We start from the raw sequence: 56,347 nt of genomic DNA, 5'->3' as shown, positions 1-56,347 counted from the left end.
GACGACCCGTCAGCTAGCTGGATCCGGGTTCGGGGTGCTCGGTTCTGTGCGGACTTGTGCGCAGGCCGTGTGAGGGCCTTGTGATATCCCGCGCGGCCAGGTGTGAGCGGTGTCTCCGAGAGCTGACGCATCCGCCGCGGACAAGGCAAACTGTCGTAGTTAACAGGCTTGCCTAGGGGGAACGGCGATGGACGGTGGACCGCGAGTACCGGAGCAGCGGCGCCCCGGGTCCGGCTCGGAGGAGTCGACCGCGCTGCGCTTCAGCGTGCTCGGTCCGGTACGTGCCTGGCGGGGCCCTGTTTCGCTGAACACGGGCTCGCCTCAGCAACGCGCCCTGCTGGCCGCGCTGTTGCTGCGCGAGGGCCGGACGGCGACCGCCGGCGAGCTGATCGACGCCCTGTGGGGTGACGACCCTCCGTCGCAGGCGCTGGCCGCGGTGCGGACGTACGCGTCCCGGCTGCGGAAGGTGCTGGACGCCGGGGTGCTGGTCAGCGAGTCGGGCGGCTATGCCGTACGGGGGCTGCCCGAGGGCGCGTTGGACGTGGCCGAGGTGCACGACCTGGCGAACGAGGCGGAGAAGGCGAAGTCGGTAGGTGACCTGTGCCATGCGCGGGACCTGCTGGGCCGGGCGCTCGCGCTGTGGGACGGCGAGCCGCTGGCCGGGCTGCCGGGCCCGTACGCGGAGGCGCAACGGGTCCGCCTGGAGGAGTGGCGGCTCCAACTCCTCGAGTCCCGGCTGGACATGGACCTGGAGCAGGGCTGCCACGCGGAGGCCGTCAGCGAGCTGACGGCCCTCACCGCGGCCCACCCGCTCCGTGAACGCCTCCGCGAGCTGCTGATGCTCGCCCTGTACCGCTCCGGCCGCCAGGCGGAGGCCCTGGCCGTGTACGCGGACACCCGGCGCCTGCTCGCCGACGAGCTGGGCGTGGATCCGCGCCCCGGCCTGCGCGAACTCCAGAACCGCATCCTCCAGGCCGACCCGGGCCTCGCGGAGCCCTCCGCCCCGGCGGCGGAGACCGTGGCCGCTCCGGTCCGCCCCCATCAACTCCCGGCGACGGTCCCGGACTTCACCGGCCGCGTGTCCTTCGTGTCCGAGCTGAGCGATGTCCTGGCGTCGGCGGAGGGCCGCGTGATGGCGGTGTCGGCGCTCGCGGGAATCGGCGGGGTCGGCAAGACGACCCTCGCGGTCCACGTGGCCCACCAGGCCCGATCCACCTTCCCCGACGGGCAGTTGTACGTCGACCTCCAGGGCGCGGGCTCCCGCTCCGCCGAGCCGGAGACCGTACTGGGCGCGTTCCTGCGGGCGTTGGGCACCCCGGACTCCGCGATACCGGACTCCCTTGAGGAACGGTCGGCGCTGTACCGGTCGGTGCTGGACGGCCGCCGGGTGCTGGTCCTGCTGGACAACGCGCGGGACGCGGCCCAGGTACGCCCCCTCCTCCCCGGCATGGAGGGCTGCGCGGCGCTGGTGACGTCCCGCGTACGGATGGTTGACCTCGCCGGGGCGCATCTCATCGACCTGGACGTGATGTCCCCCGAGGAGGCGCTCCAGCTCTTCACGAAGATCGTCGGCGCCGAACGCGTCGCCGCCGAACGGGAATCGGCCCTGGACGTGGTGGCGGCGTGCGGCTTCCTGCCCCTCGCGATCCGCATCGCGGCCTCCCGCCTAGCTGCCCGCCGTACGTGGACGGTCTCGGTGCTCGCCGCCAAACTCGCCGACGAACGCCGGAGGTTGGACGAACTCCAGGCCGGCGACCTCGCCGTGAAGGCCACCTTCGAGCTGGGCTACGGCCAGTTGGAGCCGGCCCAGGCACGAGCCTTCCGTCTGCTGGGCCTGGCGGACGGCCCGGACATCTCCCTCGCGGCGGCCGCGGCGGTGCTGGACCTTCCGGTCGAGGACACGGAAGACGTGCTGGAATCCCTCGTAGACACGTCACTTGTCGAATCGGCGGCTCCCGGGCGCTACCGGTACCACGATCTGGTGCGGCTCTACGCGCGTGCGTGCGCTGAGCGGGACGAGTCGTCGCCGACGGAGCGGGGGGCCGCGCTCTCGCGGTTGCTGGACTTCTATCTGGCGACGGCGGCGGGGGTCTACGCGATCGAACGCCCCGGGGACCGGCTGGTGGACCACCTGGAGCCGACCGCCGTCGAGGGCCTGATGTTCGCGAACCGCCAAGCGGCCTGGGACTGGCTCTACTTGGAGGCCGTACCGCTGCTGGCGTGTGTACGGCAGTCCACGGAGAAGTCCACCCTGCGGCGCGCGATCGACCTCCTGTGGGCGTCGGTCGACCTCGCCGAGTCGGGGGCCAACACGAAGGAGTACGAGACGGCCGCGGCGGCCCTGCGTGATGCCGCGCGGGCCGAGGGCGACGTCCGGGCGGAGGGCCGCGCCTCGGTCGTCCTGAGCAACGCGCGCCTCTTCTCCGGGCTCTTCGACGTGGCGTACCGGGAGGCGCAGGAGGCGTTCCGGCTCGCGGAGACCACCGACGACCTGCTGCCGTCCTGCTGGGCGGCGAACATCCTCGGAGGCATCGCCTTCTACCAGAACCGGCACCAGGACGCCGAGGACCACTTCGGCCGAGCCATCACGAAGTTCCGGCACTGCGGCGACATGGCGGGAGCGGCGGCCGCCCTCTGCAACCTGTCCCGGCTCCACCTCGCGACGGGCCGTGCCGAATCGGCGGTCGAGCTCGCCCGGCAGGGAGTCGACATCTACGAGAACCTGGGCCACTCCCTGCGGGGAGCGAACGGGCACTACGCGCTCGGGATGGCCCTCGGCAAGACGGGCCAACACGCCAACGCCGCCGAGCAGTTGGAGGAGGCCCTCCGGGTCTTCCGCTCCAGCCGCCAGCGGCTGTGGGAGGGCATGACGCTCTGCCGGCTCGCGGAGGTCGACCTCGACGCCCGCAGGCAGGCCGGCGCCGCGAGCAATGCCGAGATGGCGCTCACCGTCCTCCGGGGGATCGGCGGCGAATGGCGTCGCGCGCACGTGCTCACCGTGCTGGGCAGGGCGCTGAACGGGATCGGGCACTCCGGGCGGGCCCAGGTCTGCTGGCGTGAAGCCCTGGAGATCTACGAGGGGCTGGACTCGCCGGAGGCCGCACAGGTGCGCTCGCTCCTCACCCCGGTCTCGGCTTCCTAGGGCCCCATCCGCCCCCAGCCGGGGACCCGGGCGGCGTTCATCGTTCGTTTATCGCCGCCCGGCAGTCTTTCCTTAGTCGATCCGTCGCGTCGGGGGGCAGACGGACCGCCGGTGAGGTCGCCTTTTCCTGCATCTAGGGTGGGCGACCGAGTACCCGTCCGGTCATCCTCGGGGGAGTGACCGGACGGGTCTCTCACAGTTCCGACTTGCTCCAACAGGGGAGGCACCACCATGAGCGACACCGAGAACGACACGGTCACGCCGGACAACACGCACGTCACCGACGAACCCGCCGGTGAGGAGATCACTCCACTCAACACCCACGTGACCAGCAGCCCGATCAAGCCGCTGAACACCCACGTCACCGTGCTCGCGGACGACGGGACCGACACCCCGGACAACACCCACGTGACGTCCGAACCCAGCTAGACCATCTCCCCAGCACGGGGGATCGGCCGCGACGGCCCCGGGGGGAGCCGTCGCGGCCGATGTGTGTCCGGACCCGGTCCGGGGCTGCCGAGCCGCGTCGCCCTGACGGGAGGCACCGAGGGGGTCGTCCTTCACCGCCCCCGCAGCTCCCCCTTGACCACCTTCCCGCCGGCGTTCCGGGGCAGCTCCCCCACGAACTCCACCACCCGCGGCACCTTGTAGTTCGCCATCTCCCGCCGCGCCCAGGCGATCAGGTCGTCGCCGGTCAGTGTCACGCCCGGCCGCCGTACGACGTACGCCTTGCCGACCTCGCCGAGCCGTGCGTCCGGTACGCCGATCACCGCCACGTCCGCGACGTCGGGATGGACGCCGAGGAGCTGTTCTATCTCCGCCGGGTACGCGTTGAAGCCGCCGACGATGAACATGTCCTTGATGCGGTCGGTGATGCGCAGGTTGCCCTCGTCGTCCAGGACGCCGACGTCGCCCGTGCGCAGCCAGCCGTCCTCGCCCAGGACCTCCGCCGTGGCCGCCGCGTCCTCGTAGTAGCCCCGCATGACGTTGAAGCCCCGGACCAGCACCTCGCCCGGGGTACCCGGAGGCGCCTCCACCCGGACCTCGGTCCCCGGGATCGCGCGCCCCGACGTCGACGCGATGACCGCCGGATCGTCCCCTTGCCGGCACATCGTCACGATGCCGCTGGCCTCCGAGAGGCCGTACGCCGTCAGGACCGTCCCCACGCCCAGCTCGCCCCGCAACCGTTCCACCAGCCGCAACGGCACCACCGCCGCGCCCGTGACCACGAGCCGCAGCGCCGAGAGGTCGTGCGCGTCGCGGGCGGGGTGGTCGAGGAGGGACTGGTGGAGAGTGGGCGGGCCCGGGAGGACCGACACCCGTTCCGCCGCGATGTTCGCCAGCACCGTGTCCACGTTGAACACCGACTGGGGGATCATCGTCGCGCCCCGCATCAGGCAGGCGATCACGCCCGCCTTGTAGCCGAAGGTGTGGAAGAAGGGGTTCACGATGAGGTAGCGGTCGCCCTGCCGCAACCCCGCCAGGTCGCTCCAGATCTCGTATCCCCGCAGCGTCTGCGCGTGCGTGATCACCGCACCCTTCGGCCGGCCCGTCGTGCCCGACGTGAAGATGATGTCCGAGACCGACGCACCGTCCAACTGCCCTTCGCGCTCACGGACTTCGGCCGCCCCCACCCCCTCCCCGCCCGCCAGAAAGTCCTTCCACGTACGGAAGTCGGCGGGCGCGTCATCGGCCAGCACCACCACCTGCTCCAGCGCCGGAAGCCCGGGCAGCGGACCGTCCCCGGCCCCCTCCCCCGCCGCGCGCCGCAGCGACGCCACGTACGACGTCCCGAGGAACGTCCCGGTCACGAACAACAACCGCGCCCCACTACTGCGCAGCACATACGCGGCCTCGCTCCCCTTGAAGCGCGTGTTCAGCGGCACGAGCACCGCGCCCGCCGACACCGCACCCAGCGCCGAGACGATCCAGTCCGTCGAGTTGGGCGCCCAGATGCCCACCCGGTCGCCGACTTCCACGCCGCTCGCGATACAGGCGGCCGCCGCCCGCTCCACCCGCGCGCCCAACTCGGCGTACGAGATCCGCGTCCGCCCCTCCACCACAGCCTCGGCGTCCGCGTACCGTTCCGCGGCCGAGCGCACCAGGCCCGGGACGGTGTCCCACTCCACGTCTTCGCGCATGAACGGCCTCCCCACACCCACTAGCTGACTACCCGTCAGATTAGCTGTAGCCTGACGCCCTGTCAGCAGCCCCGGTGTCACGCGGAGGTGCACAGAGCATGGCCGGACAGCGCATGGCGGGACTGAAGGACGCGACCGCGATCGTCGGCATCGGACAGACCTCCTTCGCCAAGCAACTCCCCGAGGACGAAAGGACCTTGGCCTGTCGTGCCGTACTCGCCGCCCTCGACGACGCGGGCATCTCCCCGCGCGAGGTCGACGCCCTCGCCTCCTACACGATGGAGGAGACCGACGAGGTCGAGCTCGCGAAGGCGGTCGGCTTCGGGGACCTGACCTTCTTCAGCAAGGTCGGGTACGGGGGCGGGGGTTCATGCGCGACCGTCGCGCATCTCGCGACCGCCATCGCCGCCGGGCAGGCGACGGTCGGCGTGGCCTGGCGGTCCCGGAAGCGCGGCAGCGGGGCGAGACCGTGGACCAACACGACCCGCCAACTCCCCACCCCCGCCCAGTGGACCCGCCCCTTCGGCCTCCTCCGCCCCGCCGACGAGATAGCGATGCTCACCCGCCGCTACATGTACGAGTTCGGCGCCACCCGGGATCACTTGTTCAACGTCGCCCTCGCCTGCCGGAACCGGGCCAATCAGAATCCGGCGGCCATCATGTACGACCGCCCGCTCACCCGCGAGATGTACATGACCTCCCGCTGGATCAGCGAACCCCTCTGCCTCTTCGACAACTGCCTTGAGACGGACGGGGCGTTGGCCTGCGTGGTCGTCTCCCGCGAACGCGCCCGCGACTGCCGACGCCGCCCCGTCTACGTCCACTCCGCCGCCCAGGGCCTCCCCGCCCAGCACCACGGCATGGTCAACTACTGGAACGACGACCCCCTCACCGGACCCGCCTGGACCGCCGCCCGACACCTGTGGAAACACGCCGACTTCACCCCGCAGGACGTCGATGTCGCCCAGATCTACGACGCGTTCACCGCCCTCGTCCCGCTCTCCCTGGAGGGCTACGGCTTCTGCGGCCGGGGCGAAGGCGGCGCCTTCACGGAGGGGGGTGCTCTGGAGATCGGCGGCCAACTCCCCCTCAACACCAGCGGCGGAGGCCTCTCCGAGGCGTACGTGCACGGCTTCAACCTGATCAACGAGGGCGTACGGCAGTTGCGCGGCACCAGCACCGCCCAGGTCCCGGACGCCGCCACCTGCCTGGTGACAGCGGGCGAGGGCGTCCCCACCTCCGCCCTGCTACTGAGGAGTTGACCCGTCATGCTCACTCCCCTCACCGACGACGACGGCGCCCCCTTCTGGCAGTACGCCCGCGAGGGCGAACTCCGCGTCCAGACCTGCGCCGACTGCGACGAGCCCCGTTTCCCGCCCCGCCCCTGCTGCCCCCACTGCCAGTCCTTCGCGAGCGAGTGGCGGCAGGTGAGCGGACGGGGGCGGGTCTGGTCGTACGTCTTCCCGCATCCGCCACTCCTGCCCGACTACGCCGCCGTCGCGCCGTACAACGTCGTCGTGGTCGAGTTGGTGGACGCCCCGCAGATCCGGCTGGTCGGGAATCTGGTCACCGGGCCGGGGGCCGCCCTCAACTCCCTTGCGCCTCAACGGGTTCGGATCGGGGCGCGGGTGCAGGTCGTGTTCGACGAGGCGGGACTTCCGCAGTGGGTCCTGGAGCGGTCATGACTCCGACCACTCCCACCACTCTCAGCGTCTCCGCCGACAAGGACACCGGCGTCGCCGTCGTCACCCTCGACCGGCCGCGCAAGCTCAACGCCATCGACCTCACCACGGCCGCCGAACTCGGCTCGACGTGGCGGGAGTTGCGGTTCGACGACTCCGTACGGGCCGTCGTCCTCACCGGGGCCGGGGAGCGCGCCTTCTGCACCGGGCTCGACCGGGACGCGGTCGTCCCGCAGCCCAACTCGCCCTACATGCAGGACGATCCGCTGCTGCACATCGGGCCGAAGGCGAACGACCTGTGGAAGCCGGTGATCTCCGCCGTGCGCGGGATGGCCTGCGGCGGGGCCTTCTACCTGCTGGGCGAGAGCGAGTTCGTGGTCGCCGACCCGACCGCCGTGTTCTTCGACCCGCACACCACGTACGGCATGGTCAGCGCGTACGAGTCGGTGCTGATGGCGCACCGGATGCCGTACGGCGAGGTCGCGCGGATGATGCTCATGGGGACGGCGGAGCGGATCTCCGCACGGCGGGCGTACGAGCTCGGACTGGTCTCCGAACTCACCGAGCCCGGGCGGGCGTTGGAGGCCGCCGTGGCCTGCGCGACCGTCATCGCCGGGTATCCGACCGAGGGGGTCCAGGGGACCGTGCGGGCGCTGTGGGCGGCGAAGGAGGCGGCGCGGGCGCAGGCGTATGCGCAGGCGCCGCCGTTGATCGCGCTCGGCAACCTCCCGACGGAACGGCAGGCGGAGTTGTTCGCCGACCGGAGGAACGGCGGCTTCCGGACCCGGTGAGGGTCAACTCAGCGCGGTGGCAAGGCGGTCGACCTCGCAGTGATCGAGCCGGTCCAGGGCCCCCGTACTGGCGGCGGCCATCCGGAGGGTCGCCTTGCCGTTTGCGGGCACCGACACCTGGCTGCTGGCGTCGGCCATGGTGAACCCGGTCCTGTCCTTGTACGCGACCTTCACGGTGAAGAGCGCTTCGCGCCCGTTCGGGTTCCTGACCTCGACAGTCGTGTACGGGTCGGCAACGCTCGCGCACCGCTTGAGCACCGCGGTGCCGTCCTTCAGAGGCCGGGCGGTGGCGGACGAGGTCGCCGTGGGAGTAGAGCGGTAGTTGGGGCGGTGGGTGTACGAACTGCCCCCGGACGAGCCGCTCGTCGAACCACCCGTCGTACCGCCCGATGATGTCGACGTGTCGTGATCCTGGCTGGAACTGCTGCACCCGCCCCCGCCGCTCCCATGGCCATGACGGCTGCTGCTGTGATGCCGTCCGGTGGAGAAACCGGTGAGGGTGAGAACCGTCAGTGCCAGTACTGCCGTGAGTTTGAGCCTGCGCCCCCGCGTTTGCATCCGCTCATCGTACCGACGTGAATCGGGCGCTGATCACGCCGTGCGCGCGGTGCCCGTGCCCTTCTCCGCATCGAGGGCGTACACGCAGCGGTCCTTGCTGCACGCGTACACGACCCCGTCCCGGACCACCGGCGCCCCGGTGATCTCGCCGCCGGTCGCGAGCTTCCAGCGGAGGCGGCCGTCGTCGGCCTTGAGGGTGTAGAGGAGATGGTCGGTGGAGCCGAAGTGGATACGGCCCTCGGCGACCGCGGGGGTGCCCACGATGTCGCCGCCGGCCTGGAAGCGCCACTTGGGTGTACCGGTGACCGCGTCGAGCGTGTAGAGCCCCTTGCCGCTGCCGACGTGGACGTGCCCGGCGGCGACGAGGACCGGTTCGATCGACGCCCGGGGCTCGGTCGCGATGCGCCAGCGGTCGCGGCCGTCGGCGGCGTCGAGGGCGTAGACCGTCCCGAGGTAGTCGGCGAGGTAGATCCCGCCGCCCGTGACCGCCGGGCCGGGGGCGAAGGTGGGCGGGCAGAGGAAGACCGCCGGGGCCTCGAAGTGCCAGCGGACCCGGCCGCTCGCCACCTCGACGGAGAGGACGCGAGTGCCGGCGGAGACGTAGACCTGACCGTCCGGGGCCGGGGTGATCCGTACGGGTACGCCGCCGCAGGAGGCCGCGTCGCCGATCGGGTACGCCCAGCGCTCGTCGCCCGTGCGGGCGTCCAGGGCGCGGAGGCGGGCGTCCTGCCAGACGTAGACGGTGCCGTCGTGCAGCGCCGGGCCGGCCTCCGGGGACTCGAAGTCGGTCTGCGCGCCGGTCAGCTGCCAGAGTTTCTGCCCGGTGGACGCCTCCCAGGCCTGCACTCCGCCGCCGCGGGTGCCGGTGACGACGGTGCCGCGCTCGGCCTTGAGCGAGTACACCCAGGCGTCGGTGGACAGCCGCCACAGGTCACCGCCCTCGCGGGCGTCCAGGGCGAAGAGGGTGGGGCCGTCCGAGGCGTGGATACGGCCGTCCGCGACCGCCATCGACCAGGCGACGTCCCGGGTCTTGAAGGACCGGCGGCCGGTCTGCACGTCCAGGGCGTGCACCTCGAAGGAGGTGACGTAGACGAGGTCACCGGCGACGGTCGGCGTACCCCAGACGTCGTTCGACATACGGAACCGCCAGGGGCGCCAGCCGGAGGCCGTTTCCGGGGGCAGCGCGGGGGGCGGGGGTACGGCGGCGGGGTCGGCGCCGTTGACGCCGGGGCGGGGCCGGGACCAGGAGGCGACCAGGCCGGCCTCCGGAGGGGGTGCCTTCACGGCGGCGGCGCGGGCGTCGGCGACACGGGGACCGGGTCCGATGGGGACCGGCGCGCCCGCGAGCCGTACGGGCCCGGTGTCGGGGGCGCCGACCGGGACCGGCACGACGGGGTCGTGCGAGGGCGGCGGCGGTACGGCAACGCGCCCGCCACCACCGCTGCGGCCGGCGGTGGGCGTCGGTTTCACGGGCGGGCGGCCGCCGCGCCGGGTCTCGATCAGGGTCACCGCGCGCTCGGGCAGCCAGGCCGACGCCGTACCGCTGTCGTCGGAGCCGGAGCCGAAGAGGTGCGGGGCCAGCTGGGCCTGGAGATCGGCCGGGTTGGGCCGGCCGGTGGCCTCCATCTGCATGCAGGACTCGATGAGGGGGCGCAGTTCGTCCGGGAGGCCCTGGAGGTCGGGGCCCTCGCGCAGCAGCATGAAGACGGTCTCGACCGGGTTGGCGCCGTGGAATGGGGGGTGTCCGGTGGCGGCGAACACGAGCATCGAGCCGAGCGAGAACACATCGCTCGCGCCGGTGACACTGCGCGAGTCCTTCGCCTGCTCGGGAGACATGTAGGCGGGCGTACCCACCGCCACGTTCGTCATCGTCAAACGGGTGTTCGACACACCGGAGGCGATACCGAAGTCGATGACCCGAGGCCCGTCCTCGACCACGAGCACGTTGGACGGTTTCAGGTCACGGTGGACGAGACCGGCCCCGTGGATGGACTGCAGCGCCTCCGCGACCCCCGCCGCGAGCCAGCGCACCGCCTGGGCCGGCATCGGCCCGCACTCGTTCACTATCTCCTCGAGGGAGGGCGCGGGAACGTACGCGGTGGCCAGCCACGGCACGGCGGCCCGCGGATCGGCGTCGACCACGGCGGCCGTGTAGAACCCGGAGACGGCCCGCGCGGCCTCGACCTCACGCGTGAAGCGGACCCGGAAGAGCTGGTCCTCGGCGAGTTCCGTCCGCACGGTCTTGATCGCCACGCGCCGGCCGGACGCCGAGCGCGCGAGATAGACCAGCCCCATGCCGCCCGCGCCCAGCCGTCCCAGCACCTCGAACGGCCCGATCCGCCGCGGATCGTGCTGCGTCAGCTGATCCACCACTTGCCTGCCACCTCCCCGTACGGGCCACGCCACCCACATATGTACGCGACCCCGTGCAGCGTCTCACCACCGCACCGCCATGACGGCGCGCACCCTGATTCTTCCTGGCCGGGCCACAGGTTGCGAACCCGGCGACTAATCGGGGTGTCTCGCCATATCTCCGGACAAACGTCCAGGTGTCAGCGTTGCAGCAGTGCGAACGACGCCCCTTGATTGTCCGTGACGACCGCCACTTTCCCGTACGACGTCTCGAAGAGCGGAACCTGCACCCGCCCCCCGAGCCGGTGCACGGCCCTCAGGACAGGCTCGATGTCCTCGACCCGGAAGTGAACGAGGAAATGCGGCGGCATCTCCACCGGGAAGACGTCGGAGACGGGAGCGCGCCCGAAATCGGGGGCGGCATCCGGTCCGAAGAGGGCGTCTGTGAAAAGTCCGCCGTAAAAATTGTTCGCGGCCTCCGTGTCGCGGGCGTACAGCTCGGCCCAGCCGAAGGTGCCGGGCTTGTGCCGGGTCCCGAAACCGGGGTGCCGGGCCGCCTGCCACAACCCGAAAACAGAGCCTTCGGTGTCAGCGGCGAGAACGGCGGTGCCCAGTTCCCCCAAGGCCACCGGAGCCATGACGACCTGCCCGCCGGCCTCCCGGATCCGCCCGCTCAGCCGCATCACGTCCGGCGTCGCGAAGTACACCGTCCACACGGTCGGCATCCGCCCGTCCGCCTTGTGGGCGAGCGCCGCGACCGCCTCGCCGTCCTTGCGGGCCCATACGGAGCCGCCGTACGCCTCCTCGAAGGTCCACCCGAAGAGCTCACCGTAGAACCGCCTGCCCGCCGCCAGGTCCGGAAGCTGTGCGTCCAGCCAGCAGGGGACGCCCTCTCCGTAGGTCTTTTCCTTCGCGGATGCCCTGTTTTCGGCCATACCGTCAAAGTAACGGCGCCGCACGCACCCCGCAGACCAGGCACACCACCCTCTGGACCCTCGTGCACCCCATTTGCAGTCGGCCGAATCGCGCTCCGATCACCCCTCGGTAAGCTGACGGCATGACAGGACAAGTGCGTACCGTCGACGGCCGCGTGGCCGGCCGGCGTGGGCAGGCGACCCGGCAGAAGCTGCTCGACTGCCTAAGCGAGATGCTCAGCTCCTCCCCTTACCGGGACGTCAAAGTCATCGATGTCGCCCGGAAGGCGGGTACTTCGCCCGCGACCTTCTACCAGTACTTCCCGGACGTCGAAGGCGCCGTCCTGGAGATCGCCGAGCAAATGGCCACGGAGGGCGGTCAGTTGACCGAACTGCTCGCCGGCCGTTCATGGGTCGGCAAGGCGGGTTGGCAGACCTCTCAGGAACTCGTGGACGGTTTCCTGGAGTTCTGGCGCAGGAACGACGCGATCCTCAGGGTCGTCGACCTCGGAGCCGCCGAGGGAGACAAACGGTTCTACAAGATCCGGATGAAGATCCTGAACTCCGTGAACAACTCCCTCTCGGACGCGGTCGCCGAGTTGCAGTCCAAGGGCAAGGTCGACAAGGACGTGAACCCGGCGGCGGTCGCCGGTTCACTGGTCGCGATGCTCGCGGCCGTCGCCTCGCACCAGAAGGGTTTCCAGACGTGGGGCGTCAAACAGGCTGAACTCAAGCCGAACCTGGCGCTGTTGGTCCACCTGGGCGTGACCGGCAAGAAGCCGACGAAGTAGGAGTTCCTGCTTTCCAGGCTCTGACTTCTCAGGTCCCAAGTCCTGTCTCGCGGGCGGTGGTTCACTCCGGTGGACCACCGCCTGCCCTGCATCCACGACGAGTTCAGCGCCGCACGACCCGGAACAGCCGGATCTCCCGGTCCACCCGTTTCTGGTACGTGGCGTACGGCGGCCAGAAGACGAGCGCGGTCTTCCACACCTCGGCCCGCTCCTCCCCCTCCAACAGCCGTGCGATGACCGGGATTTCCTGCCCTCTCCAGCTGATCTCGGCATCGGGATGGGCGATCAGGTTGTACGTCCAGGCGGGATGCCCGGCACGTCCGAAGTTGGACCCGACGAGCACCCAGCCATCCCCTTCCGGCATACAGGCAAGGGGACTGCGCCTCACCTGCCCGCTCCTCGCCCCGGTCGAGGTCAGGATCACCCCCGGCAGCATCTGGGCACTCAGCAGCACCTTCCCGCGCGTGAGCCGGTGCACGGTCCGGTCCATGGCAGGGATGACATGCGGGGCGATCCGCGCGAACGCCCGCGTCGACGAAACCTTCTGCACCGCACGCACACCGATCACACCGTCACCTCGCGGCTCTCGAAGAGGCGCGCACCCTCGGCGGCGTACGCCCGCAGCCGGTGCACCGGCCCGAACAGCAGCTCGTCCCCGGCGGCACGCTTGAAGTAGAGATGGGCGTCGTGCTCCCAGGTGAACCCGATCCCGCCGTGCAGCTGAATCCCTTCAGCGGCAGCGGTCCTCAGGGCCTCCAACGCCTGCGCAAGAGCGAGCCCACCGGCCCGCTCCCCCTGCCCAGTCGCCCAAGCGGCGTAATAGGCAGCCGACTTGGCCGCCTGCACCTGCACATACACATCGGCCAACCGGTGCTTGACCGCCTGGAACGACCCGATGGCCCGCCCGAACTGCTCACGCTGCTTGACGTATTGGACGGTCCGCTCCAGCGCGCGATCGGCGGACCCGACGGCTTCGGCGGCGAAGACGGCGGCGGCGGTGTCGCCGGTGGCGGAAAGCTCCCGCAGAACGCGAGGACCGTCGTCCGCCCCGAGCAACTCGGCTTCCACATCCCGTAGTTCGAGGCGCGCCTGCGGCCGGGTCGCGTCAACTGCGGTCTGCCGTACGCGTACGAGCCCCTCCGCGTCGCCCGCCACCAGGAACAGCAGAGTCCGCGACCGGGCAAAGCCTCCGGCATGGGCGGCGACAAGAAGCACCCCCGCACTGTGCCCGTCGAGAACCTGCGCGACCTGCCCGTACAACCGCCACCCGGAGTCTCCGACCTGCCGGGCCTGCACCCCGCCCGCGCGCCCGCCCCCGGCCCACTCGCCGTCGTTGGCGCCGGTGAGGGTGAGGGCGGTGGTGAGGGCGGTGCCGGGTACGGCGAGGGCGGCGGTGAGGGAGCCGGCGGCGATGCGGGGCAGGAGCCGGGCGCGCTGGGTCTCGGTGCCGAGGGCGAGGACGAGCGGGGCGACGAGCACGGCGGTGGCGAGAAGCGGCGAGGGGGCGAGGAAACGGCCGGTCTCCTCTGCCGCGAGGGCGAGTTCGGTCGCCGAGCAGCCGACACCGCCGTAGGCCTCGGGGAGGGCGAGCCCGGGCAGGCCGAGTTGCTGGGCGAGGGCGGTCCAGAGAGCGGGGTCGTGTCCGGTGGGGGTGTCGACGGCGGCACGCAACTCGTTGGAACCGCACCGCTTTTGGAGCAGTTCGCGGAGGGTACGGCGGATCTCGTCCTGCTCGGCGGTGAAGCTGGCGTCCATGGCACTTCCCTCCAGATCTGACGGTCCGTCATATTAGGAGTCCGGGCACGATATGCACAGAGGGAGGAGGCCCCTCATGCCAGTGGGGAGCCGCAAGGTCGCCGTGGTGGGCGTGGCCCTGTCCGACTGCGGACGGGTCGACGACACGACCCCCTACGCCCTGCACGCCCAGGCGGCCCGCCGCGCACTGGCGGACGCGGGCCTGAACCGGGCGGTGGTGGACGGCTTCGCGTCGGCGGGCCTGGGCACGCTGGCCCCGGTGGAGGTGGCCGAATACCTTGGCCTGCGCCCCACTTGGGTCGACTCCACCTCGGTCGGCGGCTCGACGTGGGAGGTGATGGCGGCCCACGCGGCGGACGCGATCGCCGCGGGCCACGCGAACGCCGTCCTCCTGGTCTACGGCTCGACGGCCCGAGCCGACATCAAGGCGGGCCGCAGAACCGGCAACCTCTCCTTCGGCACGCGGGGCCCCCTCCAGTTCGAAGTCCCCTACGGCCACACGCTGATCGCCAAGTACGCGATGGCCGCGCGCCGCCACATGCTCGAATACGGCACGACGATCGAGCAGTTGGCGGAGGTGGCGGTACAGGCCCGCGCGAACGCCGCCCTGAACCCCGACGCGATGTTCCGCGACCCGATCACCGTGGACGACGTGCTCTCCGGCCCGATGATCGCCGACCCCTTCACCAAACTGCACTGCTGCATACGGTCCGACGGCGGGGCAGCGATCCTGCTGGCGGCCGAGGAGTACGTACGGGACTGCCGTACGGCACCGGTGTGGATCCTCGGCACCGGGGAGCACGTGTCGCATGCCGCGATGTCCGAGTGGCCGGACTTCACGGTGTCACCGGCGGCGGTGAGCGGGCGGCTGGCCTTCCAGCGAGCAGGAGTTGCGGCATCGGAGATCGACTTCGCGGAGATCTACGACGCGTTCACCTACATGACGTTGGTGACGCTGGAGGATCTGGGTTTCTGCGCGAAGGGCGAGGGGGGTGCCTTTGTGGAGAAGGGGCGGTTGCGGGTGGCCGGCGGGGAGTTGCCGGTGAACACGGACGGGGGTGGGCTGTCGGCCCAACATCCCGGGATGCGGGGGCTGTTCCTGCTGGTGGAGGCGGTACGGCAGCTGCGGGGGGATGCCGGGGCCCGTCAAGTGACGGGGGCGGACGGCGACTTGCCGCGACTGGCGGTGGCCTCCGGGACGGGGGGCTGGTTCTGCTCCTCGGGGACCGTGGTGCTGGGGCGGGACTGAGCCATCAGGGACTTCCAGGATCGGTTCCGCTTGAAGGGCAGTTCGAAGATCTGGGAGAAGAGCCATGCCGTCAGCACCGAGACGGGCAGGCCCAGGAGAAGCGTGAAGCAGAAGGTGTGCAGCCCGGGCGCGACGAAATGGGGGGCCACTCGGCGGATGACGACCAGGACGATCGGCAGGTGGATCAGATAGAGGCTGTAGGAGAAATCACCGAGGCGCTGAAGGGGCCGCGTGGTCAACAGCCGTACAAGAAAGGCAGGTTGGCCGGTGGCGACCGCGGCGATCAGCATCGTCATGGCGGGAGCGATGGCGAGATCGATCCAGAAGTAGTGGCGCACCGTCCAGACGGAACCCTGGATGAAGCCGAGCGCCAGCACAGGCAGGGCGGCCAGTACGGCGAACCACCCCCACGGCAGACGTCGAACCCGCTCCGACGCGACGACGATTCCCGCACCCACCACTCCCGCGACGAACACGGGGGCGAGATGCGGGGCGAGCCAGTTGTCACCCTCGACCGGGTTCGCGCCGGGGGCCATCAGCCCGCGGACGATCACCGGGAGCGTCACGCACGCGACCGCGGCGGCCGCGCTGAACCGCCGCCGGACAAGAAGGATGAGGGGGAAGAGGAGATACAACTCGGCCTCCACCCCGATCGACCAGAACGCGCCGTTCGGGGTCGGGGCGAAGAACACATCCTGAAGGACAAGACCATAGACGAGAACTGACGATCCATCAGGCGGCCCGTAGTGCGAAGCCGGCACCACGAACAGCGAGATGACGAGGCTCATGGCCAACGCCGCCCAGTACGGCGGCAGGATGCGCCAGGCGCGTCGGCGCAGAAACTGGGCGACACCGCCCGACCGCCAGCCGTGCCGGGCCGGGGAGATGGCGAGCGAGAAGCCGGACAGCACCAGGAAGAAGACGACGGCGATACGCCCGAACATCAGCACGTCCAGCACGCGGGGTGCCGAACTGTTGGGATACCCCGGGAAGGCGTACAACCAGCAGTGGAACAGCACCACATACAGCGCCGCCAGCCCGCGGAGACCGTCCAGCCCCAGCACCTGCCGACGTACGGGTGCCGCGCTCGCTCTCACATCCACTGAAACTGAAATCGCTCGGCCCTTCCTTCGACGCCACCCTCAGCGAGTGGTACGCGGCGTCCGGCCGGGCAGTTCAACGGTCGGGGTGGACCGTGATGACGGCCTTGTCGTTGCTCGGGTCCGGGTCGCGGTCGCCGACGTACCAATCCTGGGCCGGTTTCTTGTCCTGGAGGGTCAGGGTGCCTTCGCCCGGTTCGCCGAGGCGCATCGTGAACGTGAAGGTCTGGGTCCTGCCGGGCTCCAGAGCTTTGATGTCACAGGTGTAAGTGAAGGCGCCGTTCTCGCAGTAGGGCTCGTATTCGTCCTCGTCGTACTCCTGCATGGGCTGCTTCACCATCTCCATGCCGAGCGGCGGGCTGAACACGAGCTTCTCCGCGGCGCCGGCGTCGGCGGGGCCGTTGTTGCGGACGGTGAGCTTGAAGGTCCGCTTGGTGCCAGGGTCGCCGTACAGATCCACATCGGAGACCGAGTAATCGGCGTAGGTGTCGAGCACCACGTTCGTCCAGCCGCCGCCCTTGGCGTAGGTGCCCTTCTCGGCGGTGGTGGCTTCAGGACGGAGAACCGGACCGTCACCGTGGTCCCCACCGGCCATGACACCCCCGTATTCCGGTCCCATGTCCAGCGCCCGGGCCTTGCTGTTGAAGGAGGCGTACATCTTCGTCTCGGGTGTACGGAGTCGGAGCGCGGGCTGGACGGTCACGGTCTGCCCGGGCGCGATGCGGAGATCCGGGAACTCGCAGACCGCGATGTGGCCCTTGTAGAAGCCCGGATAACGGCAGTTGGCGTACCGCTCCTCGAACTCCAGCTGCTCTAGGCCGACTTCGAGCGCCAGTCCCCTGACCGGCACCTCGCCGGTGTTCCGGATGACGATCGGTTCGGTCAACTCCGCATCGGGGTGAACTCCCGTACGGGACTTGGCAGTCAGGACCTCAACCACCGGCTCGCCTACGACGGCCTTCGTCCGCGCGGTGACCTTCCTGCCACTCCGGTCCGTGTACGTGTACCGGACCACACCGGCGTCCCCCGGCTTACTGCCCTTGGCCGCGACCAGGGAGACACCGCCGTCGGACCTGCTGTCGTACTCGGAACGCACCTCACACGTCATATGTGTGGGGCTGCCCGTACAGTTCCCGCCTTTACGCAGCACGACCGCGCTCTTCGCACCGGGCAGCACGTCCACGGTGAGGGTGTGATCGGCGGACCCCCTGACACCGGTGTGCGCCTTGCCGTCGTCGGCGGAGAAGTGGAACGGGTCCTTGTCATGAGGGCCGGACTTGTCGCCGACGGGGCGCAGGTAGAACATCTCGGGCGCGGTGATCGAGGGGGCCTTGTCGGTTGCGCCGCTGCCACAGGATGTGAGCGCCGCGAGCAGGAAGGTGACGGCTGCTCCGACGCCGGCCGCGCGCTTCAACGGACGACGCCCGTTCACAGTCTCCCCGCTTTCCCTCCGATGAGCTTGGGGATCAACGTACCCCCTGCCTGTGACTCGACGACGAGGAGATTACGACCCTCCCCTTGCTGCCCAACTCCCTCTCACCAGTGGACGTTGGGCCACTCGCTTCTTGGCCAGTGTCGGGCTTCCACGGCCCGAGTAAAGGGCGCTCCCTGCGGTCGCGTCGGCTACGCCGATTCCGCTCCGCTCCACCCTTGACACGGTCCGCTCCAGCCCGTTTCAGAAGCGAGCGAGCGGCCCTGAGGAACGGGTGGCCAAGGTGGGGAGGCCCATGCCTGTACTGCGTTGTCGGCCGGTGCGAGGGGCGCGTCCGCGTCTCGCCAGCACGCCGCCTCGGCTCAGCGGCCAACCCCGAGTGGGTGGATGAGTGGTTGCTGGAAGCCGGGAGTAAATCTGACCACCGCCACGGGAGTTGACTGGTTAGAAAGACCCCAGCTTCCAGAGGGTGCGAGGCCGAGGGCCGGGGAGGGGCGGGGTGGGGTGGGGTGGGGTCGGGTGGGGTGGGGTGGGGTGGGGCTGGAAAGTGTGACACTTCCGCTTCAACTGTCACACTTCCGCGGACGGGTCCCCCGGGAGGGGCGGTTGGCAAGCGGGAGTCACCACCCGCGCCATCACCCAGGCCATCACCTAGGCCACCGCCCGGGCCGTCGCCCAGAACCGGCGGCCGGGAAGCCCCCACCGGCCGACAGCCGCCGAGCCGACCCGGCATGCAGCCGAGACGCCAGCGCGCCACCACGCCCCCAACCCCGACCCCGCCACCTCCGGAAGCCGGGGTCCTTTCTAACCAGCCAAAGGGCATGAAGGTGGTTAGTTTTACCTACAGCCTCCAGCAACCACCCACCCACCCACCCCCGATCCACCCACCCCCGCCCACTCCCCCATCCACCGTTGGCCGCTGAGCCGAGGCGGCGTGCTGGCGGGGCGGCAGCGCGCACCCTCGCACCCCACCGGCCGGTAGCCGCTAAGCCCGCCCGGCGTGCTGGCGAGACGCGAACGCGTCCCCTCCGCACCGGCCGACAACGCAGTACAGGTACGGGCATACGTACCTGGCCACCCGTTCCTCCGGGCCGCTCGCTCGCTTCTGAAACGGGCTGGAGCGGACCGTGTCAAGGGTGGAGCGGAGCGGAATCGGCGCAGCCGACGCGACCGCAGGGAGCGCCCTTTACTCGGGCCGTGGAAGCCCGACACTGGCCAAGAAGCGAGTGGCCCAACGTCCAGTACACGGCTCAGGGCCAGAGCAACCCCTTCGACCAGCCCCGCTCCTCCCGGACATAACTCAGGCGCACGTGTCGTCGTAGCGCATCACCCTGAAAGAACTCGACCTCGTCAGGGAACACGCGGTACAGGGTCCAGGACGGGGCAGGGGTTTGCGGGTCTCGTTGTGCCAGTTCCCAGGCCGCCTCCGACGCCTGCGTCAACTCGCCCAAGGACGGGAGGACTTCGCTCTGGTGGCCGGTCAGGGCTGCTGCCAGGGCGCCCGTCGAGTGGGCTTGGAGGTCCGACTGGGATTCGGTCGGGGTTGCCGGGATGACCGGGCCTCGCAGGCGGACCTGGCGGCCGAGGCGGGGCCAGTAGAAGGCGAGGGCCGCGTAGGCGAAGCCCTTGAGTTGGTGGCCTTTGCGGCTTGTGGAGTGGGTCGCGAAGGACCAGCCCTCCTCGTCCGCGCCGTGCAGCATCACCATCCGTACGTCGGGGAGACCGCCGCCCTCCGTCGCCGGGTCGCCGTCGCGCGTCGCCAGCGACATCACGTGGGGTTCGGGCTCACCCGCCGCCAGCGCCTCCGCGAACCACGTGGTGAAGAAGGGGAGGGGGGTGTCCGGGGTTGCGGTCGGGTCCAGGGGTGGGAGCTTGGTCAGCTCGGGGGCCCATACCCGTAGTGATCTCAGTAGTTCGTGGAGGTCCGTTCCCGTTGCCATGGGGTGAGTATCACCTCGGGGCCGGCGCGGGGTGGAAGTCATAGCCCGCGAAGTCCTCCACCGGGCGGTAGCCGATGCGCTGGTAGAGGGCGTTGCTCGTGGGGTTGGCCAGGTCCGTGAACAGGAGTACCTCTTCCGCGCCCGCCGCCCTCGCCATTCTGCTGACCTCCACTGTCGCCGCGCCCGCGTAGCCCCGGCCCCTGAGGTCCGCCGGGGTGTAGACGGGGGCCACCCGGATCTGGCCGGCCACCTTCGTCGTGAGCCCGGCCATGGAAACCGGCGTGCCGTCCGGGGTCTCCCAGAGCGTGATCCCGCCGTACGCGATCCGGGAGTCGGCCCACTCGCCGGGGTCCTGCGAGGTGCCGCTCTCGCCGATCGCCTTGGTGAACTCGACGTACCAGCGCATGAGTTGTTCGCGGTCGTTTGCCGTCGCGACTCTCGGGCGGCCCGGTGGGGAGGGTTTCGGGATCGTCAACTCGCCCAGGCGGTACAGGCGTTGGCGTGCGTGGAGGTTGGAGAGGGCACCCGTTCGGGTTGCCCATGCCTCCGCGAACCTCGATGCCGTGTCCAGTTCACCCATGGTTCCCGGCAACTCGTCGCCACGCAAGGCCAGTTGGGCGGCCAGCTCGATGGCCTCCTCTGCGGTGAGGGGTGTCAGCATCAGGCGGCCGGGCGGTGTGCGGAAGAAGGCGGCCCGTACTTCGCCGTCTCGTTCCAGGGTGCCGAACACCGGGTCGCCCTCGCCGTACATCCGCAGCCCTCGGCTGCGCAGCGCCGCCGTCACCGTCAGGTGAACCGTGTGCAGGGCGGGGCGGGAACGCAAGAACTCCCCTGCCCGGGTGAGGAATTGGTCCAGGTCCCCGGTGATGTGCCAGTCGTCGGTCGTCACAGCTGGACCTCCGGGTCCGTCGCCAGCCGGCCGTGCAGGTGGACGTCGCGGAACGCGTCCCGCCGGCCCGCCTCGAACATCGCCCCACGCAGCGTCCCCTCGGCCGGGAACCCGCAGTGCTCGGCGATACGGCAGGACGCGTCGTGGCCGAGGGCATGGCCCAGTTCGAGGCGGTGCAGGCCCAGGTCGGTCAGAGCCCAGCGGGCGGCGAGGGTGAGGGCGCGGGTGGCGACGTTGCGGCCGCGGGCCTCGGGGAGCGTCCAGTAGCCGACGCGGGCGACGCGGATGACGTGGTCGATGTCGTTGACGCCGATGTGCCCCAGCGTCGTACCGCCGACCGCGTCCGTGACGCAGAACGACGCGCTGACGCCGTCCTCCGCGTTCTCGGCGCGGGAGCGCAGCGAGTTGCGGGCACCGGTGACGTCCGTGATCGGCCGCAGTGGGGTGTTCCAGCGTTGGAACTCGGGGTCGGACACCCCGCGCAGCCAGTCCGTCACATCGGTGTCGTCGTCGGCGTCCCAGGGGCGCAGCCGAAGTCCATGACCGTTCAGCTCGGGGAGGGGGTGCTGGAGAGACCGCTCGCGTATGTGGGCCATCGCGCCATTGAATCAAGCGTCGCGCGCACCGGGTACGTCATTTTCCCTCGGCCTGAACACCGGCACCCCGTCCCGGAACGCCACCTCGACCGCCATCCCCGCGCACAGTTCGGCGGGCCCTGCCTGCACCATTTCCGTCATCATCCGCGGGCCCTCCGCGAGATCGACCACCGCCGCCACGTACGGCACCCGCTCCCCGAAGGGGGGCAGGTCGTTGCGGTGGACGACGGACCAGGTGTAGAGGGTGGCCCGGCCGGTCGCGGGTTCCCAGGTGACGTGCTCGCTCCAGCAGTGGGGGCAGAACTCGCGGGGGTAGTGGTGGGCCCGGCCGCAGTCCGTGCAGCGGCGGAGGAGCAGGCGGCCCTGCGCCGCCGCCTCCCAGTAGGTGCGGGTGAACGCGTCGGGCTCGGGGACGTCGTAGCGAGGCAAGGCGGTCATGAGAACCATCCCAGGGCCGCGTCCACCGACCACACCTGCCAGGACATCGCGAAGAAGGCCACCAGGGAGATGAGCGCCATCATCGCGTTCTGCCCCTGCTCCGCCCAGTCGTGGATCATCAGCGTGAAGTAGAGGACGTTGAGGAGCAGGCCCCCGACGAGCGCGGCCGGGGTGAGGAAGCCCACGACCAGGCCGAGGCCGACCGCCAACTCGGCGTAGACGACGACGTACGCCATCGTGCGCGGGCGCGGCGCGACCATCACGTCGAAGCCCGAACGGACCGCCGTCCAGCGGTGTTTGGCGGCGACGTCGGCCGCCCAGGCGATGCCGGTGCCGCGTTCGAACCAGGCCTTCTTGTCCTTGTGCCGCCAGCTCTCCAGCCACCACAGCCCGAGTCCGATGCGGAGGACCGCGAGCCAGTCCGCTCCGCTGAGCCAGATCGCATCCATGAATCTGACGGTACGTCAGAAGCTGAAGAAAGCCGAGAGGGAGCCATGAAAATCCTGTGCGCGGACCCTGCCGCTGTGGGTCCGCCATGAATCCCCGCAGATTGTTGACGATTTTGTTCGACGCCGATTACGTTCGCAAGCGCAAGGTCAAGGAGCGGTCGGGAAGACGCGGTCGGAAGACGAGAGGCAGCACGGTGAAGCACAGGGCAGTGAAGCGCAGGACGGTAGTCATGGGCATCGGCGCGACCGCCGGTGTCGCGGCGGTCGGCGGCATCGCGCTCAGCGCGAACGCGAGCGACTCGAAAACGTCGTCCTCGTCCTCCTCGGACACCCTGGTCTTCGACCCGGACGCCTACACGAAGCTCACGAAGACCATCACGGACACCGCGGGCACGAAGCACACGGTCGTCTACCACTTCTGGAAGGCGATCACGTACGTCGCCAACCCGGTGGACGCCACCTACCAGTCCCTGATCGTCAGCTCCCCGGTGGAGATCGACGGCAAGGCGGTCGACGCGAGCAACGCCCCGATCCTGCTCGCCAACTCCGTCGGTGGCTACCTGCCCGCCTCCGTGGCGACCGCCACCGAGGTCGGCGGCGGCGGTTCCGCGATGGGCGGCGGCGCGGCCCCCAGCGGCGCTCCGACCAGCTCGACCAGCGGTTCGGCCGCCCCGAGCGCATCCGCCTCCGCCCCCGGCGCCAACGGCAACACCAACGCCACCGGCGGCGCCACCTCCAGCAACCAACTCCTCGCGCTGGCCGCCGGCTACGTCGTCATCGAGCCCGGCGCCCGCGGCCGTACGCTCAAGAACTCCAGCGGCGAGTACTACGGCACCGCGCCCGCCGCGATCGTCGACCTCAAGGCCGCGGTCCGCTACATCAAGTCCAACAAGGGCCGCATCCCCGGCAACGTCGAGCGCATCGTCTCCGCGGGGACCAGTGCGGGCGGCGCGCTGTCGTCCCTGCTCGGCGCGTCCGGCGACAGCCCGATCTACGACAAGTACCTGAAGGCGCTGGGCGCGGCCGACGCCTCCGACGCGATCTTCGCGACCGGCGCCTGGTGCCCGATCACCGACCTGGAGCACGCGGACGGCGCCTACGAGTGGAACTGGGGCGCCAACGACCTCAGCACCGGCAAGACGGTCGACCAGACGGTCTCCAAGGCGCTGCAGGCACAGTTCGCCGAGTACCAGGCCGGTCTGAAGCTGCGCGGCCTCGGCGGCTTCGGGCCGCTGAACGCCCGCAACCTCGACGCGTACATGGTCGAGCAGTACCTGGAGCCCTCGGCCACCACGTACCTCGCCGCCCTCTCCGACTCCGCCCGCGCGACCTACCTGAAGGCCAACACCTTCATCACCTGGTCCGGCGGCAAGGCCACCTTCACCTGGGCCGACTTCCTCACCCACGTCGGCGCCCGCAAGAAGGACGCCCCCGCCTTCGACGCCTTCGACCTGTCGGCCGGCGAGAACAACGAGTTCGGCACGGGCACCACCCTGGCCCGCCACTTCACGGCGTACGGCGCGAAGAACGACTCAACGGGCCTGAGCAGCAAGCGGGTTCCGAGCGACATCCCCGCCAAGCTCGACCTGATGAACCCGATGCACCACCTGGTCGAGAAGGTCAACCCGAACCGCTCGAAGCACTGGTGGATCCGCCTCGGCACCAAGGACTCGGACACCGCGCTGACGGTCGCCGCCAACCTCGCCGCCCGCCTCGACAACCTGGGCGACGACGTGAACCACATCTACTACTGGGACGAGGGCCACGGCGCCAACACCGACCCGGGCGACTTCATCACGTGGATCGCCCAGGTGACGGGCCACAAGGCCAAGCGCGGCGAGTAGCCCCGACCGCCTCGTGTAGGCCCCCAGGACGCGGCACCGGTTTCCCGTCATACATTCCGGTCGCCGCCGACACGACGCCGAGCCCCTTCGCGCACGACGCGGGCTCGGCGTCGTGGCATGTCCGGACCCGCGGCCACACCCATGACCACGCCCCCCATCCCGCTCCCACAACCAGAGCCCCTACGCCACCCACCTCACCCACTCCTCCACACCCGTGATCGATCCGCAACCAATTCCGGGCTTGACCGAGACCCATCAACGTGGGACGTGATTACGCTCGCGCTCATGGCCGACTCCACAGCGTCCCCGACCCCCGCGGCGCAGAACCACGCAGACCGTCCCGTGTACGTCATCGGCGGCGGCCCCGGCGGTCTCGCCGCCGCGTACGCGCTGCGCGCGCAGGGCATCCGTGCCGTCGTACTGGAGCGGTCGGACCGGGTCGGAGCGTCCTGGCGCAGGCACTACGACCGCCTGCACCTGCACACCACCCGGCGGCTTTCGAGCCTGCCCGGGCTCACGATGCCGCGCCGGTTCGGCCGCTGGGTCTCGCGGGACGACGTGGTGCGCTATCTGGAGAAGTACGCCGAGGTCCACGAGCTGGAGATCGTCACCGGCGTGGAGGTCTCCCGTATCGAGCGCTCGGCGGACGGCACCGGCTGGCTGCTGCACGCCACCGGCGGCCGTGAGCTCACCGGCCGCGCGGTCGTCATCGCCACCGGCACCAACCACACCCCCCGCATCCCCGACTGGCCCGGCCGCGACACCTACACCGGCCGACTGCTGCACGCCGCCGACTACCGCAACGCCCAGCCCTACACCGGCCAGGACGTCCTCGTCGTCGGCATCGGCAACACGGGCGCGGAGATCGCCGTGGACCTGATCGAGGGTGGCGCGTCCCGCGTCCGCCTCTCCGTCCGCACCGCCCCGCACATCCTGCGCCGCTCGACCGCGGGCTGGGCGACCCAGTACACAGGCGTTCTCGTACGACGGCTGCCGGTCGGCCTGGTCGACCGGCTCGCGGGGCCGGTGTCCAAGGTCAGCGTGCCGGACCTGTCGGCGCAGGGGCTGCCGCGCCCCGACACCGGGCTGTACAGCCGGGTCAAGGAGGGGTCGATCCCGGTGCAGGACGTCGGGCTCATCGACGCCGTGCGCAAGGGGCGGGTCGAGATCGTGCCGGCCGTGGAGAGCTTCGAGGACGGCAAGGTCGTCCTCGCCGGCGGCGACCGCATCGGCCCGGACGTCGTGATCGCGGCCACGGGCTACGCCCGCTCCCTTGAGCAACTCGTCGGCCACCTCGGCGTGTTGGACGCCCGCGGCAAGCCGGTCGTGAACGGGGCCCGCACGTCGAAGGACGCGCCCGGCCTGTACTTCACCGGCTTCACCAACCCCATCAGCGGCATGCTCCGCGAACTGGCCATCGACGCGGAGAAGATCGCGAAGACGGTCGCCAAGGCCGTCCGCAGAAGTGCCGTGAGCTAGGGTCCGTCCGTTCTTTGCGTGCACGACAGTTCCTGACGCTGTGTCAGTTCAGTAATCTGACAGTGCGTCAGTTGATTATGCCGTCACACAGGAGCGGGGCGGACCGATGCTTGGATCAACCCACGGCACCCTCACCACCGACTCCCGCCGGGCCCGGGTCATCGCCTGCGGTGAGCAACCCGGCCCCGCCGTCCACGGCAGGCCCGCCGACGTCGACGATCTCGACGTCAGCGGGCGGCCGTTGTACGCGGGCGTACCCGACCTGGACCGTTTCTTCCGCCCCGAGTCGGTCGCCGTGATCGGCGCCTCAGACGCGGAGGGCCGCCCGAACACCGGCATCACCCGCCAACTCATGGCCTGGGCAGGGAGGGTGGGGGCCCGTCTGCACCCGGTGCACCCCACCCGCGCGACGGTCTTCGACGTCCCCTGCTTCCCCTCCATCACCGACCTCCCCGAACAGGTCGACCTGGCCGTGGTGCTGGTGGCCGACCCCCTCCCCGTGATCGAGCAACTCGCCGAGGCGAAGGTGAAGTTCGCGGTCGCCTTCGCGTCGGGCTTCGCGGAGACGGGCGAGGAGGGGGCGCTGGCACAGGCCCAACTGGCCGCCGCCGTAGGCCGATCGGGCCTGCGCCTCCTCGGCCCGAACACCAACCTCAACGCCTTCGAGAACTTCCGCGAGGACCTGGACGGACCCGCGATCGCGCTGATCACCCAGTCCGGCCACCAGGGCCGCCCGGTCTTCGCCCTCCAGGAACTCGGCATCCGCCTCTCCCACTGGGCCCCCACCGGAAACGAGGCCGACCTGGAGACCGCCGACTTCATCTCCTACTTCGCCGAGCGCCCCGAAGTCGGCGCCATAGCCTGCTACGTGGAGGGCCTCAAGGACGGCCGCTCCTTCCTCCTGGCCGCCGACCGCGCCGCCCGCCGCAAGGTCCCGGTGGTCGCGGTGAAGGTCGGCCGCACGGAGACCGGCGCCCGTACGGCCGCCTCCCACACCGGCAAACTCACCGGCGCCGACACGGTGGTGGACGCGGCGATGCGCCAGTACGGCGTGATCCGCGTCGACGGCCTGGACGAACTCCAGGACACGGCGGCCCTGTTGGCGCGGGCGAAGCCTCCCGTGGCCGAGGGGGTCGTCGTGTACTCGATCTCCGGCGGCACGGGCGCGCACTTCGCCGACCTGGCGAGCGAGGCGGGACTGCGCCTCCCGCAACTGTCGGAGGCGAAACAATCGGAACTCCACGAGTGGATACCGCCGTACCTGAGTGTGGCGAACCCGGTCGACAACGGCGGCCACCCGGTGGGTGATTGGCGCGGCCGGAAGATCATCGACGCGATCCTCGACGACCCGGAGGTAGGGGTGCTGGTCTGCCCCGTCACGGGCCCGTTCCCCCCGCTGAGCGACAAGCTGGTGGAGGACCTGGTGGCCGCCGCGGAGGAGACCGACAAGCTGGTGTGCGTGGTGTGGGGCTCACCGGTGGGCACCGAACCGGCGTACCGCGAGCGGCTGTTGGGCTCGTCCCGGGTGGCCACCTTCCGCACGGTGGGGAACTGCATCACCGCGCTCCGCGCCTACTTCTCCCACCACCGCTTCGTCCACGCCTACCGCTCCCCCTTCGACGAGGCCCCCCGCGCCCTCTCCCCCTCCTTCCGCAAGGCCCAGGCCCTGATGCGCCCGGGCCAGCAGCTGAGCGAACACGCGGCGAAACAACTCCTGCGCGCCTACGGGATCCGGGTCCCCCGCGAGCAGTTGGTGACCAGCGCGGCAGCGGCCGTACGGGCGGCGGGGCTGGTGGGCTACCCGGTGGTGATGAAGGCGTCCGGCGCGCAGATCGCGCACAAGACGGAGCTGGGCCTGGTGAAGGTCGGCCTGACGTCGGCCAGCCAAGTCCGGGACGCCTACCGCGAGTTGACGGACATCGCGCGCTACGAGGACGTGACCCTCGATGGTGTCCTCGTCTGCCAGATGGTCGAACGGGGCGTCGAGATGGTCGTGGGCGTCACCCAGGACGAACTCTTCGGCCCGACGGTGACGGTGGGGCTCGGCGGGGTCCTGGTGGAGGTCCTGCGGGATGTGGCCGTGCGGGTGCCGCCGTTCGGGGAGGAGGCGGCGCGGGACATGCTCGGCGAGTTGCGCGGGCGGCCGTTGCTGGACGGGGTACGGGGACGCCCCCCGGCGGATCTCGACGCCCTGGTGGAGGTGATCCTCCGGGTGCAGCGCATGGCCCTCGAACTGGGCGATGTGCTCTCGGAGTTGGACATCAACCCGCTGATGGTGCTGCCCCGGGGGCAGGGCGCGGTGGCGTTGGACGCGCTGGCGGTGTGCCGATGACTGAGATCGTGTACACGATCTCCGGCCGGGTCGCGTACGTCACGCTCAATCGACCCGAGGCGCTGAACGCGATCACCCCGGGCCAACGGGACCGCCTGATAGGCCTGTTGACCGAGGCATCGGCGGACCCCTCCGTACGGGCGGTGGTCCTCACCGGCACCGGTCGCGGCTTCTGCGCGGGTGCGGACCTGCGGGGAGGCGGAGCGTCCGAGGATCGAATCCCCGGTGACGTCGCCCGCGTGATCCGCATGGGCGCGCAACGCCTGATCGCCGCCGTGCTGGACTGCGAGAAACCGGTGATCGCCGCGGTGAACGGCACGGCGGCCGGCCTCGGCGCCCACCTGGCCCTGGCCTGCGATCTCGTACTGGCCGCGGAGTCGGCGAGGTTCATCGAGGTGTTCGTACGGCGGGGGCTGGTCCCGGACGGCGGCGGCGCGTATCTGCTGCCGCGCCTGCTCGGCCCGCAGCGCGCGAAGGAGCTGATGTTCTTCGGCGACGCGGTGAGCGCGGCGGACGCGGAACGACTCGGCCTGGTCAACAGGGTCGTAGCGGATGAGGAGTTGGAGAAAACGGCCCGCGACTGGGCGGAACGCCTCGCCACCGGCCCGACCCGAGCCCTCGCCCTCACCAAGCAGTTGGTGAACGCGTCCCTGGACAGCGACCGTACGACCGCGTTCGCGGCGGAGGCGGCGGCGCAGGAGATCAACATGACGACGGAGGACGCGCGGGAGGGCGTGGCCGCATTCGTGGAGCGCAGGAGCCCCGAGTACCGAGGGCGGTGACCCGGGGCGCCCGAGTCGTCGTCAGTCCAACAGGCCGTCGTAGTCCGGGAGTTTGTACGTCGTGTCGGCGTAGCCGCCCGAGAGGTCGGTCGTGTTGTTGCCGATGTTGGCGATGATGTCGTAGCCGTTCGCCTCGATCGCCTTGCGCTGGGAGGTCTTGAAGTCGGCGATGGACTCGGTCAGCAGCTGGGCGACCGTACGGGCGTAGAGGCCGTCGACCGTGTAACCGACCGTCGTCAGGTTGGACTTGGTGACCACGTTGAAGAGGTTGCTGCGGGCGCTGACGAAGAAGACGCTGATGCCCTTGGCGTGCGCGTCCTGGGCGAGGGCGAGGACCGGCGGGGTGGCGGGGACCGTGATGCCGCCCTCGAAGTAGGTCTCCAGCGAGGTGTTGTCGATGTCGAGCACGATCGCCTGCTTGGCGCCGGAGGTGTTGGCGGCGGCGCGGGAGTCGATGTAGGTCTGCGCGGGGCCGGTGACGGCGGCGACGTCGGTCAGCCACTGGGACTCGGTCACGGTCGCGTCGGCGGCCTGCGCGGGCAGGGCGGAGCCGAGCGCGATGGCGAGGCCGGCCGCGACAGCTATGGCGCCGCCGCGTGCGGTGAGACGGTTCATCGGGTGGGTGCTCCTCGGGTCACGGCAGCCCACCGGTGGGTACCGGGGGCAGTCGTTGCGCAACATTGCTGCCGGTGGGTGTGCGGCGAGTGACTCGCAGTGGTCCGCGCGGCGACGTAACTGCCATGTTCTGGCCGGGAGTCTGTGAATCGGCCGTCAGAACCCGCACGTCCCGCACCCCTTCCTATCTGATGAACCGTCAGCTTCAATGGGTGATGTGATGGGACACGCAGGGGCAGCAGCGGCCGCCGTCCGTTACCTCAGGTCGGCCGGAAGCGCTCCGGCCGCGCAGCCTGTCGAGGCGCTGCCGCGGCCGGAGCTTCGGTGCGTCACGGACGACGAGCGGGCGCCGGTCGACCAGGGCGAGTTCCGGCGCGTGCTGGGCACGTTCGCGACCGGCGTGACCGTGATCACCGCCCCCGCGGCCACCGGCGAACCCGGCCCGGCCGGCTTCGCCTGCCAGTCCTTCTCCGCCCTCTCCCTCGACCCGCCCCTCGTCGTCTTCATGGTCGGCCGCACGTCGACGACCTGGCCCCGCATCGCCCGCGCCGGCGTCTTCTGCGTCAACGTACTCGCCGCCCACCAGGGCGAGTTGTGCCGCGGCTTCGCGGTGAGCGGCAGGGACAAGTTCGCGGGCGTGCCGTACGACACCTCCCCCGTCTCCGGGTCCCCGCGCCTCACCGGCGCCGCGGCCTGGGTCGACTGCACGATCCACGCGGTGCACACCGGGGGCGACCATCTGATCGTGGTGGGGCGGGTGGACGGGCTCGGCGTGACCGACGACGGGGACGGGGCGCCGCTATTGTTCCACCGGGGCCGCTTCCTCTGACGGTCGGCTCGGCTTGTGTGCGACCGGTTCGGCTTGTGTGCGACCGGTTCGGCGGGGCTCGGTGCCCTTGCCGTGGTGGCGCGGTCCGTGGTCCGTGGTCCGTGGTCCGTGGTCCGCGGTATGCCTCGCCGGTCGCGGCGGTGCGGCCCACGTCGTGGCGGATTTCGGGGCGACGGTTCTTCGCGCCGGGCGGTCGACCCGGACCGGGACCGGGAGTTGAGGGTCCGGGTGCCGCCGTAGGCGAGAGGGTCGGTCTTCGCGTGGGGATTCCGGCCCCCCCGCCGTACCCGAGCCGGGTGAGTCGATGCGGCGGGGGCGGCCTCTCCTACGGCCGCCGGAGGTCGACGGCGAGCGGTCCGGCCGGGCGGAGTCGGGTGCGGGCGGCGATGATCAGCGGTGGCCGGCGGCCGGTGAGGCGCGGAGTCTCGGGCGTGGGGCGCGGAGTCTCGGGCGTGGGGCGCGGAGTCTCGGGCGTGGTCCGGCCGAGGGTCCGTTCGAACGGCCGAAGGCCGCGCTTGGTGTCGTAGCGACGCAGGAGCGCCTGCCGACAGCGGGCGACGGCCCGGGGGACCCCGGCCGCGCACCCGCCGGGACGGTGGTGGGTCAGATCACGGCGAGCCGGTCCACCAGCAGCTCCACCCGCCGCGCGGCGTCCTCCGGCGGCAGCCGTCCCGCTCGGGTCAGGGTGGCCAGCCCGTGCAGGGCCGCCCAGAACACCTCGGTGAACAGTCCCGGGTGGACACCGTCCCCGGCGACCTCACCGAGGCTCTCCAGCAGGGCGGCGAACGCATCCTTCAGCGGCTCCGGAGTGTCCTCGCGCGCGAACGCCAGGCCTCCGTCGAGCTGGAACATCGCGTCGTAGACCGCCGGGTTGCGCGCGGCGAAGTCGAGGTAGGCGCGGGCCAGGGCCGTGACCTTGGCGCGAGAGGCGTCCGCGGCGGAGGTCGCGGTGGAGGTCGCCGCGGAGGTCGCGGCCCGCAGCGCGGCGGCCATCTCGGCGGCGCCTTCGAGGGCTACGGCGCCGATGATCTCGCGCTTGCCGCGGAAATGGCTGTAGAGGACGGGCTGGCTGTACTCGATGCGCTCGGCGAGCCGGCGGGTGGTGACCGCGTCCCAGCCCTGCTGCTCGGCGAGTTCGCGGGCCGTCGCCACGATGAGGCGCTCGCGGCCCGCCCGTTCGCGCTCCTTGCGTTCCTGTACCGACATGACTCGATCCTAGCACCGCTAGACAATCGAGCGACGGAAGGTCTAGCGTCGCCTCATCAGCTAGCAGCGCTAGATCCCGGGAGGGTCGTCATGCTCAACGCACTCGAGGTCTTCACCACCGTGGTCGTCGGTCTGATGGTGGGGGTGGAGTTCTCCGTCGCCTTCGTCATCAACCGGATCCTCAACGCCCTCCCCGACGACAGCAACCAACTCGGCCGCGCCCACGGGGGCCGGATGCTCGGCGCCGTGATGCCGTTCTGGTACATCGGCTCGCTCGCGCTCAGCGCGGTCTGGGCCGTCGCCGAACGGCACCACCCCGGCGCCGGCCTCGTCGTCACCGCCGCCGCGTTGCTGATCGTGAGCGTGATCATGTCGATCCTGCTGCTCGTCCCGATCAACAACCAGGGCAAGACGTGGACCCCCGAGAACCGGCCCGCGGACTGGAAGGAGCAGATGAACCGCTGGGACCGCTACCACTACGTCCGCCTCGCCGTCATCGTCGCCGCCTTCGCCCTGCTGGCCGCCGCCCTCGCCTGAACCGACACAGGCAAGAGGACCGGGGTCAGCGAGGCCACGGTCAGCCGGGTGCTCAACAACAGGCCCGGCGTCTCGGAGACCACACGGCAAGTGGTCCTGCACGCGTTGGACATGTCCGGCTACGAGCGCCCGACCCGGCTACGGGGCGAACGAACTCCCCGCCTCGTGGGCCTGGTTCCGCCCGAGCTGCGCAACCCGATCTTCCCGGCATTCGCCGACGTCCTGGCCGGCGCCCTCGCGCGGCAGGGCCTGCCCCCCCCTTGCTGTGCACCCAGGGCAGTGGCGGGGTGTCCGAGGCCGGCCACATCGAACTCCTGCTGCGGCAACAGGTTTCCGGAGTCGTCTTCGCGGGCGGTCTGTACGCGGAGGCCGATGCCTCGCACGGTCACTACGAGGAGTTGGCGGCCCGCAACATCCCGGTGGTCCTGATCAACGCGGCCATCGAGCATCTCGACTTCCCCACGGTCTCCTGCGACGACACCGCGGCCGTGGAACAGAGTTGGCGCCACCTCGTCCCGCTCGGCCACGAGCGGATCGGCCTCGTCCTGGGGCCCGCCGACCACGTGTCTTCGCGGCGGAAGCTCGTCGCCGCTCGCGCCGCGGCCAAGGCGGCAGGCGGTTCGCTGCCGGACGCGCATGTGCTGCACGGGTTGTTCTCGGTCGAGGGCGGCCGGGCCGCGGCGGCCCAGTTGATCGAATCCGGGGCCACGGGCCTGATCTGCGCGAGCGACCCCCAAGCACTCGGCGCGGTGCGCGCGGCGCAGCGACGGGGCCTCGACGTACCGCGCGAGGTCTCTGTCGTCGGGTTCGACGGCTCGGCCCTCACGGACTGCACCGGGCCTCCGGAGGAAATGCTCTTCGAACCACACCTCCTGGCCCGCGGATCCACAGCACAGGTCGCACAGCCGGAGGAACGGCCGGCAGGACAGCGGTCCAGTAGGCCAGAGGCTGACCTACCCCACCCCTACCGTCGCCCCGACACCAACAGCGGCGAAGGGAACCCTCCATGCCCCAGCACACCAACTCCGCGCCGACGGGCTACACCACCGTCGCCCCCTGGGTCGTCACCGACGACACGGGAGCCTTCCTCGACTTCGTCGCCGTGGCGTTCGGCGGGGAGGAGCTCGGGCGGGTGGTGACCGAGGGCGGAGCGATCGGTCACGGTGAGATCCGGGTCGGGGACACGGTCGTGCTGGCCTTCGACCGGGCCCCGGACTGGCCCGTCATGCCGAGCCTGCTCCGCGTGTTCGTGCCCGACGCGGACCAGGCGTTCACCCGGGCCGTCGACGCCGGCGGCCGCATCGTCACACCCCTGGCGAACGACGCCTTCGGACAGCGCGGCGGGCGGATCAAGGACCCCTTCGGCAACATCTGGTGGGTGGTCGCCCACGTGGAGGACGTCCCCGAGGACGAGATGTGGGAACGGCTACGGCAACCCGAGTACGCCGAGGTCATGCGCGTCGCCCAGGAGACGTTCGACGCCGAACTCAGCGGCCGGGGCCGCGGGCGCAGCAGCACGCCCGTGCGGACGACGGTTCCTCCGAGTGCTCCTGAGTAACCCGCGCGCCGATTCTGAGCCCACGTACTCATGAAGGTCCGCTCCACCTCCGGCAGCCTTGCTCTCAGACCGATTCGAGCATCTGACCGGGGGACCTCAACCATGAGCAAGCGCACGCGAGTCGCCGTTCTGACATCCGTCCTGATATCCGCCGCCGGGCTGCTGTCGGCCTGTTCGTTCTCCACGGCGGACGCCATGTGCGGTGGGGGCGAGTACCCGGTCCTGGCCGTGGGCAGCACCGCGGGCGGCGCCTGCGTGAAGAACGGCGACAACCCGCCGAGCGGCTATACGCGGTACCCGAAGGGGAAGGTGCCGCAGCACGTCGACGACAAGTGGGACACGTACTGGCAGACCCACACCGTGGACGCGAAGGGGAACATCACCTCGGCCCCGTAGCCGTCACGCCACCGCGACCGCGCCCGTCCTCACGACCGGCCGCCGCCGGATCACCAGCGCCATCAACGCCGCCACCGCGCACAACGCCCCCGCCACGTACCAGACCATGTCGTACGACCCGAACGCGTCCCGCGCCACCCCGCCCAGGAAGGCGACGAGCGCCGCGCCGATCTGGTGGGAGGCGAGGACCCAGCCGAAGACGATCGCGCTGTCCTCGCCGTACTGCTCGCGGCACAGGGCGAGGGTCGGGGGGACCGTGGCGACCCAGTCGAGGCCGTAGAAGACGATGAAGAAGAGCATCGGCGGGTGGACCGTGGGGGCGAGCAGCATGGGGAGGAAGAGGAGGGAGATGCCGCGCAGGGCGTAGTAGACGGCGAGCAGGCGGCGGGGTTCGAAGCGGTCGGTGAACCAGCCCGAGGCGATCGTGCCGACCACGTCGAAGACTCCGATCACCGCGAGCAGCGAGGCCGCCGCCGTGATGGGCATGCCGTGGTCGTGGGCGGCGGGCACGAAGTGGGTCTGGATCAGACCGTTCGTGGACGCGCCGCAGATCGCGAAGGTACCGGCCAGCAGCCAGAACGGGCCCGTGCGCACCGCCTTGAACAGCACCGCGACCGTACGGCGGGCCGCACCCGTCACCGGTTCCGGCTTCGGCACGAACTCGGTCGCCCCGTACGGCTTCGCACCCACGTCCGCCGGATGGTCCCGCAGCAGCAGCCAGACGAAGGGGACGACGGCCAGCGCCGCGAGGGACACCGTCACCGCCGCCGGGCGCCAGCTGTGCTCCTCGACTATCCAGGACAGCAAGGGCAGGAAGATCAGCTGGCCCGACGCCGATGCCGCCGTCAGGATGCCGGTGACCAGGCCCTTCCGCGCGGTGAACCAGCGGTTGGTGACCGTCGCCGCGAACGCGAGCGCCATCGAACCGCTGCCAAGACCCACCAACAGGCCCCAGCACAGCAGCAGTTGCCACGGCGCCGTCATCCATACCGTCAGTCCCGACCCGAGCGCGATCACGGTCAGCGCGACCGCGACCACACGCCGGATGCCGAAGCGGTCCATCAGCGCCGCCGCGAAGGGGGCCGTCAGCCCGTACAACGCGAGGTTGATGGACGCCGCCGCCCCGATCGTGGCGCGCGACCACCCGAACTCCTGGTGCAGCGGATCGATCAGCAGCCCGGGCAGCGAACGGAACGCCGCCGCCCCGATGATCGTCACGAACGTGACGGCGGCGACGAACCAGGCGCGATTGATCCGGGTACGGCTACGACGGCTACGGCCGCTGGGTGCGGGTCCGGAGCCGGGCCCCTCGGCGGTGCCGGAGCCGGGCTCGTCTGCGGTGCCGGGCGTGGCATCGGTTGTCTGCGTCACGTCAATGAGCTTCCGGCATCCCGCCCCTCCCGAGCCACTGGCCCGAAGGACAGCATTCGCTAGAATCGGGCCATGAGCCGAGAGCCCGAGCCGGAGTACCGCCCGCACCGCGTCGTCGTCCTCGCCCTCGACGGCCTCCTCCCCTTCGAACTGGGCATCCCGCACCGTATCTTCGGCCGCCCCAGGGACACCGAGGGGCGGCTGCTGTACGAGGTCGTCACCTGCTCGGTCCGCCCGCCAGGCCCCGTCGACACCGACGCCGACTTCGCCATCCACGTCCCGAACGGCCCGGAGGCCCTCGCCACCGCCGACACCGTGATCGTCCCGGCGTCGTACGAACTCGGCCCGGTCTTCGAGGAGGGCGTCCTCACCCCCGAACTCACCGCCGCCCTCGCCCACATCCGCCCCGGCACCCGCCTCGCCTCCATCTGCACCGGCGTCTACGTCCTCGCCGCCGCCGGCCTCCTCGACGGCCGCCCCGCCACCACGCACTGGGCCGACGCCGAACGCTTCCAGGAGCTGTTCCCGCAGATCGAGGTCGACGCGGACGTCCTGTTCATCGACGACGGCGACGTCCTCACCTCCGCCGGTGTCGCCGCCGGCATCGACCTGTGCCTGCACATGGTCCGCCGCGACCACGGCACCGCGGTCGCCAACGACGTCGCCCGCCGCACGGTCGTACCGCCGCACCGCGACGGCGGCCAGGCCCAGTACATCCACCGCCCGGTCCCGGACCCGCAGGTGGCGACCACGACCGCCGCCCGCACCTGGGCCCTGGCCCGCCTCCACGAACCCCTCCAGCTCCGGGACATGGCCGAGCAGGAGGCGATGTCCGTCCGCACCTTCACCCGCCGCTTCCGCGAGGAGGTCGGCATCAGCCCCGGCCAGTGGCTCACCCAACAACGCGTCGAACGAGCCCGCCACCTCCTCGAGTCCACCGACCTCTCCATGGACCAGGTCGCCACCGACGCCGGTTTCGGCACGGCCCAGTCGATGCGCCAGCACCTCCAGACAGCCCTGGGCGTCACCCCGACCGGCTACCGCCGCACCTTCCGCACGGGAGGAGCCACGGCAGCAACAGGGGCCAACGCCGGCTCCGAACCCGCCCGCACCACCGCCGACTCCGATCGCCACAGCACGGTCGGCACGGTCGGCGCCCTCAACTGACCTGGCGCCACAGCTCACTTGACGCCCTCAGCACCCACTCCAGCTCCAACACCCCCTAGTTCTACGGCGCCCTCACCACTCCCCTCCGCACACGCGACCCGTCTCGCCCGCCGCGCCTCTCCCCACCACCCCACGCCGGTCATCGCCACGGTCAGGCACACCCCCGCCAGAATCGCCGTGGACGGTGCGGCCACCCTGAGCAGGGCACCGGCCAGCGACCCCGTCGCCGCATACCCCGCCCCCGCCGCCGCGTACATCACGGAGTACCCCGCGGCCAACGCGCCCGGCGGCAACACCTCACGCAGCGAGAGATTCCGGGTGAGCATCGCCCCCGACTGAAGCGTGCCGCCCATGACCAACGCGACCGCGATCCCCGCCGTGGCCGGTATCACCGCGGCCAGCGCCACGCACACCGAGGTGCCCGCCATCAGCACCGCACTCCGGGTGCGCAACAGCCCCGGCCAGCCTCGCAGCCCGTAGACGAACGCACCCAGCCCACCCCCCACCGCCATCCCGGTCAGCAGAGGACCCGACCAGCCGACCCCGATGCCGCGCTGTTCGAGCAGAGCCGGAAGGACAAGCTCCGACAGCCCGAGCAGGGCAAGGCTGGCCGCACCCACGATGTACACCGGCCACGCCCCGACCAGCACCCTGAGCAGCGGAGGCCCCTCCCCGCCGCCCGAGCCATCCGCACCGCCCGCACCCCACCTGGCCGGCAGCAACCACAACCCCGCGACCGACCACGCCATCAACACGGCCGCAAGCAACAAGGGCACCCTCGGCGCGACACCGAGCGCCAGCCCGGCCACCGCCGCCGGAGACACGGCCCACACGCCCGCCGTAAGGATCGACTCGACGGACAGGGCCTGCGCCACGGACCGCGCCGGCACCAACTCGCTGAGCAGCGTGCGCAGTCCACCGGTCGCGGCGGCCGGCGCACCCCCGGCGACGAACGCGAACCCGGCGAGCACGACAGGATGCGCCCCCGGAAACACCCCGAGCCCGAGAAACCCCACCGTCCCGACCGCGAGCCCGACAGCCAGCTGAACCCGGGCCCGCTCCGGCCGCAGCCGCATCCCGAGCACCGGCGCCCCGCCTATCTCCCCCAGCACATAGGCCGCCGCGAGTATCGCGCCCAGCGAGTAACCCCCCGGCCGCTCGCGCACCAGGAAGACCAGGGCCAGCGGCGCCATGGCCACCGGCATCCGGGCGCCTATGGCGGTGCATGCCCAGGTCAGCACCTGTCGGGAGACCACATCGCGGTAAGTCATGCCAAAACGCTAAGGCCCGGGACCGACAACGCCCCAGGAATTTCCCCCGCCTGTGGATAACTCCAGCCATGCAACCGTCAAGCACGCCCGAAGCCACCGCCAGAACGTCAGAACGTGAGAACCCCGCGCGCCACCCGCCCCGCCTCCGCGTCCCCCGCCGCCTTCTCGAAGTCCTCGACGGGATACGTCTCGGTCACCAACTCATCGAGCAGCAACCGCCCTTCGCGATACAGCTGGGCGTACAGGGCGATGTCCCGCTGCGGCCGCGACGACCCGTACCGGCACCCGAGGATCGACTTGTCCAAATACATGGACGAGACAAGGAAGGACGCCTCGGCGGTAGCCGGCGGCACCCCCAACAGCACAGCCTGCCCATGCCGATCCAGCAGATCCACGGCCTGCCGTATCAACTCCACCCGCCCCACACACTCGAACGCATGGTCCGCCCCGTTGGGCAGAATCTCCCGCACACCCTCGGCAGACGTAAGGAAGTGCGTGGCCCCGAACTCCCGCGCCACAGCCTCCTTCCCAGGGTTCGCATCCACGGCGACGATCGTCAACGCCCCCGCGATCCGGGCCCCTTGAAGCACATTGAGCCCGATCCCACCCGTCCCGATGACGACGACACTGTCCCCAAGTCCAACGCGCGCCCGATTGAGAACAGCACCGACCCCGGTCAACACCCCGCACCCGATGAGCGCGGCGGAGGGCATCGGAATGTCCTTCGGAATCCGCACGGCCTGCACGGCCTGCACCACGGTCCGCTCGGCGAAGGCGGAGTTGGAAGCGAACTGGTACACCGACTGCCCGCCCCGCGTGAACGGCTTCCCCGGCCGCCCGATGGCCTGCCGGCACATGGTCGGCCGCCCCCGGTCGCACTCGGCGCAGGTCCCGCAGTTGGCGAGCGTGGACAGAGCGACATGATCCCCGGGCACGACATGGGTGACGCCCACACCCACAGCCTCGACCACCCCGGCACCCTCATGCCCCAGCACCACGGGAACGGGGAAAGGTATGGTCCCGTCCACCACAGACAGATCGCTGTGGCACAACCCGGCCGCCGAGATGGCGACCAGCACCTCACCGGGGCCCGGCTCCCGGACCTCCAGATCGTCCACGACCTGGATCTGCTTGCCGTCGAAGACCACACCGCGCATCAGACGACCCCCTTGGGTTCCCTGGGCAGACCGAGCACCCGCTCGGCGATGATCGTGCGCTGAACCTGGTCCGAGCCGCCGTAGATCGTGTCGGCCCGCGAAAAGAGGAACAGGTGCTGGAGCAGGTCGAGTTCGTACGACAGGGACGGCGTCCAGTCCACCGGCCCGACCGTCGCCTCGGCCCCCCGCACCTGCATCGCCAACTCCCCGAGCCGCTGATGCCACCCGCCCCACAGCAGCTTGGCCACACTGGGAGCCCCCGCGTCGCCGGCCCGCCCCAGGGTCCGCAGGGCGTTCCACCGCATGGCCTTCAACTCGGCCCACTGCCGCACGAGTCGATCACGCAGGACGGGATCACCAACGGCCCCCGAGGCAACGGCGGTTTCAACCACTCGCCCCAACTCCCGCGCGAACCCGATCTGTTGGGCCAGGGTCGACACCCCCCGCTCGAACCCGAGCAGGCTCATGGCGACGGTCCACCCCTCGCCCTCCCCGCCCACAAGATGCTCGGCACGCGCACGTGCCCCGTCAAAGAACACCTCGTTGAATTCGCTCGTCCCGGTCAACTGCCGTATGGGCCGCACCTCGACACACCCCGGCTGATCCATCGGCACGAGCAGAAAGCTCAACCCCCGATGCCGCCGAGACCCCACCTCAGTCCGAGCCAACACAAAACACCAGTCGGCCTCATGGGCGAGCGAGGTCCATATCTTCTGCCCCGTGACCCGGTACTCCTCACCGTCCCGCACGGCAACAGTCCGCACCCCTGCGAGATCCGACCCGGCCCCGGGTTCGCTGTATCCCTGACACCACAGCTCATCCCCCGCGGCGATGGCCGGCAGGAAACGGGATTTCTGCTCGTCGCTTCCATGCGCGATGAGGGTAGGGGCAAGAAGGTTCTCCCCAATATGCCCGGACCGAGGCGGCGCGTCCGACCGCGCATACTCCTCGGCCCAGGCGACCTGTTGAGTGAGGGTGGCACTGCGATTCCCGTACCCGGTCTCGGGCCAACCCAGCCCAATCCACCCACTCTTACCAAGCGTCCGTTCCCACACACGCCGATCCGGATCCGAATCAGCATGCTCAGAGAGCCACGCCCGAACCTCCGCCCGAAAAACTTCATCCTCGGCAGCAAACCCAAATTCCACAGGGGCTCCTAAAAAAACTCCGCTCAGGCCAACTCCCTCAAGGGGCGCGGGGAACTGCGCGACCAGCCCCAACACACCCGCACACGCCACTCAACGCACCACCCCACCCCACTAGGCGTTAGGTCGACTCCCATCCCGCGCAGCCCGCTCCATCTCCTGCAACCGAGAAAGCATCGGCATCGGATCCACCCCGACAGACCCCGGCAAAAGCTCAGCGATCTTCTCAGCCGTCCACCCCCCGGACGCATACGCCGCCCGCAACTCCCGAGGCTGCGCCCAAACCGCAATCTTCTCCCCGGCAACGGTATAAACCTGCCCGGTAATCCCAGCCTCCCGAGCCCGCTCGGACAACAAATAGACAACCAGCGGCGCCACATCCTCCGGCGACCCGATCTCCGCCAACTCCATAGGAACGTTCGCAGACATCCGCGTACGAGCAACAGGCGCAACCGCGTTAGCGGTGACCCCATACTTGTTCAACCCAAGCGCAGCACTCCGCACCAGCGAAATAATCCCGCCCTTGGCCGCACTGTAATTGGCCTGAGAAACCGACCCTTGATGATTCCCACTGGTGAACCCGATCAACGTCCCCGCCCGCTGCTTCCGCATCACCGCAGAAGCCGCCCGAAACACAGTGAACGTCCCCTTCAGATGAGTGGCGAGAACGGGATCCCACTCCTCCTCGGACATATTGAAAAGCATCCGCTCCCGAAGAATCCCGGCAACGCACACCACCCCATCGATCCGCCCGTACGAAGACACCGCAACATCAACAACCCGCTGCCCCCCAGCCATGGTTGAGATGTCATCGGCAACAGCGACAGCTTCCCCACCCGCAGCCGAGATCTCCTTTACGACCCCCTCGGCGATCTCACTCGTAGGCGACGCCCCGTCCATAGAGACCCCGTAGTCGTTGACGACAACCCGCGCCCCCTCGGCGGCAGCCGCCAGCGCAACCGCCCGCCCGATCCCCCGCCCCGCCCCCGTGACAGCGATGACCTTGCCAGCCAAGAAGTTCCCCATGTCCGGCCCCTCCCACGGTTTCTGACGGTCCGTTAGATTCGACTCAGATTCTACGACCCGTCAGATACCTGAGGACAAGCCCCGGGGAGGCCCCGATGTCACCACAGACGTCACCGCCGTCACTTGGTCCGGAGTTCCACGACATCGCCAAGCGCGTGAACAACTGGGGCCGTTGGGGCTCGGACGACGAGATCGGCACGCTGAACCTGATCACCGATGAAGTGATCCGAAAGGCCGCCGCCGAGATCCGCACCGGCCGCCGCATCCCCCTCGCGCTACCCCTCCAACAGGACGGCGTCCAGACGGGGATGATCCCCGGCCGCATCAACCCCCTGCACGCGATGGTGCAGATCAACCAGGAACTCTTCGGCCCGGGAACGGTCGCGTGCAGCGACGACGCCGTGACCATGGGACTGCAGGCCGGCACGCACTGGGACGCGCTCACCCACGTCTCGCACTCCGGGAAGCTCTACAACGGCCGCCCCGCCGGCACCGTGACCCCGCACGGCGGCGCCGAGTTCAGCGGGATCGACAAGGCCCGGCACATCGTCTCGCGCGGTGTCCTGCTCGACGTGGCACGCGCGCGGGGCGTCGATCGACTGGAGGGCGGGCACGCGGTCACCCCTGAAGACCTCGAAGCCGCCGAGGAGTTCGGCGGTACGCGTGTCCGCGCGGGCGACATCGTGCTCGTACGGACCGGGCAGGTGCAGGTGTATCTGGCCGGTGACAAGCACGGGTACGGCTATCCGTCACCCGGGCTGTCGGTCCGTACGCCGGAGTGGTTCCACGCGCGGGATGTCGCGGCGGTCGCCAACGACACTCTGACCTTTGAGATATTTCCGCCGGAAATAGACGACTTGTGGCTGCCGGTGCACGCGCTCGATCTGGTCGAGATGGGCATGCTGCAGGGCCAGAACTGGAATCTCGAAGAGTTGTCCACAGCCTGTGGACAAGAGAACCGCTACACGTTCTTCCTCTCGGCGATGCCCGAACCTTTCGTGGGCGCAACGGGAACCCCGGTGGCCCCGATCGCCATCCTCTAGGGCAGTCCGGTTTTGACGAGGGCCGGACTTACGGTCGGATGGCGGCGCGCTGCTGCCCGCCCCGAGCACGGCACCGCGTGCCGCCATCCGACTCCGGCGCCCCGTCCTGACCCCCGGCCCCGAGGAGGCCCACGCCGAACACGACCCACACTCGCCGAGGGCTCCCGTCACCGAAGCCCTCGCCGTCCCCTCGCGGCGAATCGCTGCCCACAAGCGTGACCACATGGTCACGTCGCGTCAACGCCCATCCGGGGATTTGTTCCGTAAGGGCCATTTGTCACAGGGCGCGCACGGAAGCACAGCCCGGCGCATCTCCGCCCGGCACTTGCAGGCAGCACCTACACGGCCCTACACGGCCTCGTACGCGAAGCCCTCGAACTCGAAGCCCTCGTACGCCGCGACACCGCCCGTGCACGCGGCCTCCCGGGGTTCACTGTCCCGGTCGATCTCGCACCAGATGCGCTTGCCGGTGCCCTCGGCGCTCCAGCCCCAGCGGTCGGCGAGGCCGTCCACCAGGGCCAGGCCGCGGCCGCCGGTCTCGTCGCCGTCCGCGCAGCGCGGCACGGGCGCCTTGCAGCTGGTGTCGGCGACCTCCAGGCGCACGGTGGCCGACTCGGTCGCCACGTCCGGCAGGGAGAGCCGCAGCACGGCCGGACAGCCGGTGTGCACCACGGCGTTGGTGACCAGCTCGGAGACGAGCAGGATCAGCGTCTCCGCGAGCGGCTCGTCGGCCTCTATCCCGGACCCCGCGAGCCGCGAACGCGCCCACCGCCGGGCTCGCCCCACCTCAGCGGGGTCGGGCCGGATCTCCAGCTGCACTTGAAGCACCTGCACCGCTCACACCATCCGAACCGGCGGACACTTAGCCTCGCGCCTCACGAGGGCCACGATCGTAGCCATTTCCTGCATGACCAGAACAACGGCCAGAACAAGGGTCACGGAACGTGAATCCCTTGCGAGACAGCATGGTTGACGTTCAGTCACCCCAACAAGCGCTTCGGGCATATTCCAGCGCGAAGGAGTACGAGTGCGGGATACTGTGCGACGCTCGCCGCGGGGAGTCGAACAGGCAGGGGTGAAAGCCTGTTCTGCCGTGCGAGCGGGGGTGCGCATCGCCCGATCCGGAGCCGCCTCACGGGCAACACCGGCATGGCTCGTACCTTGAACCACTCGCATCCCACACAAGGTACCGGAGCCCACAGACGACTCCAGGCCGTGACAAGTCACGCGTAGGACACAACCCGATATCAACGCTCCGTGATTTCGATATGCCACGATCCGCGACACCGTTGTCGGCCCCCTCCCGGTCCCCGCAGGCAGGCGCCCCGCTAGGCCACGCGAGCCACCAGATCGGCCGCGAGCAACTCCTCACTCTCCGTGCCCCCACCGCCACGCCGAGCACGCACCCACGCCCGTTTCAGATGCAGATGAACCTCGGACTCCCAGGTGAAGCCCATCCCGCCATGCACCTGCAGACAGTCCCGGGCCCCCCGCACGGCAGCCTCGTCAGCGAGCAACCGAGCCGCCGCGATGTCCACCGCGTCCCCGGTCACAGCCGCCGCGTACACGGCGGCCCGCGCCACCTCCACCCGCACCAACGACTGCGCGCACAAATGCTTGACGGCCTGGAACCCCCCGATCGGCTGCCCGAACTGCTCCCGCGTCCGGGCGTGTTGCACCGCCAGCCCGCACACACGCGCGGCGGTACCGAGCTGCTCGGCAGCAGTGAGCAGAACAGCAACAGGCTCGGTACGCGCCGGAGCCGGCACCCGATGCAACGGCGTCAACGGATCGACCGACCGCAGGGCTACGGCCCCCTCGGCCCCCGGCAACACGACATCGGCCTCGTCCAGCCACTCCACGAGGCTGCCATCAGCAGCGGCGACAACCGCCTCCCCGGTGGCCGCGCCAGGCACCACCCCGGCCGCGAGATGCGTAGTCACCAACGGCCCGGGCACCAGCCCCCACCCGAGCTCCTCAAACACCAACACGGCTTCGGGTAACCCGAGTCCGACCCCACCATCAGCTTCGGCCAACCGCAACGAGAACACCCCGAGCTCTCCAAGGGCCCTCCACGAACCCCGGTCCAGCCGAGGAGCGCCCTGTAGGGGCGCGGGGAACTGCGCGACCAGCCCCCACGCACCTGCAGACGATGCACGACCAACTACATCCCGCACAGCAGCCCGCAACACCCGTTGATCATCAGTGAGTTGAAACCGCATGTCAGCGCCCCTTCGGCAACCCCAAAATCCGCTCGGCCACAATGTTCTGCTGAATCTGCGAAGTACCCGCAGCGATCGTGTAGGAGAGCGAGGACAACCGATCCAGCACCCAAGGCCGCTCCAGATCAAGGGAGTCAGGGCCAAGAACATCCGCCGCCGCGTCATACAGCTCCTGACGGGCGTGCGAGTAGCGGAGTTTGAAGACCGAGCCGCCCACACCCGGGACACCGCCGGAGGCTTCCGCCTCACTCACGTTCCACTGAGTCAGCCGCCACAACGCCCGGAACTCCGCGTTCAACCGCCCCAGTTGACGCCTGAGCACCGGATCATCCCAACGCCCGTTCCGCCGAGCCTCCACCGCCAGCTCCCCCAACACCCGCCGACAGGCGACGACTTCACCCACGAACGCCGTACCGCGCTCGAACGACAACGTCACCATCGTCACCCGCCACCCGTCGTTCTCGTCCCCCACCCGATTCCCGACAGGCACCCGCACCTCGTCAAGAAACACCTCGGCGAACTCCGCGGACCCGGCCAGCGTCCGCAACGGCCGTACGGTGATTCCCGCCGTGGACATCGGCATCGCGAGCCAACTGATCCCCCGGTGCTTGGGCGCCGAAGGATCCGTCCGGACCAACAGCTCGCACCAGTCGGCGACTTCGGCGTGCGAGGTCCAGATCTTGGAACCGGTGACTACGTAGTCGTCGCCGTCCCGCCACGCGCGCGTGCGCAACGCCGCGAGGTCGGACCCGGCGTCCGGTTCGCTGAACCCCTGGCACCACACCTCGTCGCCGCGCAGCACCGGCGGCAGCCACCGCTCCCGCTGCTCGGCCGTGCCCTCCGCGGCGATCGTCGGCCCGGCGTGCAACAGCCCGACGAAATTGGCCCCTACGTAGGGCGCGCCCGCCTTCTCGGTCTCCTCCAGGAAGATCAGCCGGGTGGTCGGGGACGCGTCCCAGTGCACATGGCCGTACCCGGCGTCGTACAACATCCGCTGCCAGCCGAGGTCGTAGGCGCGCCGGCCGGGCCAGTCGTCCGGCGACGGCTTCGGGGGCAGGGTGGGCAGCACCTTGGCCAGCCACTCCCGCAGGCGCGCCCGGAACTCGTCCTCCTCGGCCGTGTACGAGAGGTCCATTACCGGTCGAGGTCCAGGCCCAGCATGCGGATCGCGTTGCCCCGCATCAGCTTGTAGACCGTCTCTTCGTCGAGGCCCTTCACATGGTCGAGGGCGACCTCCTTGGTGTGCGGGAAGGTCGAGTCGACGTGCGGGTAGTCGGTCTCGAAGGTCGCGTTGTCCCGGCCCACCACGTCCAGCGAAGCGACCCCGTGCTTGTCGCGGAAGAAGCAGCAGAACATCTGCCGGTAGTAGTACGTCGACGGCGGCTCGGGGATGAGATCCCTGACCCCGCCCCACGCGCGGTGCTCCTCCCACACGTCGTCGGCGCGTTCCAGGGCGTACGGGATCCAGCCCATCTGCCCTTCGGAGTACGCGAGTTTGAGGGTCGGGAACTTCACCAGGACCCCGCTGAAGAGGAAGTCCATCATCGAGGCCATCGCGTTGTTGAAGGAGAGCGAGGCCTGTACGGCGGGGGGCGCGTCCGGGGAGGCGGCGGGCATCTGGGAGCTGCTGCCGATGTGCATGTTGACGACCGTGCCGGTCTCCTGGCAGACCGCGAAGAACGGGTCCCAGTAACCGGAGTGGATGGACGGCAGCCCGAGGTAGGTGGGGATCTCGGAGAAGGTCATCGCGCGCACTCCGCGTGCGGCATTGCGCTTGATCTCCTCGACCGCCAACTCCACGTCCCACAAAGGGATCAGGCACAGCGGGATGAGCCGGCCGCCGCTGTCGCCGCACCACTCCTCGACCATCCAGTCGTTGTAGGCGCGGACGCAGGCCAGCGCGACCTCCTTGTCGTGCGCCTCGGCGAAGGTCTGGCCGCAGAAGCGCGGGAAGGTCGGGAAGCAGAGGGAGCCCTCGACGTGGTTGAGGTCCATGTCCTTGAGCCGCTCGGCCGGGTCCCAGCAGCCGGGGCGCATCTGCTCGCGGGTGATGCCCTCCAGGGTCATCTCGTCGCGGTCGAAGCCGACGGCGGCGATGTTGCGCTTGTACGGGAACTTGAGGTCCTCGTAGATCCACCAGTCGGTGGGCGGGCCGTCCGGGTCCATCGTGATCTGGTATTTGCCCGCCACGTAGGCGAGTTCGCCGATTCCGGCGGTGAGCGGCTGGGGGCCGCGGTCGCGGTACTTCTTCGGCAGCCAGGTCTCGAAGAGGTGCGCGGGTTCGATCACGTGGTCGTCGACGCTGATGATGCGGGGCAGTTCGGTGGTCATGGGTTCCCCTCCGCAGGGACGGCACTTATCTGATGACCCGTCAGATAGCATGTCACCTGACGGGTTGTCAGCCAAGGAGGGGACCATGAACGAGACCGCGTACTCCCTGAGTTCCTCCCGCACCCTGTGGGAACTGGTCGCCCGCCGCGCCGACTTGACCCCCGACCGCCCGGTCCTCCTCCAGGACGACCGGGCCCTGAGCTTCGGCGAGTTGCGCGACCGGTCGGAGCGCGTGGCGGCGGGCCTGTACGGCATGGGCGTCCGCCCCGGCACGGTCGTCGCCTGGCAGCTGCCCACCCGCATCGAGACGGCCCTGCTCTCCTTCGCGCTGGCCCGCCTGGGCGCCGTACAGACACCGGTGATCCCCTTCTACCGCGACCGCGAAGTCGGCTTCGCGCTAAGGGAGTCGAAGGCGGAGTACTTCGCGGTGCCGGGCGTCTGGCGCGGCTTCGACTACAGGGAGATGGCGCGGCGGCTCGGCGCGAAGGGGATCTTCGAGGCGTACGACAGCTCTCAACTCCCCGACGGCGACCCGGCCTTGCTTCCCGCACCGCCCACTGACGGCACCTCCGTCCGCTGGATCTACTGGACCTCCGGCACGACCTCCGACCCCAAAGGCGTGCTGCACACGGACCGTTCACTGATCGCGGGCGGCTCCTGCCTCGCGCACGCGCTCCATCTCACGGCGGACGACGTGGGCTCGATGGCCTTCCCGTACGCGCACATAGCGGGGCCCGACTACACGGTGATGCTGCTGCTGTACGGCTTCCCGGCCGTGATGTTCGAGCAGTTCGCGCTGCCGGACGCGCTGGAGGGCTACCGCAAGCACGGGGTCACGGTGGCCGGCGGCTCAACTGCCTTCTATTCCATGTTCCTTGCCGAGCAGCGCAAACAGCCCGGCGAGAAAGTCATTCCCTCGCTACGGCTGCTCGCCGGCGGCGGTGCGCCCAAGCCGCCGGAGGTCTATCACTCCGTCGTACGGGAGATGGGGGTCCAGCTCACCCACGGATACGGCATGACCGAGGTGCCGATGATCACGATGGGGGCGCCCGACGACACCGTAGAGAATCTGGCGACGACCGAGGGGCGGCCGCCGGCCGGGATGGAGATACGGATCGCGGCGGGCGGCGAGGTGCGGTTGCGCGGGGAGGCCGTGTGTCAGGGGTACTTGGACCCGGCGCAGACGGCGGAGGCATTCGACGGGGACGGGTTCCTGCGGACCGGGGACCTGGGGGAAGTGACCGCGAGCGGGCATCTGATTCTCACCGGGCGGCTGAAGGACGTGATCATCCGCAAGGGGGAGAACATCTCGGCCAAGGAGATCGAGGATCTGCTGGCCGCGCATCCGGACGTCGAGGACGTGGCCGTCGTGGGGCTGCCCGATGCCGAGCGGGGGGAGCGGGTGTGTGCGGTGGTCGAACAGGCGGCGGGGGCCGGTGAGTTGAGCCTGGCCGCCGTGACCGACTATCTGCGCGCGGAAGGGCTGTCCGTGCACAAACTGCCGGAGCAGCTGGAGATCGTGGACGCCCTTCCACGCAACGAGACCCTGCGGAAAGTGCTCAAGTACAAGCTGCGGGAGCGTTATTCGGGGACGGTGAAGTAGCGGGCGAAGGAGGAGATGATCTCCGCCTCGCCGACCTTGCCGTCGCTGTCCGTGTCGAGGGCGTCGGCGGCCATCGCGGCGATCTCGTCGGGCACTCCGAGGGCCTTGAGGACGCGCACGGTGTCCGCGATGGTGGCCGAGCCGTCGCCGTCCGGGTCCGCGACGTCGAGGGCCGCGTGCAGGAAGGGGCGGCCGATCTCGGCGAAGCGCTCCGGGTTGTCGCGCAGCCGCTTGACCGCGCCGTTGACGAACTCCTCGCGGCTGACGCGCTGGTCGCCGTCCCGGTCCGCGATGCCCGCCATGCCCTGCCAGAACGCCTCCGCGCCGATGTACAGGGCCTGGCCCTTGTCGGAGCGGGCCGCCGTACCGAACTCCGCGAGCAGCGCCTTGGCCGCCGAGTTGAAGTCCTCCCGGTCGATGAACCCGTTGCCGTCCTGGTCGAAGGTGGCGAAACGGGCCGCGATCCGTCGCTCGTACTCGGTGCTGACCATGTCTTTCGGGCCGCCTTACTCATGTGGGGTGCGCTTGGGACGGAGCGTACGACGCCGGGGCGGGTCCGGGAGCGGAAAACGACGCTTGTACCAAGACCGGGGAAATTCCGAAACAACGACGTCACGCCGGAAGCCGACACGTCACGCCGAGAGGGGGTCCGCCTCGTCCTCGGGCTCGTCCTCTGTGGCTGTCATCACATCGGGGTAGACGTCGAAGAGGCGGCGCACGCCGAGGGCGCCGAGGACCCGGTTGACGTGCGAGCCGTCGACCGCGCCCTGGGCGGGGAGGACCACGCGCAGGTGGCCCTGGCAGGAGCGGATGAGGCGGCGGGCGGCTATCAGCACGCCGACGCCGCTTGAGTCGCAGAAGAGCACCTCGGAGAGGTCGAGGACCAGGCTGTGCTGCCCCTCGGCCACCACGTCGTGCACCCGCTGGCGCAGCACCGGCGAGGTCACCAGGTCCAGTTCGCCGGACACGAGGAGCACGGACCAGCCGCCGCGCTCGCCGTCGTTCACTTTGAAGGCCACCATCGCGCCTTTCGCTAGCCGGAACTCCCGGAGACCGTCCGGAAACGGAAGCCGTACCTACGCTTCCTTGCAGCGCGGCTGCCCAGCGGCCGTTCCCTGAAACACGGGGGAAGAAACGGAAACCGGCCGGAAGAGGCTTGTTTTAGTCGCCTTCGATCCTGTTCGATCAGATGTGGGTGGGGTAGGCGCAGATCCGTTACCACCCGCGGCCCTTCGGGGGCGTGCAATTGCAGAATGGGGGGTGCGCTGTCAGACGTGCCCACTACATTCGAAGAGACGGTGAGCGCACGCTTGACTCGGGCACAGGCACGGTGAGGGGGCCGCATGGCGACGAAGGACGCACCGCCCCGTTGGGACCGCAAGATGCAGCAGCGGCTGGCCCGCGGCGAGGCGGCGGCCCTCGGTGAGCTGTACGACCGCTTCGCCTCCCTCGTGCACTCCCTCGCCCACCGCGTCCTGGGCGACGAGCGCGCCGCCGACGGCATCACCCGCGAGGTCTTCGCCCACGTCTGGGAACACCCCGACGCCTACGACCCCAAGCAGGGCCCCCTGCGTTCCTGGGTGGCCGCGCTGACGCATCGCCTCGCCGTGCAGCGCCTGCGCGCCACGGAGACGGCCGCGCTCGCGCGCGACGGCCAGGGTTCCACGGAGGAGCTGGAGCGCAAGGTCCGCCGTGCCTCCGTCGCCGCCCGCGCCGACTACATCGTCACGTCCATGCCCGCCCCGCTGCGGGCCGCCCTGGAGCTGGCCTACTTCCAGCGCCGTGACTACCGCCAGACCGCCGTCGACCTCGGCGTCACCGAGGACGAGGCCCGCCGCCGCCTGCGCCTCGGCCTCCAGCTCCTCTCCACCGCCCACGACGCCGGCGCACCGCCGGGGGCGGGGGGTCCGGCGTGAGCGATGCGTGGCGGGAGGGTTTCGAGAGGTACGAGGGGTACGGCGAAGGGGCCGGGGAAGGTGAGGAGGTCGTGCCGGCGCAGGGTGGGGCGAGCGGGGGTCCTGGTGGGGCTGGTGGGGCTGGTGGGCCTGGTGGCTCTGAGGACGGCCGCTCTGTGAACGACGGCTCCGGGAACGGCGGTTCGGTGAACGACGACGGTGACGGCGACGACGGCATGCGGGGCGGGCCGGGCGGTTCCGCGAACGACGGTTCCGTTGGCGGCAGTTCCGGGAGCGGTGGTTCCGTCGGCGGCAGTTCCGGGAGCGGTGGTTCCGTCGGCGGCAGTTCCGGGAGCGGTGACCGCTCGCGCGGTGGTGGTTCCGGGAGCGGTGGTTCCGTAGACCGTGGTTCCGTGAGCGGTGAGGGGGAGCCGCCGCGGATTCCGATGCCGCGGGCGTCCGTGGAGGACACCGGGCGTCCGCTGCCCGAGCTGGGCGCGGCCGAGTCCCGGGCCGTGCCGCTGGTTCTGGAGCACCGGGTGCTGAAGGCGCTGCTCGGCGCGTGGGCGCTGGCCGCGTGTTCGGCGGCGGAGACGGCGGCCGTGGAGGAGCACCTCGGTGAGTGCGGGGCCTGCGCGGACGAGGCGTTGCGGCTGCGCGGCGCGGTGGGCCTCCTGCACCCCGTCGAGCCGCTCGACCTCGACCCCGGTCTGCGCACCCGCGTCCTGAGGGGGTCCTTCGACCGCCGGCCGCCGCGCATTCCGGTGCCGGTGTGGGCGACGCCGTACGACGCGGAGACGGCGCGGCTGGACGCGCTGCTCCAGGACATAGGTGACGCCGAGTGGCACGCGCCCGTGCGGCTGCGGTGGTTCGAGGGCGACGGGCCGACGAGCCGTCGTACGACTGTCGCCGGGGTCATCGCGCATCTGCTGACCGTCGACGGGCTGGTCGCGGCGGCGCTGGGGCTCGACGACCCGCTGACCGGGGAGACCGCCGCCAAGGCCATGACGCCGGCTTCGCGTACCGAGGCGTACTGGAGGTCGTCGCACTTCCCGCCGACCCGGTCCATCCGCTCGCCGTGGCGCGAGCAGAGCCACAACATCGTGCGCACGGTGTCGTTCACGGGTGGCAGCACCGGCAAACTGGCCGTCTCCTACGGCGACTTCGAGCTTCCCTTGCACGATGCGATGCTCGACCGGGCCTTCGAGTGCTGGGTGCACGCGGGGGATATCGCGGAAGCGGTGGACTACCCGTACGATCCGCCGTCCCCGCGTTACCTGAACCGGATGATCGATCTCGCTGCGCGGATGTTGCCGGTGGTGCTGGCCGAGCGGCGGCGGCACGGGTTGGCTTCGCCGGGGAGTGGGCGGCATCTGGTGGGGGCGGGTGAGCCTGGTCGTAGTCTGCGGCTGGAGATCGAGGGGCATGGCGGGGGTGAGTGGTTGATCTCCCTCGACTCGCCCGGGGCGGTGGGGTCGGCCGAGCGGGAGGTTGCCCATATCGCCCTGGACGGCGTCGAGTTCTGTCACTTGGCCGCGGGGCATGTGTCGCCGGAGGAGGCGGCCGCGGGGCAGCTCGGTGACCGGGAGGCGATCCGGGATGTGCTGTTCGCCACGGCGAGCTTGAGCCGGATGTAGGGGGGCGTTCGGTTTCGTCGGCGAGTGCGGGTGAGTGGGGGCTGGTCGCGCAGTTCCCCGCGCCCCTTCGTAACCCGGGCCCAGCTTCAGCGGTGCGGGGAACCGGGCACCTTCGAAACGCGGGCCCAGTTTTCAGGGGCGCGGGGAACTGCGCGAGCAACCACGACGCACCCGCAGCCATCCCGATACGGAACCCCCCAAGGGGCGCGGGGAACTGCGCGACCAGCCACAGCGCACCCGCAGCCGCCCCCGAAACGCGAACCCCCGAGCTCCTAGGCGAACACGACCGTCCGGCGCCCGTTCAGCAGGATTCGACGCTCGGCGTGCCACTTGACGGCCCGCGCCAGCGCCTGGCACTCCACGTCGCGCCCGATCGCCACCAACTGGTCCGGGGTCACGTCATGCCCCACCCGCTCGACCTCCTGCTCGATGATCGGGCCCTCGTCGAGGTCGGCGGTGACATAGTGCGCGGTCGCACCGATCAGCTTCACGCCCCGGAGGTGGGCCTGGTGATACGGCTTCGCACCCTTGAAGCTCGGCAGGAACGAGTGGTGGATGTTGATGATCCGCCCACTGAGCGCCTTGCAGAAGTCGTCGGAGAGGACCTGCATATAGCGGGCGAGGACGACGAGTTCGACGTCCTCCTCGCGGACCAGGTCCAGGACCCGCGCCTCGGCCTCCGCCTTGGTGTCCTTCGTCACCGGAATGTGGTGGAAGGGGATGTGGTACGACTCCACGAGCTCGGCGAAGTCCGTGTGGTTGGACACCACCGCCGCGATCTCCACCGGCAGCGCCCCGATCCGGGCCCGGAAGAGCAGGTCGTTGAGACAGTGGCCGAACTTGCTGACCATCAGCACGACCCGCATCCGGTCCGCGGCCCGGTTGATCTGCCAGTCCATGTGGAAGGAGTCACCGATCGCCGCGAAGCTCGCCCGCAGCTTCTCCACCGTCACCGGCGACTCCGCCGAGAAGTGGACGCGCATGAAGAACAGTCCCGTGTCGTGGTCACCGAACTGCTGGCTGTCCTCGATGTTGCAGCCGGTCATGAAGAGGTAGCTCGACACGGCGTGCACGATGCCCTGCTTGTCGGGGCACGACAGGGTGAGGACGTACTGGTCGGCGAGTGCCGCGGCTCGGGTGGACTGCGCGTTCATGCAGGACAGGGTCCCATATCCCCCTGAGCCCAGGCATCGCCGTCCGCCACCCGGACCCCACCCACACCGACTGAACGCACGGCGCGCTAGGTAAGGGGCGCGGGGCCGTGTCGATATGCGGCTCCGCCGCGTGGGCGCGACCAGCCCCCACTCACCCGCACCTGCCGACGAACCCGAAACCCACCCCCACAGCCCGCCCTACCCGGACCAGCCGCGCACGCGAACCCGCCCTACGCGGACCGCGTGATGATCTGCAAAACCTCAAGCGTCCGCGGCGGGGTGTCCGGGTCGTCCCCGTCACTCACCGCCATCCGCACATGCGCGTCCCGCGCCGCCCGCACCGCGTCCGGCCACGCCTCGTGGTCGACGTACACGGAGACATGGGCGTCGGGGCCGACCTGGTGCATGATCCGCAGGACGCGCAGGACGGCGGTGTCCACGAGGGCCGCCTCCTGGGAGTCCCGGAAGATCGTGCCGACGTACTTCTCGGCGGACCAGTTGTCGAGCCAGGTGTCCTCGACGAGGCGGTAGACGGCGTCGGTGACGTCCCCGTACCCGTCGACACCGGCCAGCCAGACGTTCTGCTGGAACGCCGGATCGGAGAGCATGTGCAGCGCGGAACGCACGTTGCTGCGCCAGCGCCACCAGGGCATGTCGTTCAGTGGCATGCCGCCCATGGTGGAGGAGCGACGGGGGCGACGGGAAGAGTTCTCCGAACCTTGCACGGTCATCGATCGTACGTTCCTCGTCACACACACAGGAACACCCCCCGTAATTCACCTCCACGTCACCAACCGTTGACCCCGAGTCACACCCCGGTTAGTGGCGTGACGGAAGCGTGTCTGTCCATGACAGGCAGGCGACGCAACCGCAGCACCTTCCTCCCCACCTTCACCCGGCCCGTCAGAGCGACCGTCCTGTCGGCGGCCGCCCTGGGGGCGTGCGCGTCGCTCGTGGCCGGCTGCGGGGTCATCCCCGGTACCGCGGGGAGCTCCGGGGACGGCTCGATCACCGTCATGACGTGGGCACCGTGGGACACCAACGCGACCAACAAGCCGGGCATGCCCGCCATGGCGACGGCGTACGCGAAGTGGATCAACAAGCACGGCGGGATCAACGGCCGCAAGCTCAAGGTCCTGACCTGCAACGACCACAACACGAACGTGGCCGCAGCCAAGTGCGCCCGGCAGGCCGTGCAGCAGAACGTCGTCGCGGTCGTCGGTTCCTACAGCGAGTTCAGCGACTCGTACTTCGCCCCGCTGGAGGGCGCCGGCATCCCGTACATCGGCGGCTACGGCGTGACGACCGAGGAGTTCACCCGCGCCCTGTCCTACCCCGTCAACGGCGGCCAGCCCGCGCTCCTGGCGGGCCTCGGCAAGGAACTCGCCTCGACCTGCGGCCCGGTCACCCTCGTACGGCCCGACTCCATCGCCGGCGACGACCTGCCCCCGCTGCTGAACGCCGGGCTCGCTGCGGGCGGCCACGCGGCGGCGACCGACCAGCTCGCGGCCGACGACGCCACCGAGTACTCGAGCCAGTCGACACGCGCCCTCACGAGCGCGACCGGCGGCTCGGGCAAGGAGGGCTGTGTGGTGCCCTCGCTCGGGGACCGTACCGACACCTTCATGGACTCCTTCCGGCGCGACCGCCAGGACTATCCCGCGGTGCACGCCGCGACCGTGCTCGGCAGTGTCGACCAGACCGAGATCAACTCCACGGGCGGCCAGTCCGGGCCGTACGAGGGGTCGTACATCACGGGCTGGTACCCGGTCGCGAGCGACGCGCGCTGGGACCCGATGAAGAAGGCCGTCAACGAGGTGGCCTTCGGCGACAACCGCATCGACCCGGCGGACGCGGGGGTGCAGACCACCTGGATCGCGTACACCGCGTTCAAGACCGTCGTGAACTCGCTCGGCAACGGTGACATCACCTCCGACACCGTGCGCCGCGCCCTCGACGACGGTGTGAAGGTCAACACGGGCGGGCTCACGCCGACGCTGCAGTGGAGCCCCCGCGACGACAACCTCGCCTCGGTCGGCCTGGCCCGGCTGGTCAACGCGAACGTGACCCTTCAGGTCGTACGGAAGGGCGTTCTGGTGTCCGCGAAGAAGGGCTTCTTCGATATGACGAGGACGCTGGACAGCGCGAACCTCGACTGAGACCCGCGCTGTCGGGAGTGCCTGTCGGGAGTGCTCAGAGCTGGGTCGGCTGGCGCTGGGTCAGGCCGTAGGTCTTCGCGATCGTGTTCCAGAGGGCGGCGGCCTTGGCCTTCTGGTTGCTGGCGACACCGCTCGCCGCGTTGCCCGCCGCGGTCTGGCCGGTGGTGCGGGCCTGGCCCTTCTTGCAGCCCTTCTTGCCGGCCGCCTGGTCGGCCCAGCTCGCGTAGTGGTTGTCGGCCGACGCGGACGCCTTCCACGCGTTGGTGAGCGCGGTCGTCAGGGCCGCGTTGTCCGGCAGCTTGTCCACCGTCAACTGCGAGAGCTCGGTGACCAGTTCGGCGCGCTGCTTGGCGGCGTCCCGCAGGTCGGAGGCGGAGTCGCCGAGCTTGTTGCAGGCCTTCACATTGCCCACGGCGCTGATCACCGAGGCACGGCTGCTGCCGCTGTCGGCGAGCAACTTGTCCAGCGCGACGGCCTGTTCCTTCGCGGCATCGGTGCCCGCCGCCGAGGAACCGTCCGTGGCGGCGGAGGTGGCGGCGACCGTCTTGTTGTCGTCGCTCTTGCTGCCGCCCCCGCTGAGCAGGGCCCCGGCGCCGACCCCGAGGATCGCGATACCGACCCCGATCCCGGCGATCAGCGGCACCCGCGAACGGCGCCCGCCCCGGCCACCGTCGTCGCCTTGAGCGCCACGTCGGCCGCCGCCGTCTCCCGGCGGGGCATACGAGGGCTGTGCGTACGCCTGCTGCGCGTAGGGCGGTTGGGCCTGGCCGTAGCCCTGCTGGCCCTGCTGGCCCTGCTGCTCGGCACGCGGCGGCTGCTGGAAGCGGGGCATCTGCTGCGTGGACGCGGCGGGCTGCTCGCCCCCGGCGTCGCTGCGGAAGAGGTTGTCGAACTCGGCGGGCGGCTGCCGGTCGTCCGGTCCGCCCGGCCGCGCCCCGTACCCGGGAGCGGCGCCCTGCGCGGGTACCGGCGGGAGGAACTGCGTGGGCTGCGCGTCGGGGTGCGCGGCCTGCGGCATGGGGCCCGCGGCCGCGGGCATCTCGGGCGGCAGCGCCCCCGGGCCGACGGGCGGGATGTACTGGGTCGCGCCCTCGTCCATGGGGGCGGCGGGCACCGGCGGCAGGAACTGGGTGGCACCCTCGTCGCCGGGCACGTTGGCCACCGCCGGGATGTACTGCGTCGCGCCCTCGTCGGCGGGCGGCAGCGGGGCGCTCGGGAACGCGCTCGCGGACGACGTCGGCAGGGGCGCGCCGGAACCCGGGCCGGAAGCGCCGTATCCGTAGCCGTAGGCCTGGGCGTCCGTCCCGTAGGGCTGCGCGCCGGTCCCGGCCTGCGGGAGCCGGTCGGCGGCCTGGGGTATCGCGGGCGA

General features: G+C 70.3%; 50 protein-coding genes and 1 pseudogene (1 of these 51 only partly in view). 22 read left to right on the top strand and 29 right to left on the bottom strand.

Annotated features, from left to right (window positions below; translation table 11 throughout):
* Window positions 1–187 precede the first annotated feature (187 nt).
* Together OG504_RS30590 and OG504_RS30585 are read left to right on the top strand one after the other, a co-directional pair.
* A complete protein-coding gene (locus OG504_RS30590) occupies window positions 188–3,142 on the top strand; it encodes a BTAD domain-containing putative transcriptional regulator (RefSeq protein ID WP_405992683.1) in 2,955 nt (984 codons plus the stop codon).
* A 231-nt stretch (window positions 3,143–3,373) separates the two neighbouring features.
* Complete coding sequence (locus OG504_RS30585) at window positions 3,374–3,571, top strand: hypothetical protein (protein ID WP_033286503.1); 198 nt, start codon at window positions 3,374–3,376, stop codon at window positions 3,569–3,571.
* Window positions 3,572–3,702: 131 nt separating this feature from the next.
* Here the strand turns inward: OG504_RS30585 and OG504_RS30580 are convergent, their stop codons facing one another.
* Entirely contained in the window at window positions 3,703–5,283 is a 1,581-nt protein-coding gene (locus OG504_RS30580; protein ID WP_405992682.1) for a FadD3 family acyl-CoA ligase, read from the bottom strand.
* A 113-nt stretch (window positions 5,284–5,396) separates the two neighbouring features.
* Between OG504_RS30580 and OG504_RS30575 the strand changes: the two genes are divergently transcribed.
* From OG504_RS30575 to OG504_RS30565, 3 genes are read left to right on the top strand one after another with little or no spacing between them, the layout of a single operon-like run.
* Window positions 5,397–6,545 carry a lipid-transfer protein gene (locus tag OG504_RS30575; protein ID WP_405996464.1) on the top strand — a complete coding sequence of 383 codons (1,149 nt, stop codon included), beginning with the start codon at window positions 5,397–5,399 and terminating at the stop codon, window positions 6,543–6,545.
* A gap of 6 nt (window positions 6,546–6,551) precedes the next feature.
* Window positions 6,552–6,968 (top strand): Zn-ribbon domain-containing OB-fold protein, encoded by a 417-nt coding sequence (locus OG504_RS30570; RefSeq protein ID WP_405992681.1) that lies wholly within the window; start codon window positions 6,552–6,554, stop codon window positions 6,966–6,968.
* The gene (locus tag OG504_RS30565; protein WP_405992680.1) at window positions 6,965–7,756 is read left to right on the top strand and encodes an enoyl-CoA hydratase/isomerase family protein; all 792 of its coding nucleotides are present in this window, start codon (window positions 6,965–6,967) and stop codon (window positions 7,754–7,756) included. Before OG504_RS30570 ends, OG504_RS30565 begins: the two co-directional genes overlap by 4 nt.
* A gap of 3 nt (window positions 7,757–7,759) precedes the next feature.
* On the opposite strand, the gene OG504_RS30560 is transcribed toward OG504_RS30565, so the two are convergent.
* The 3 genes from OG504_RS30560 to OG504_RS30550 form a co-directional block, all read right to left on the bottom strand.
* Window positions 7,760–8,314 carry a hypothetical protein gene (locus OG504_RS30560; RefSeq protein WP_405992679.1) on the bottom strand — a complete coding sequence of 185 codons (555 nt, stop codon included), beginning with the start codon at window positions 8,312–8,314 and terminating at the stop codon, window positions 7,760–7,762.
* Window positions 8,315–8,347: 33 nt separating this feature from the next.
* Window positions 8,348–10,687, bottom strand: coding sequence for a PQQ-binding-like beta-propeller repeat protein (locus tag OG504_RS30555; protein ID WP_405992678.1), 2,340 nt, complete (start codon window positions 10,685–10,687; stop codon window positions 8,348–8,350).
* A 179-nt stretch (window positions 10,688–10,866) separates the two neighbouring features.
* Window positions 10,867–11,601: a VOC family protein gene (locus OG504_RS30550; RefSeq protein ID WP_405992677.1), complete on the bottom strand. Its 735-nt coding sequence runs from the start codon at window positions 11,599–11,601 to the stop codon at window positions 10,867–10,869.
* Window positions 11,602–11,735: 134 nt separating this feature from the next.
* Here OG504_RS30550 and OG504_RS30545 point away from each other — a divergent pair, with 134 nt between their 5' ends.
* Window positions 11,736–12,371, top strand: a complete 636-nt coding sequence (locus OG504_RS30545; protein WP_318021707.1) for a TetR family transcriptional regulator — start codon at window positions 11,736–11,738, stop codon at window positions 12,369–12,371.
* A gap of 103 nt (window positions 12,372–12,474) precedes the next feature.
* On the opposite strand, the gene OG504_RS30540 is transcribed toward OG504_RS30545, so the two are convergent.
* Window positions 12,475–12,939, bottom strand: a complete 465-nt coding sequence (locus tag OG504_RS30540; protein WP_405992676.1) for a nitroreductase/quinone reductase family protein — start codon at window positions 12,937–12,939, stop codon at window positions 12,475–12,477.
* The gene (locus tag OG504_RS30535; RefSeq protein WP_405992675.1) at window positions 12,936–14,126 is read right to left on the bottom strand and encodes an acyl-CoA dehydrogenase family protein; all 1,191 of its coding nucleotides are present in this window, start codon (window positions 14,124–14,126) and stop codon (window positions 12,936–12,938) included. Before OG504_RS30535 ends, OG504_RS30540 begins: the two co-directional genes overlap by 4 nt.
* A 76-nt stretch (window positions 14,127–14,202) precedes the next feature.
* Between OG504_RS30535 and OG504_RS30530 the strand changes: the two genes are divergently transcribed.
* Window positions 14,203–15,375, top strand: coding sequence for a thiolase C-terminal domain-containing protein (locus OG504_RS30530; RefSeq protein ID WP_405992674.1), 1,173 nt, complete (start codon window positions 14,203–14,205; stop codon window positions 15,373–15,375).
* Here OG504_RS30530 and OG504_RS30525 read toward each other — a convergent pair.
* From OG504_RS30525 to OG504_RS30495, 7 genes are all read right to left on the bottom strand, one after another.
* Window positions 15,273–16,472, bottom strand: coding sequence for an acyltransferase family protein (locus OG504_RS30525; RefSeq protein ID WP_405992673.1), 1,200 nt, complete (start codon window positions 16,470–16,472; stop codon window positions 15,273–15,275). The genes OG504_RS30530 and OG504_RS30525 overlap by 103 nt on opposite strands.
* A gap of 79 nt (window positions 16,473–16,551) precedes the next feature.
* Window positions 16,552–17,907 (bottom strand): hypothetical protein, encoded by a 1,356-nt coding sequence (locus tag OG504_RS30520; protein ID WP_405992672.1) that lies wholly within the window; start codon window positions 17,905–17,907, stop codon window positions 16,552–16,554.
* A 1,250-nt stretch (window positions 17,908–19,157) separates the two neighbouring features.
* Entirely contained in the window at window positions 19,158–19,847 is a 690-nt protein-coding gene (locus tag OG504_RS30515) for a pyridoxal 5'-phosphate synthase (RefSeq protein WP_405992671.1), read from the bottom strand.
* Window positions 19,848–19,857: 10 nt separating this feature from the next.
* Window positions 19,858–20,736, bottom strand: a complete 879-nt coding sequence (locus OG504_RS30510) for a GNAT family N-acetyltransferase (protein WP_405992670.1) — start codon at window positions 20,734–20,736, stop codon at window positions 19,858–19,860.
* Window positions 20,733–21,332 carry a GNAT family N-acetyltransferase gene (locus OG504_RS30505; protein ID WP_405992669.1) on the bottom strand — a complete coding sequence of 200 codons (600 nt, stop codon included), beginning with the start codon at window positions 21,330–21,332 and terminating at the stop codon, window positions 20,733–20,735. Before OG504_RS30505 ends, OG504_RS30510 begins: the two co-directional genes overlap by 4 nt.
* 12 nt (window positions 21,333–21,344) lie before the next feature.
* Window positions 21,345–21,770, bottom strand: coding sequence for a Zn-ribbon domain-containing OB-fold protein (locus OG504_RS30500; protein ID WP_405992668.1), 426 nt, complete (start codon window positions 21,768–21,770; stop codon window positions 21,345–21,347).
* Window positions 21,767–22,219: a DoxX family protein gene (locus OG504_RS30495; protein WP_405992667.1), complete on the bottom strand. Its 453-nt coding sequence runs from the start codon at window positions 22,217–22,219 to the stop codon at window positions 21,767–21,769. The genes OG504_RS30500 and OG504_RS30495 overlap by 4 nt, the downstream gene beginning before the upstream one ends.
* A gap of 230 nt (window positions 22,220–22,449) precedes the next feature.
* Between OG504_RS30495 and OG504_RS30490 the strand changes: the two genes are divergently transcribed.
* The 4 genes from OG504_RS30490 to OG504_RS30475 all read left to right on the top strand — a co-directional run bounded on the left by OG504_RS30490 (window position 22,450) and on the right by OG504_RS30475 (window position 28,656).
* Window positions 22,450–24,063 (top strand): subtype B tannase, encoded by a 1,614-nt coding sequence (locus OG504_RS30490; protein WP_405992666.1) that lies wholly within the window; start codon window positions 22,450–22,452, stop codon window positions 24,061–24,063.
* Window positions 24,064–24,348: 285 nt separating this feature from the next.
* Window positions 24,349–25,542 carry a flavin-containing monooxygenase gene (locus OG504_RS30485; protein ID WP_405992665.1) on the top strand — a complete coding sequence of 398 codons (1,194 nt, stop codon included), beginning with the start codon at window positions 24,349–24,351 and terminating at the stop codon, window positions 25,540–25,542.
* 106 nt (window positions 25,543–25,648) lie between these two features.
* Window positions 25,649–27,874: an acetate--CoA ligase family protein gene (locus OG504_RS30480; RefSeq protein ID WP_405992664.1), complete on the top strand. Its 2,226-nt coding sequence runs from the start codon at window positions 25,649–25,651 to the stop codon at window positions 27,872–27,874.
* Window positions 27,871–28,656 carry an enoyl-CoA hydratase/isomerase family protein gene (locus OG504_RS30475; protein ID WP_405992663.1) on the top strand — a complete coding sequence of 262 codons (786 nt, stop codon included), beginning with the start codon at window positions 27,871–27,873 and terminating at the stop codon, window positions 28,654–28,656. Before OG504_RS30480 ends, OG504_RS30475 begins: the two co-directional genes overlap by 4 nt.
* Before the next feature lie 21 nt (window positions 28,657–28,677).
* On the opposite strand, the gene OG504_RS30470 is transcribed toward OG504_RS30475, so the two are convergent.
* Window positions 28,678–29,271 carry an HAD family acid phosphatase gene (locus OG504_RS30470; protein ID WP_405992662.1) on the bottom strand — a complete coding sequence of 198 codons (594 nt, stop codon included), beginning with the start codon at window positions 29,269–29,271 and terminating at the stop codon, window positions 28,678–28,680.
* Window positions 29,272–29,491: 220 nt separating this feature from the next.
* On the opposite strand from OG504_RS30470, the gene OG504_RS30465 reads away from it, so the two are divergent.
* Window positions 29,492–30,100, top strand: a complete 609-nt coding sequence (locus tag OG504_RS30465; RefSeq protein ID WP_405992661.1) for a flavin reductase family protein — start codon at window positions 29,492–29,494, stop codon at window positions 30,098–30,100.
* Window positions 30,101–30,703: 603 nt separating this feature from the next.
* Here the strand turns inward: OG504_RS30465 and OG504_RS30460 are convergent.
* Complete coding sequence (locus OG504_RS30460; RefSeq protein ID WP_405992660.1) at window positions 30,704–31,306, bottom strand: TetR/AcrR family transcriptional regulator; 603 nt, start codon at window positions 31,304–31,306, stop codon at window positions 30,704–30,706.
* Window positions 31,307–31,396: 90 nt separating this feature from the next.
* On the opposite strand from OG504_RS30460, the gene OG504_RS30455 reads away from it, so the two are divergent.
* The 4 genes and pseudogenes from OG504_RS30455 to OG504_RS30440 all read left to right on the top strand — a co-directional run bounded on the left by OG504_RS30455 (window position 31,397) and on the right by OG504_RS30440 (window position 33,797).
* Window positions 31,397–31,843 carry an anthrone oxygenase family protein gene (locus tag OG504_RS30455; RefSeq protein WP_405992659.1) on the top strand — a complete coding sequence of 149 codons (447 nt, stop codon included), beginning with the start codon at window positions 31,397–31,399 and terminating at the stop codon, window positions 31,841–31,843.
* A 48-nt stretch (window positions 31,844–31,891) separates the two neighbouring features.
* A pseudogene (locus OG504_RS30450) lies at window positions 31,892–32,739 on the top strand (LacI family DNA-binding transcriptional regulator); the annotation flags it as partial.
* 110 nt (window positions 32,740–32,849) lie between these two features.
* The gene (locus tag OG504_RS30445; protein WP_405992658.1) at window positions 32,850–33,401 is read left to right on the top strand and encodes a VOC family protein; all 552 of its coding nucleotides are present in this window, start codon (window positions 32,850–32,852) and stop codon (window positions 33,399–33,401) included.
* Window positions 33,402–33,503: 102 nt separating this feature from the next.
* Window positions 33,504–33,797: an SCO0607 family lipoprotein gene (locus OG504_RS30440; RefSeq protein WP_405992657.1), complete on the top strand. Its 294-nt coding sequence runs from the start codon at window positions 33,504–33,506 to the stop codon at window positions 33,795–33,797.
* A gap of 3 nt (window positions 33,798–33,800) precedes the next feature.
* Here OG504_RS30440 and OG504_RS30435 read toward each other — a convergent pair whose 3' ends face one another.
* Entirely contained in the window at window positions 33,801–35,168 is a 1,368-nt protein-coding gene (locus tag OG504_RS30435) for an MFS transporter (RefSeq protein WP_405992656.1), read from the bottom strand.
* A 72-nt stretch (window positions 35,169–35,240) separates the two neighbouring features.
* Between OG504_RS30435 and OG504_RS30430 the strand changes: the two genes are divergently transcribed.
* Window positions 35,241–36,335, top strand: a complete 1,095-nt coding sequence (locus OG504_RS30430) for a GlxA family transcriptional regulator (RefSeq protein WP_405992655.1) — start codon at window positions 35,241–35,243, stop codon at window positions 36,333–36,335.
* 14 nt (window positions 36,336–36,349) lie between these two features.
* Here OG504_RS30430 and OG504_RS30425 read toward each other — a convergent pair whose 3' ends face one another.
* From OG504_RS30425 to OG504_RS30410, 4 genes are all read right to left on the bottom strand, one after another.
* On the bottom strand, window positions 36,350–37,606 hold the full coding sequence (locus tag OG504_RS30425) for an MFS transporter (protein ID WP_405992654.1): 1,257 nt from the start codon (window positions 37,604–37,606) through the stop codon (window positions 36,350–36,352).
* 107 nt (window positions 37,607–37,713) lie between these two features.
* Complete coding sequence (locus OG504_RS30420; RefSeq protein WP_405992653.1) at window positions 37,714–38,763, bottom strand: alcohol dehydrogenase catalytic domain-containing protein; 1,050 nt, start codon at window positions 38,761–38,763, stop codon at window positions 37,714–37,716.
* Window positions 38,763–39,911, bottom strand: a complete 1,149-nt coding sequence (locus OG504_RS30415; protein WP_405992652.1) for an acyl-CoA dehydrogenase family protein — start codon at window positions 39,909–39,911, stop codon at window positions 38,763–38,765. The genes OG504_RS30420 and OG504_RS30415 overlap by 1 nt, the downstream gene beginning before the upstream one ends.
* Window positions 39,912–40,022: 111 nt before the next feature.
* Window positions 40,023–40,934, bottom strand: coding sequence for an SDR family NAD(P)-dependent oxidoreductase (locus tag OG504_RS30410; RefSeq protein ID WP_405992651.1), 912 nt, complete (start codon window positions 40,932–40,934; stop codon window positions 40,023–40,025).
* A 95-nt stretch (window positions 40,935–41,029) separates the two neighbouring features.
* On the opposite strand from OG504_RS30410, the gene OG504_RS30405 reads away from it, so the two are divergent.
* Window positions 41,030–41,977, top strand: coding sequence for a cyclase family protein (locus tag OG504_RS30405; protein WP_405992650.1), 948 nt, complete (start codon window positions 41,030–41,032; stop codon window positions 41,975–41,977).
* A 348-nt stretch (window positions 41,978–42,325) separates the two neighbouring features.
* Here OG504_RS30405 and OG504_RS30400 read toward each other — a convergent pair whose 3' ends face one another.
* The 4 genes from OG504_RS30400 to OG504_RS30385 all read right to left on the bottom strand — a co-directional run bounded on the left by OG504_RS30400 (window position 42,326) and on the right by OG504_RS30385 (window position 46,530).
* Window positions 42,326–42,796, bottom strand: coding sequence for an ATP-binding protein (locus OG504_RS30400; protein ID WP_405996463.1), 471 nt, complete (start codon window positions 42,794–42,796; stop codon window positions 42,326–42,328).
* 509 nt (window positions 42,797–43,305) lie between these two features.
* Window positions 43,306–44,199: an acyl-CoA dehydrogenase family protein gene (locus tag OG504_RS30395; protein WP_405992649.1), complete on the bottom strand. Its 894-nt coding sequence runs from the start codon at window positions 44,197–44,199 to the stop codon at window positions 43,306–43,308.
* 1 nt (window position 44,200) lies between these two features.
* On the bottom strand, window positions 44,201–45,334 hold the full coding sequence (locus OG504_RS30390; protein WP_405992648.1) for an acyl-CoA dehydrogenase family protein: 1,134 nt from the start codon (window positions 45,332–45,334) through the stop codon (window positions 44,201–44,203).
* The gene (locus tag OG504_RS30385; protein ID WP_405992647.1) at window positions 45,334–46,530 is read right to left on the bottom strand and encodes an amidohydrolase family protein; all 1,197 of its coding nucleotides are present in this window, start codon (window positions 46,528–46,530) and stop codon (window positions 45,334–45,336) included. The genes OG504_RS30390 and OG504_RS30385 overlap by 1 nt, the downstream gene beginning before the upstream one ends.
* Before the next feature lie 85 nt (window positions 46,531–46,615).
* Here OG504_RS30385 and OG504_RS30380 point away from each other — a divergent pair, with 85 nt between their 5' ends.
* Window positions 46,616–48,133: a class I adenylate-forming enzyme family protein gene (locus OG504_RS30380; RefSeq protein ID WP_405992646.1), complete on the top strand. Its 1,518-nt coding sequence runs from the start codon at window positions 46,616–46,618 to the stop codon at window positions 48,131–48,133.
* Here the strand turns inward: OG504_RS30380 and OG504_RS30375 are convergent.
* Both OG504_RS30375 and OG504_RS30370 read right to left on the bottom strand, forming a co-directional pair.
* On the bottom strand, window positions 48,112–48,624 hold the full coding sequence (locus OG504_RS30375; protein WP_019057337.1) for an EF-hand domain-containing protein: 513 nt from the start codon (window positions 48,622–48,624) through the stop codon (window positions 48,112–48,114). The genes OG504_RS30380 and OG504_RS30375 overlap by 22 nt on opposite strands.
* A 141-nt stretch (window positions 48,625–48,765) precedes the next feature.
* A complete protein-coding gene (locus OG504_RS30370) occupies window positions 48,766–49,155 on the bottom strand; it encodes an STAS domain-containing protein (RefSeq protein WP_033286534.1) in 390 nt (129 codons plus the stop codon).
* A gap of 321 nt (window positions 49,156–49,476) precedes the next feature.
* Between OG504_RS30370 and OG504_RS30365 the strand changes: the two genes are divergently transcribed.
* Window positions 49,477–50,049, top strand: coding sequence for a sigma-70 family RNA polymerase sigma factor (locus OG504_RS30365; protein ID WP_405992645.1), 573 nt, complete (start codon window positions 49,477–49,479; stop codon window positions 50,047–50,049).
* 155 nt (window positions 50,050–50,204) lie between these two features.
* Window positions 50,205–51,665, top strand: a complete 1,461-nt coding sequence (locus tag OG504_RS30360) for a zf-HC2 domain-containing protein (protein ID WP_405992644.1) — start codon at window positions 50,205–50,207, stop codon at window positions 51,663–51,665.
* A 272-nt stretch (window positions 51,666–51,937) separates the two neighbouring features.
* On the opposite strand, the gene purU is transcribed toward OG504_RS30360, so the two are convergent.
* Window positions 51,938–52,819 carry a formyltetrahydrofolate deformylase gene (gene purU, locus OG504_RS30355; RefSeq protein WP_405992643.1) on the bottom strand — a complete coding sequence of 294 codons (882 nt, stop codon included), beginning with the start codon at window positions 52,817–52,819 and terminating at the stop codon, window positions 51,938–51,940.
* Window positions 52,820–53,049: 230 nt separating this feature from the next.
* A complete protein-coding gene (locus OG504_RS30350; RefSeq protein WP_026150474.1) occupies window positions 53,050–53,550 on the bottom strand; it encodes an SCO4402 family protein in 501 nt (166 codons plus the stop codon).
* Window positions 53,551–53,667: 117 nt separating this feature from the next.
* Here OG504_RS30350 and OG504_RS30345 point away from each other — a divergent pair, with 117 nt between their 5' ends.
* Window positions 53,668–54,978, top strand: a complete 1,311-nt coding sequence (locus OG504_RS30345; RefSeq protein WP_405992642.1) for an ABC transporter substrate-binding protein — start codon at window positions 53,668–53,670, stop codon at window positions 54,976–54,978.
* 34 nt (window positions 54,979–55,012) lie between these two features.
* Here the strand turns inward: OG504_RS30345 and OG504_RS30340 are convergent, their stop codons facing one another.
* Window positions 55,013–56,347, bottom strand: the 3' portion of a protein-coding gene (locus OG504_RS30340) for a hypothetical protein (RefSeq protein WP_405992641.1). The gene runs 492 nt beyond the window's last position; the window shows 1,335 of its 1,827 coding nt (coding positions 493–1,827); its start codon lies beyond the right edge, outside the window; it ends in the stop codon at window positions 55,013–55,015.

The organism is Streptomyces sp. NBC_00986 (assembly GCF_045162565.1).
GTDB lineage: Bacteria > Actinomycetota > Actinomycetes > Streptomycetales > Streptomycetaceae > Streptomyces.
The sequence above is the reverse complement of the archived record's forward strand: the minus strand, read 5'-3'. Positions and strand labels throughout refer to the sequence as shown.

Coding starts and splice junctions, on each gene's coding strand:
- OG504_RS30345 (WP_405992642.1), top strand. CDS start 53,668: ATGACAGGCAGGCGACGCAACCGCAGCACCTTCCTCCCCACCTTCACC.
- OG504_RS30535 (WP_405992675.1), bottom strand. CDS start 14,126: ATGGACGCCAGCTTCACCGCCGAGCAGGACGAGATCCGCCGTACCCTC.
- OG504_RS30430 (WP_405992655.1), top strand. CDS start 35,241: ATGAGCCGAGAGCCCGAGCCGGAGTACCGCCCGCACCGCGTCGTCGTC.
- OG504_RS30420 (WP_405992653.1), bottom strand. CDS start 38,763: ATGCGCGGTGTGGTCTTCGACGGCAAGCAGATCCAGGTCGTGGACGAT.
- OG504_RS30590 (WP_405992683.1), top strand. CDS start 188: ATGGACGGTGGACCGCGAGTACCGGAGCAGCGGCGCCCCGGGTCCGGC.
- OG504_RS30390 (WP_405992648.1), bottom strand. CDS start 45,334: ATGGACCTCTCGTACACGGCCGAGGAGGACGAGTTCCGGGCGCGCCTG.
- OG504_RS30350 (WP_026150474.1), bottom strand. CDS start 53,550: ATGACCGTGCAAGGTTCGGAGAACTCTTCCCGTCGCCCCCGTCGCTCC.
- OG504_RS30375 (WP_019057337.1), bottom strand. CDS start 48,624: ATGGTCAGCACCGAGTACGAGCGACGGATCGCGGCCCGTTTCGCCACC.
- OG504_RS30365 (WP_405992645.1), top strand. CDS start 49,477: ATGGCGACGAAGGACGCACCGCCCCGTTGGGACCGCAAGATGCAGCAG.
- OG504_RS30530 (WP_405992674.1), top strand. CDS start 14,203: ATGCCAGTGGGGAGCCGCAAGGTCGCCGTGGTGGGCGTGGCCCTGTCC.
- OG504_RS30475 (WP_405992663.1), top strand. CDS start 27,871: ATGACTGAGATCGTGTACACGATCTCCGGCCGGGTCGCGTACGTCACG.
- OG504_RS30490 (WP_405992666.1), top strand. CDS start 22,450: ATGGGCATCGGCGCGACCGCCGGTGTCGCGGCGGTCGGCGGCATCGCG.
- OG504_RS30550 (WP_405992677.1), bottom strand. CDS start 11,601: ATGGCCGAAAACAGGGCATCCGCGAAGGAAAAGACCTACGGAGAGGGC.
- OG504_RS30585 (WP_033286503.1), top strand. CDS start 3,374: ATGAGCGACACCGAGAACGACACGGTCACGCCGGACAACACGCACGTC.
- OG504_RS30560 (WP_405992679.1), bottom strand. CDS start 8,314: ATGCAAACGCGGGGGCGCAGGCTCAAACTCACGGCAGTACTGGCACTG.
- OG504_RS30380 (WP_405992646.1), top strand. CDS start 46,616: ATGAACGAGACCGCGTACTCCCTGAGTTCCTCCCGCACCCTGTGGGAA.
- OG504_RS30470 (WP_405992662.1), bottom strand. CDS start 29,271: ATGAACCGTCTCACCGCACGCGGCGGCGCCATAGCTGTCGCGGCCGGC.
- OG504_RS30570 (WP_405992681.1), top strand. CDS start 6,552: ATGCTCACTCCCCTCACCGACGACGACGGCGCCCCCTTCTGGCAGTAC.
- OG504_RS30480 (WP_405992664.1), top strand. CDS start 25,649: ATGCTTGGATCAACCCACGGCACCCTCACCACCGACTCCCGCCGGGCC.
- OG504_RS30485 (WP_405992665.1), top strand. CDS start 24,349: ATGGCCGACTCCACAGCGTCCCCGACCCCCGCGGCGCAGAACCACGCA.
- OG504_RS30445 (WP_405992658.1), top strand. CDS start 32,850: ATGCCCCAGCACACCAACTCCGCGCCGACGGGCTACACCACCGTCGCC.
- OG504_RS30410 (WP_405992651.1), bottom strand. CDS start 40,934: ATGGGGAACTTCTTGGCTGGCAAGGTCATCGCTGTCACGGGGGCGGGG.
- OG504_RS30580 (WP_405992682.1), bottom strand. CDS start 5,283: ATGCGCGAAGACGTGGAGTGGGACACCGTCCCGGGCCTGGTGCGCTCG.
- OG504_RS30455 (WP_405992659.1), top strand. CDS start 31,397: ATGCTCAACGCACTCGAGGTCTTCACCACCGTGGTCGTCGGTCTGATG.
- OG504_RS30500 (WP_405992668.1), bottom strand. CDS start 21,770: ATGACCGCCTTGCCTCGCTACGACGTCCCCGAGCCCGACGCGTTCACC.
- OG504_RS30440 (WP_405992657.1), top strand. CDS start 33,504: ATGAGCAAGCGCACGCGAGTCGCCGTTCTGACATCCGTCCTGATATCC.
- OG504_RS30425 (WP_405992654.1), bottom strand. CDS start 37,606: ATGACTTACCGCGATGTGGTCTCCCGACAGGTGCTGACCTGGGCATGC.
- OG504_RS30575 (WP_405996464.1), top strand. CDS start 5,397: ATGGCGGGACTGAAGGACGCGACCGCGATCGTCGGCATCGGACAGACC.
- OG504_RS30395 (WP_405992649.1), bottom strand. CDS start 44,199: ATGCGGTTTCAACTCACTGATGATCAACGGGTGTTGCGGGCTGCTGTG.
- OG504_RS30385 (WP_405992647.1), bottom strand. CDS start 46,530: ATGACCACCGAACTGCCCCGCATCATCAGCGTCGACGACCACGTGATC.
- OG504_RS30515 (WP_405992671.1), bottom strand. CDS start 19,847: ATGGCAACGGGAACGGACCTCCACGAACTACTGAGATCACTACGGGTA.
- OG504_RS30565 (WP_405992680.1), top strand. CDS start 6,965: ATGACTCCGACCACTCCCACCACTCTCAGCGTCTCCGCCGACAAGGAC.
- purU (WP_405992643.1), bottom strand. CDS start 52,819: ATGAACGCGCAGTCCACCCGAGCCGCGGCACTCGCCGACCAGTACGTC.
- OG504_RS30495 (WP_405992667.1), bottom strand. CDS start 22,219: ATGGATGCGATCTGGCTCAGCGGAGCGGACTGGCTCGCGGTCCTCCGC.
- OG504_RS30505 (WP_405992669.1), bottom strand. CDS start 21,332: ATGGCCCACATACGCGAGCGGTCTCTCCAGCACCCCCTCCCCGAGCTG.
- OG504_RS30405 (WP_405992650.1), top strand. CDS start 41,030: ATGTCACCACAGACGTCACCGCCGTCACTTGGTCCGGAGTTCCACGAC.
- OG504_RS30460 (WP_405992660.1), bottom strand. CDS start 31,306: ATGTCGGTACAGGAACGCAAGGAGCGCGAACGGGCGGGCCGCGAGCGC.
- OG504_RS30370 (WP_033286534.1), bottom strand. CDS start 49,155: ATGGTGGCCTTCAAAGTGAACGACGGCGAGCGCGGCGGCTGGTCCGTG.
- OG504_RS30465 (WP_405992661.1), top strand. CDS start 29,492: ATGGGACACGCAGGGGCAGCAGCGGCCGCCGTCCGTTACCTCAGGTCG.